A 54,910-nucleotide genomic window follows, 5' to 3' on the forward strand; every position below is an offset into this window, starting at 1 on the left:
GCGTCCGGCTTCCTTCAGATTCCGGGTCACCCCGGACACCCTTGCCATTCGCTAACGGTTCCCATTACCAAGCCCGTAGTGGACTTTCACCACCTAGCTGTCAGACATGCCAGGCACACGAAAAAAGTGCAGCACCCGATAGAGTGCTGCAGTACACAGGGAAATCTTATTTTTTTACAAGCAGGGCATGATCCACTTTAATACAGGAATCCATGACCACTTTTCGTCCATTACTCTCCAAAAGCTCCATGGCAGCCTGGTCATAGACGCCGAGCTGCGCCCAGAAAACCGGATAGTCCGTTTCGAGAAACTCGCCGGCAACAGCCTGCAGATGGCTGGAGTCGCGGAAAATATTGACGATATCCACTTTTTCATCGATTTCTGTCAGCGAACCTACAGCCTGTTCGCCGAGAACCCCCTCAATCGTTGGGTTCACCGGTATAATCCGGTATCCCTTTTTCTGCATTGCTTCGGCGATCTGATAACTTGTGCGGTGCGGTTTATCCGATAGACCGACGACTGCGATTACCTGAGCTTCTTCCAGAACTTTTTTCTTCTGAGACTGGTCGAGCATGTAAAACACCCTTTCTATCTACTTAACGATCATTACCGGACATTCTGCCCGTTTTGCCACTTTATGGCTCACACTTCCAAGCACCATCTGCTGAAATTGGTTCAGCCCCCGGCTGCCGAGTACGACAAGATCTGCGTTCCGGTCTTTGGATTCCCTGACGATGGATGGTCCGGGCTCACCGAATATATGATGCACCGTATACGACACACCGCTTTTTTCCAGCATGTGAACGATCGTATCCACCCGCTTTTTCCGGTGCTCCGGCACTTCCCTGAAACGCATCTCTTCATCCGCTACATCCGAGCGGGCGGGAAGATCATCAACGACATGAATAAGCGTGATGTCCGCATTGGATTTCTGCGCGATAAACACCGCCCTTTCACAGGCGCGGACAGAGTGGGCAGAACCATCGGCAGCAAGAAGAATGTGTGTAAACATAAACCTTCCCCCTCTCAAGAAATACTAACCCTATATTGTATTATTCGCTTTCTCCCGGGAGCAGTCCTTCTTCTACCAGATAGTTTCTTGCTACGTCGGATGCATCTGCATCGTTGACGTCCACTTCATAATTCATCTGCATCATCTCATCTTCGGTAATTCTGCCGCCGAGAACATTTAATACGTCTTCGATTTCCGGATAGTTGATCAGAACATCCTCTCTAAAGAGCGGAGCCCCGTTAAACGGTGGAAAGACATTTTCGTCATCTTCCATCGTTACCAGATTGTATTCAATCATATAACTGTCCGTCGAATAAGCATCGATGACCTGAACATCACCGGATACGAGTGCACCCGAGCGCAGGCCGGGATCCATTGTCTGAACGTCTTCAAAATCAAGGCCGTACACATTCTGTATGGCAGGATAGCCGTCGGCTTCACGGTCATAGAATTCAAACGTGAATGCTGCTGTCAGATCCTCTTCATACGGGATGAGATCAGATATGGTCTCCACCCCTTCAGATTCAGCAAATTCTTCGGTTACCGCTAAAGCGTACGTGTTCTGGTAATCCATTGGTTCCAGGAAAACGAGGCCGTACTGTTCAAGCATACCGTCACGCGCCTGCTCATATGCTTCCTGTTCATTGTTGGATACCGGATCTTCTTCCAGCAGCGTTGTAATAGCAGTACCTGTAAATTCAAAATAGCCGTCAATATCACCGGACCGAGTCGCTTCGAAAACGATATCTGTTGTACCGAGACCCGGTTCGAGTTCGACGGAATAATCCGTTTCTGCTTCAATCAGAAGCTTGTACATATTAATCACGATTTCCGGTTCTGCACCCAGTTTCCCTGCTATAACGATTTCATCATCCTCACCTCCGCCGACAGCAAGACGATAGCCATACGGCGCTGTTACGAGCAGCAGTGCGAGTGCAACGATGACAAATATAGGACGGATGCTCGCGCCGCTTGAGCGTTTCTCTGTCTGACGGAGAATGATATCCAGAAAAACAGCAAGCAGAGCTGCAGGTATTGCACCGAGAAGAATGTAGTAATTATTGCTCCGGTTCAGACCGGTCATGATTAAATCGCCCAGTCCGCCGGCACCGACGAGTGCAGCCAATGTGGCTGTACCGACGATCAGCACCATACCGGTACGGATACCAGCCATTATGGTAGGCATCGCAAGCGGCAGCTGGACTTTAAACAGCATCTGCGGATAGCTCATGCCCATTCCGCGGGCAGCTTCTGTTAAAGCGGGGTCTACACCTTTCACACCGGTAAACGTATTACGGAGAATCGGCATCAGAGCGTAGGCAGTGAGCGCAATGATCGCAGGCGTGGTACCGATACCGACAAACGGAATCAAAAACCCGAGAAGTGCGAGGCTCGGTATCGTCTGAAGGACTGCTGTTGAACCGATTACAGGCTCTGCTCCGGTTCGTTTCACCGCTAGAAAAATTCCTAAGGGGACAGCAATAAATACGGCGATCAGAAGAGAAATTAACGACATTTCAATATGCTGCCAGAACGCATCGAGAAGAAGGTCGGAACGATCGGATGCCAGTTGAAAAAACATTTGAATTTGATTCATCGGCTTTCCACCTCTTCCTCACGCGCAAGTACATCAAGCATAGACTGCTGCGTTACCAGCTTCCCGTCCGCAGACGCTTCGGATATGCTGTTTTTTCTCATCTGCTGGTACGCATCACGGATTGTCATTTCTGGATCCAGAACGTGGAGATCGGCAGAAGCATCCCCCTGAGCCGCTTCTTTGACAGGCAGCGTCCACGGGTTTCTCCGGCTTCCGACGAATGACTTGACGAACTCATTTTCCGGCCGCTGCAGAAGCCCTTCGGGAGAGTCTATCTGAACGATGGACCCCTCCTGCATGACAGCTACTCGATCGCCGAGTTTTAAAGCTTCATCCATATCGTGCGTGACGAATACGATCGTCTTATTTATTTCCTTCTGCAGCTTTTGTATATCCTCCTGCAGCTGTTCCCGGCTCAAGGGATCCAGTGCGCTGAACGGTTCATCCATAAGAAGGATATCCGGATTGCCGGCAAGCGCCCGGACGACACCGATCCGCTGCTGCTGCCCCCCTGATAATTCGGAAGGGTATCTGCTTCGGTACGTCTCAGGCTCAAGGCCGACCATGTGGAGGAGTTCATCAATCCGTGATTCTGTACTCGATTTCTCCCAGCCTTTTAACTCCGGTACGATAGCGATGTTTTCCGCTATCGTCATATGGGGGAATAGTGCGATCTGCTGAAGGACATAGCCGATTTCCCAGCGGAGCTGATGGATATTTTTCTTCTGAATATCCTCCCCCTGGATTTCAATCACTCCGCCTGTTGCATCGATCAGACGGTTGATCATTTTCATCGATGTCGTTTTCCCGCAGCCACTCGGGCCGATGAGAATGAAAAATTCCCCCTGCTCTACGCGGAATGAAACGTCATTGACCGCTTTGGTTCCATCAGGAAACTGTTTGGAGACCTGCTTGAACTCAATCACTTGTCCACCTCTTCTGATTCCTTCAAGTTATACAGCGCAGTATATTTATCAGTTAAATACCGGATGAGCGGCTCGGGGGTCATTTCCCACCCACTTGCAGACTTCAGCAGCTCTTCAGGGTCCATCAGTCTGCCGTGACGGTGGACATTCTCTGTAAGCCACTCTTTTACAGGGGTGAGATTCCCTTCTTCCAGCAGTTCATTAAATTCCGGCAGATCCTGAAGCATTGCCTCCTTCAGCTGGGCCGCGTAAATATAGCCGAATGCATAGGAAGGAAAATAGCCGAACATACCGGCAGGCCAGTGGACATCCTGCAGTACGCCTTCACTATCATTCTCCGGACGGATGCCGAGCAGCTCCTCCATTTTATCCGCCCAGGCTTCCGGCAGATCATCCACTTCCAGTTCACCGCGGATCAGTGCTTTCTCGAGCTCATAGCGGAGAATGATATGAAGGCAGTACGTCAGCTCATCTGCTTCAATCCGGATCAGCGATGGGCCGGCCTGGTTCACCGCCGGATAAAAAGAATCGAGCGGAACGTTCTTCAGCGGTTCGTGCGCGTCCTGCAGAAGTGGATAATACGACTTCCAGAAAGCGTAATGCCGTCCGACGAAATTTTCCCAGAAAAGAGACTGGGACTCATGAATTCCCATCGAAGCACCGCCCGAGAGCAGCGTGCCATAAAGATCTGCGCCGATGTTCTGTTCGTACAGAGCATGGCCTCCTTCGTGGATGGTGCCGAAAACAGCCGTACGGAAATCATTCTCATCATATTTCGTTGTCACACGTACGTCCCCGCTGTTTAATCCAATAGCAAAAGGATGGACCGTTTTATCGAGCCGCCCTGCATCAAAATCGTAGTGCATCGCTTCAAGAATTTTTTGACTGAAGGCTGCCTGGTCCTGCTCCTGCATACCGGAAAACAGATCGGCCGGCGGATTCTTCTTCGTGCTGATCTGTTCCACCAGCGGAACGAGCTCTTGTTTCAACTTTGCAAACACGTCATCGATCTTTTCGGTTGTAAGTCCCGGTTCAAAATCATCCAGGAGCGCATTGTACTTTTCTCCTTCGTATCCTTTCCATTCAGCGTACCTGCGCTGGAAGTCAACGATGTCTTTTAAGTATGGTGCAAATGTCTGAAAATCGCCGGTCTCCTTCGCTTCCTCCCACGCCTTCTCCGACTGCGTTGTTAACACAACAAAGGCTTTATATTCCTCCTGAGGGACGTTCGTCAGTTTGTCGAATGTTCTGCGGCATTCCCTGAGAGATGCTTCCGTTACTTTATTATCTGTACGCCCGGGAAGCTCATTTAAAAATGACCTCATCTCTTCAGACGTTTCCCGCTCAAAAATCATTTCCGAAAGCGTACCTACTGCTTCGCCGCGTCCCGCTGCTCCTTTTTTAGGGGCATAAGTTCTCAGATCCCACGCCATAAGACCTGCTGCTTCTTTTAAGTGCTCTGTTTTCTGCATATACGAATAAAATTGTTTTTCCATCGTCTCCGCTCCTTTTTCTGTGCATTATGTAGCTTACTATTTCCATTATACGGAACGTTCACACAAATTTCACGCAATACAGCACCGGCGTAAGCTGTGTTACACTGAATGTTAGAGGTGATAACGTGAATTTAAAGGTAACAGAACGGGCAGCTTCCTTTTATCAGAAGGAAATGCAGCTGCAGGAATCAGACGGACTTTATTTTTATCTGCGTGTCGGCGGCATGGGTTCCGGCGGTTTTTCAGCCGGCGTGACGGGGAGCAGACCGGATATCGATTATGAAACCATCCAGACGGGAGGCATCACGGTCTATATTGCCGAAACAGACCGGTGGTACTTCGATGGCATGACAATCGATTATGATCCCGACATCGGTGACATCGTCTTCCATGAAGAAGGCACCGATTTATCTTTCAAGGAAGCAGATTAATGAGCGTCATAGTGTGCACAGAAAAAACGCAGGATGAAGCGGTTAGGCTTCATCCTGCGTTTTTATGCTATCCACCAACACGGTGCATTTCCAGTTTCTTCGAAGGCCCCGTAGCTTTCAGACGCTCTTCGGAATAGTTATCGTCCCTTTTCTTCCAGACAGATTCAAGGACGTCCGAGAGTGTTTCCGGCTCGTTTCTAACGACGGAACGGAGGTCTGTTCCCTTCGATGCGAACAGACACGTAAGCAGCTGTCCGTCCGCTGTCAGCCGGGCACGGTTGCATGAATGACAGAACGCATCCGATACGGAGGAGATGACTCCGATCTCGCCGCTGCCGTCCTTGTATTTAAACCGGTCCGCAGTCTCGCCGGGCTGGGAAGGATCCGCCTGCTCCAGTGGAAACTGCTTCTGAAGAGACTCGATGATCTCTTTTTTCGTGAGTACGTGATCCAGCTTCCAGCCGTTGGCATTTCCTACATCCATATATTCAATGTAGCGCAGAACAATATCGGTGCCTCTGAAATACTCCGCCATCGGCAGAACGTCTTCCTCGTTCATGCCTTTTTTGACGACCATGTTCACTTTTACCGAAAGCCCGGCTTTCTGCGCAGCCTCAATTCCGTTCAGCACATGCTTGACGCGCATGGACCGGCCGGTGATAGACTGAAACCGGTCATCGTCAAGGGAGTCGAGACTGACAGAAACCCGCTTTAATCCAGCCTGCTTTAAATCCTCTGCGTGCTTTGGCAGCAGAATGCCGTTTGTCGTCATAGCTATATCTTCAATCTCTGTATATCGGCTCAATCTGGCAATTAAATCAGTCAGATTTTTCCGCAGCAGCGGCTCGCCTCCGGTAATACGGAGTTTTTTTACATCCGCCCGTTCAATACAGGCAGCAGTAATAGCTTCAATTTCCTCAAAGCTCAGCAGATCCTCTCCTTGAAGAAAAGGAAAGTGATCATCAAAAATTTCTTTCGGCATGCAGTAACGGCAGCGCAGATTGCACTGGTCTGTTACTGATATGCGCAGGTCGCGGAGCGGCCGGTTTCTCGTATCCAGAAGCATTTTTCCACGCTCCTTTTCAGCGTGGGAGTTTTTCTCCCCAGAATTGATAATACTGCGTCTTGATATTTCCATTGTACAGCTTTCTTCGCTTCGTTGCTTCTTTTCCGTACAATTTTTCAAAGCGTTCGTGGGACGTAATGATATACACGCTCCAGTGCGGGAAACCGAGCATCAGTTTTCCGAGTTCACGGTAAAGCGTCTCGACCTCTTCACGCTCCTGCATACGTTCGCCGTAAGGCGGGTTTCCAATCATGACACCTTTTACCTCATCTGGATGGAAATCCTGTACCCGCATCTGTTTCCAGTAAATCTGATCCGGGAATCCTGCCTCCATCGCATTTGATCTCGCAATTTCAATCATCTTATGGTCGATATCCGAGCCGGTAATGGTAAATTCCTTGTCGTAATCCGCTGCTTCCTCCGCATCCTCCAGCGCTTTCTCCCAGACGTTCTGCGGAAACCAGTGCCAGTTTTCAAAGGCAAAGGACCGCTGAGTGCCCGGTGCAATATTCTGGGCAATCATTGCCGCTTCGATCGGGATCGTACCGCTTCCGCAGAATGGATCATGAAGAGGCAGATCCGGATGCCAGTTGGCGAGTTTCAGCATGGCCGCTGCGAGCGTTTCTTTAAGCGGCGCCTGATTCTGTGCACTTCTGTACCCTCTTTTATGCAGTGCGCTCCCGCTCGTATCGAGTGTAAGAACAGCATGGTCTTTATGAAGAGCGACTTCAATCACAGACTCTCCGCCCTGTTCGTCGAACCAGGAGACATCATATGACTGCTTCAGTTTTTCAACAACCGCTTTTTTAACGATGGACTGGCAGTCGGAAATGCTGAACAGCGTTGATTTAACGGATCTGCCGAGTACAGGAAACGCGCTGTTTTTTTCCAGAAACTGCTCCCACGGCAGTGCTTTCGTTTTTTCAAACAGCTCATCAAATGTAACGGCGGGAAATTCACCGACAATCAGCTTGACGCGTTCCGCTGTTCGGAGCCAGAGGTTGGCACGTGCGATATCGGATGCATCCCCCTGAAAACGGACTCTTCCGTTCTCCACTTGAATGTCTTTCATTCCTAAGTCTTTTAGTTCTTTTGCAGCGACTGCTTCCAGACCCATCGTCGTCGTTGCCAGAAGAGAATACTGTGTCATTCGTTCACCTGCTTTATTTTAATGTAGGAAATGTAAAAAAAGGCCCCACGATCCACGTGAGGCTGCGGCTGTTATACTCCAGCTGTACTCTGTAAGCCATGTTCTGTCTTTCGTACTGCAGACGGGGAACCTCCCCTCGTACAAAAGCGGTAATCATCTGTCTACGGACAAACTGTCCGTCTTCCGGTCCGTTTGATTCCTTTCCGGAAGTGCCCCTACCAAATTTTGGGTTTCTCACTCGCGGGGTTTACCTCGTTCCACCTTTACCGTTTCCAGTAAAGCTCCGTCACTGTGGCACTTTCAAGAGATGGCTGCCATATCCGCTGATGGGACACAGGCAGAGTCTCTGCCGTCAGTGTGCAGACGCACACTGCCCTGACTTATTTTTTCGTCAGGCACGAACACTACAGCCGTTTCAGGCTGTGCGAGCATGGACTTTCCTCTATGCGCTGAATGCGCACAGCGATTACCCGAGTACAGCAGAAGAAAACAACGCAGTTTATCATATCACAGCGCGGACCAGTTATCAAACGCTGGTGCCGTTCCTTGCCTTCTGGACCGCTTTTTTTGCAAGAACATCTGCTTCTCTGTTTTCCTTCGTCGGAATCCATTTAATAAAGCATGCTTCAAACTGATCCATGATCGTTAAAATTTCTTCGAGCAGCGGACGGAACGATTTGTTTTTAATAAATCGTTTTTCCACAGCATCAACGAGCACCTGGGAGTCGGAACAGATGGAGACAACGTTGAACCCTTCTTCCTGTGCAAGCGAGAGTCCGAGCAGGCATGCATGAAATTCTGCTTCATTATTCGTCATCGGATGAAGCGGCACACTGTGGCGCCACTGCTTGCCTCCCTGCTTCATGAAGATCCCTGCACCGCTTGGTCCCGGGCTTCCCGCACTGGCACCATCAATATACAGCGTAGCAATCATCGCTCATCATGAAGCCGGCTGCCGAACACGTGTTTTTCCAGGTTGGACAGTCTGCGTAGAATGTCGTAATTCGTATTAGCGGCCGGAGCTTTGGGAGCAGAACGCTGCTCCTCACGCTGTGGCCGCTGTTTTTGTTCTTCGAGCTGTTTTTCAAGCTTCTGAACCTGGCTTTCAAATGCTTCATAATCTTTAATAATTTCATCAAGAAACTGATCTACTTCATCCTGATTGTATCCGCGCATACTCGTTTTGAATTCTTTTTCGTAAATATCATTTTTCGACAGTTTTGCCATCCGTTCCATAAGTGCTTCACCTCTATAGTTGTCATTTTTTCAAAATCGGTGCGTCTTGTCAATTCCAGTCATCCTGCATATCCCGGATCTTATCTTCTATTTCCTCCGGCGTCAGGTAGAGAACCGGATAATCCTTCTTTTTCTCTGCTGCCTGCAGAAAAAAGCGCGGTGATCCTTCCATTTCCTCATCATAAAGAAGCAGAAGCGCATCTGTCTTTGATACGAGGAATTCGTTTTTCAGCCGGAGCTGCGCAGGTGATTCATACGGCCGCTTCGTTATAAAATCATGGTAGTCACACTGTGACCATACTTTATCATACAACTGCTTTACCGGGTCCGGAAAGCGGGCATCCTGCTCGGTAAACGGAGCAATAACAGCTGTCTGTACCGGGTACCCCTCCTGCTTCAGCTCAATCGCAGCTTCGCCGGCCCAGAGTTCCACGCCCGGCTGTCCGCTTGTGACGATCCATTCTGTTCCCTCTTGTTGGATAAACTCTTCCAGTTTCTTTTTAATCGCCTGTTTCAGCCAGGGTAGCTGATCATGCTTCTCCTGAAAGATACCCAGCTCATTCGGTTTGTATCCCGATACTGCAAGTACTCGGTACAAAATATCCCTCCTGATCGGACTGACCGGGCTGCTGCCGGCAGCCGTCCTGCAGATCAGGACACGCAGACACGGAAACCGCCAGTTATAGTAAACATTTCTATCTTCCAAAAAAATCCGCTTCCACCACCCCTGGTGAAAGCGGAGACACTACTGCAGAAACAGCAAAGTACCGCCAATAACTGCAAAAAACATAACGACGAGCATTCGAGCCATTTTCCTCTTCCCTTCTAATACCTTCTCCATTGTATCTTAGTCATATTTGAAGGGAATTGCAAGCCCTTAATAGGAACCCGGAGCCATATAACCGGGGACCTCCTCGAGGTAGTGGTAACGCTTCTGCCTGAACAAATAATCCAGGACTGTGGAAGCAGCCGAAGCATCTTCCAATGCGTGATGCCGTCTGGTGGAAAGCTTGAGATCACTCACCCATTTATCGAGCCGGTGATCCGGTTTGTCTGCTGTTTTTCTGGAAAGCTCCAGAATATCGAGACCGGGAACCAGGAGAGGCGGCATCTGCCACCTTTTTAAAAGCTCCTGGAGGAATGGAAGATCAAACGATGCCGGATATGCCGCCTGCACGCTTCCCTCCTGAAACGACAAGTAGGAAGTCAGTATTTCCGGAAAGGATGGCGAGAGATTAATCTGCTGCTGCTTCAGACCCGTCAGTTCTTCAATAAACGGAGGTACAGGTTTAAACGCGGAGCACGTATCGTAAAATTGTTTCTCGTTCCTGCAGGCACCAATTGAGAGCACTTCATCACCCAGATCCGGGAAAAAACCAGTTGTTTCCAGATCAACGACCGTAAAGTCTATCCGGTTCACATCCGTATGCATCCGTTCTGCGGCTGCATTCGCTTTTTCCACAGCTTCACATGCGATATCGAAAATGACTCTGTTTTCGTCAATAAAAGCATCCCTGTATTTTTCGAATGCCGGTCCGTCCTGAAACGTATGCTTCATCCATCTCAGCAGCATCAGGAAATCCCCCTGCTTTTTTGAAAGCTCAGCTCGAACATCTGCTGAAGCCGTTTTGCAACGACGAGCGCTTCCTTCAGGCGTTTCCGATCGTCCTTTTCCATCTCCAGCGGCAGCAGCTGGTTTGTGAGCGGACGTTCATCACGAAGCTGATTTAAATGAAGTTCAATCCGGAATTGATGGAGCACATCCAGAGCAGTTAAAATGTTTCGGACATCCCGGGGGTGGAACACTTCCAGTTTTTCCAGCTGAAGAAGCCTCTCCTTTGTCGATACCGCTTCAATACCATACTGCATGGCAGAAATCCGGACGCCGTTAACGATCTGCATAAGCCCCTGTTTTTTAATGTCCAGCTCGGAGCGTCTGCTGCGGAACGAGAAGCGGCCGAGTGCATTAACCGGAACGCGGAAACGGAGCGTATCTTTCATCAGCATGGCATGAAGCAGCCGCCCTTCTTTAGCGTGCGGAAGCACGTACGTCCGTAATTCTTCTGCAAGCGAGTAGTCCCCGAACACCGGACGGTAGTCAATAAAGATGGTAAAATCACGGATTTCGCGGCTGTCGCTTTCTTTAATCCAGCGGACGACCTCTCTTTTCCACTCGCTAACTTCTCTGCACCAGCGGCGCTCCCGTGCCATAATGCCTCCGGTACATTCTGGAAACCCAGCCTGAACGAGTCCATCATTTACCCGCGCAGCAAAGCGGTGAAAGTAATCTTCAATGTCATTTTTGTTCTCCAGGTGGCGGTAGTCTGCAAGAATCAGTCCATTATCCTGGTCTGTACTGAAACCCTGCTCCATCCGCCCCTGGCTTCCCATCACGATAAAACAATAATTTACCGGAGGCAGCCCGTACCCATCCTGCTGCATAGAGCGCACTGCCAGCTGTATAATCCGGCGGTGGATCTGATCATTGTAGCTGGATAAAAATTCACTGACCTCTCCGGCGGCGATCCCTTCTGTTAACAGAGAGCGGGTAAATGCATGAAACGTCTGATTTACTTTCGGTGAGGCAGAAGCTGCTTCCTTAAACGACTGGGCATGCTGAAGTTCATAAGCCAGCTGCAGATATTCCGAATCCTGCAGCTGCAGAAATGATTCCGCTGTCAGCATTCCGACAACCGTCACCCCGTGAACGACAGGAATCAGCTCGATATGATCGTCTTTAAAATAGGTGAGTACTTCATACGTAAATGTATCTTCCTCCACCGATGGAACAGACTGTTTCCACTGCGACACAGCATCTGTCATCCTGCCGCTTACAGCACATTTCAGCGCGCCGCGCTGCGTCAGCACGCCGGAATACGCCCCTTCTTCGGTAACGAGAACCAGCCCTTCAAGATTTTCTGAAGCCAGACGCCTGCAGGCAGCACTCATTTCCTGCGAGTCCGGTATCGTCGGAGCATGAGTCATAAGTGAACGTACTTTCGTCCGGAACAGCTGGAAATTTTCTTCATTTCCACCGGTTTCCTGCTTCAGTTCGTGATAGAGCGACTTCATACTCTCCCCAAGGTCATGATGGATCGCTGTACGGAAGGCCTGGTTCTCCTCCATCAGCTGCAGCACCGTTTTTTTGGACAGTTTCAGCATAACGGAAGGTTCCAGAGCCTCGACGGAAAACGTCATTTTACCGCCGGAAAATAAAATCATAAGGCCGATCAGGTCACCAGGATAGTAAAACCGCACTGATACGGCACGGCCGTCTTCGCGGTGCAGAACATTTTTACAGAGCCCTTCGAGAAGGAAGTAGACTTCCACATCTTCTTCTTCCTCATGGAAAAGGAATTCATTTGCATCCGCACGCATCCACTGGGACACTGCTGTAAGCCGGTCGAACTCTTCATCAGTAAGTGAGCTGAAAGGTGCCATATTCCGGATGGATATATCTACATTATTCGTTTTCACGCTGCAACACCTTCTTTTCTACACGGGAAAGCCTGTGCCTGTATTTGGTTCTTTCTTTATCCGTCATACGGCTCTCATCAAGCGGCGTTAACAGCGATTGGGCCGCCTCCATCTTTTTCAGCTGATGTTCATACAGTTTTGCCAGTTCCTCATACACATAGTAAGGTCCCTGAAGAGGAGCGCTGCACACATTTTCAAGGACGGCCGCCGCCTGATGCACGTCGCCTCTCTTTTTATGGATAAGCGCCTTATAGTAAGCACGCTTAAAGGAAGACGACCCATCCAGTTTATCGGCATGTCGAAAATGTTCCTGCGCACGCTCTGTCTCATTCAGCTGATACCACCATAATGCGGACGCCTCACTTTCCACCGTCATCGCACTTTTTTCCGGAAACAGAAGCTTCTCTGAAAGAACGATGTAAAGTTCAATAAGGGACATAATATCCTGTGCATGGTGATCGACGATTCCTTCGAGAAGGGCCGGATCATTTTTTTCCAGGTATTCAAAGTACAAAAGCGGAGCCATGCTTCCGGGGGTATCACCGGTTCTAGGTTTGTTTAAAATCTTCTCTTCAATGACGGGAAGACGGCAGGAAGGCAGCGTATCTTTCCAGAAGCGCCGTGCTGCGTGAAGAAGATCCACATGACCTGTCTCCGGCAGTCTCGGAAGCTCTCTCTGCAGAAAAGCATGACGTGATTTCACACGGGGCCAGTCAAACGCTTTGCCATTATAGGTAACAAGGTGCTCCTCCTGCCCGAGATCATCGAGAAAACCGCCGAGAAAAGCGGCCTCCGTTTCCGGTCCTTCCATAAAATGCTGAGTGATTTCCACGCCTTGTTTTGATACACGACCGTAACCGAGGAGAAAAATATATGTGCCTGCACCGCTGTCCAGACCGGTTGTCTCCGTATCGAAAAACAGAAGCGAAGCATCTTTCGGAACTGAAACCGGATGAACCGTATCCTGCCAGAAATTCAGGCAGTTCACTAAACGGTCGTACAGCTCCGGATCGCTCCAGGCTGTTGTAAACCGCCTTCTCTGGGAACGGACGCCGTCGAGATAAAAGGGATAAAAACCGATTTTTTCAAAGTCGGGCCGTTCTTCTGCAGCAGCCTGCGGCGCTGCTTCCTTCGGCTCCGGGGCCATCCGCTTTAATTTTTTTAATAGACTCATTTCATCACCTACCGGTAAAGTGCATTTTCTAGAAGCCTGGCTGCCCAGTGTTTTACATTAATCCCGTCAAAAGCAGCTGTCATTCCTGTACATGATGGACAGCCTGAGTCACACGGACAGCCGCTCAAATACGATCTCGTCTTTTCCAGCACGTTTTCCGCTTCTTTATATATTTTATCAGAAAGACCGATGCCGCCCGGATAACGATCGTACAGAAAGATTGTCGGAAGCTCGGCGTGGGCGGATTTCACTTGGGGAACAGTAAAAAGGTCGCCTTTGTCACACATTACATGCACACAGGCCACGTGCTGCCAGACGTGGGCAAGCCCCAAAAGTACCTGCTCCACTTCTTCCTCACCAAGTGCCTCCACGGCCTCCTCTGAAAATTCGAGCATGACAGCGGTTGAATGCAGTTCCTGCTCCGGAAGATGAATAGGGCCCGAACCGACGTTTTCGAACGTGTCCAGCTTAATTTTTTTAAACAGCGTCGCCATAGCAGAAACCATCACATCTCCGTACTGGAGAAATGTCCCGCCGGCAAGTTCTTTTTCTTCATCGATTTCAAGCACCGTGAGCTTCACCGCAAGGTTGGCATCTGTGAAATAGTCGACGCTTACTTCACGGACATACGCTTTCTTTTCGTCCCAGTCCAGCAGTTCCACTTGAAATTGAATTCCTTCGTGCAGGTAGATTGCCTCATCATGTAGAAGCGTCAGCGCGCTGAACGTATCCATTTCACCAATCACTCTGTTTTTGGCCGGAATACTCTGATCGATAATAACGACATTTTCCTGCGCTGCTGAACGCAGGCTTATATTATGAGCAGGGAAAGCGTCATTCATCCAGTACCATTTTCCACTCCGCTCATGCAGCACACGGGATTCAGATAGATACTCCAGGAATCCTGCCGTATCTTCCCAAGTTAAATCGTCAAACGGCTCTCCTTCGGCAAAAGGAAGTTCATACACTGCACACTTGATATGGTCCGCAAGAATAATCACGTTGTTTTTGTTCAATCTCGCCGTTTCGGGAGAGCTTTCAAAGAAATACGAAGGATTCGTAAATACATACTGATCCACAGGGGAGGAATCTGCAGCCAGAATGACGAGTGATTCGTTTTGTCGTCTTCCAGCACGTCCTGCCTGCTGCCAGCTCGAAGCGATCGATCCCGGATAACCGGTTAAAATACATACCTGCAGCTGCCCGATATCCACTCCAAGTTCCAGTGCATTCGTACTGATGACACCAAGCGTCTCACCGGTTCTTAGTGTCCGTTCGATTTCTCTACGTTGATTGGGGAGATAGCCGCCTCTGTACCCCCGGACCGACTGACGGAGTTCATCATTTTCCAGACCGGCCTGAATCCTGCTTAAAATGACTTCCACGCGGACTCTGCTGCGGGCAAAAACAATCGTCTGAATCCGCTCTTTTAAAAAGGAAAGTGCAAGCTGCTGCACTGCTTTTGACGGACTCTGCCGGATACGCAGCTCTTCATTCACGATCGGTGGATTGAAGAATGCAATATGCTTTTTTCCTGAAGGAGCCCCGTTCGTATTAATCAGCGAAGCTTTTTCTCCGGTAAGCTGTTCCGCCAGCTCTTTTGGATTGGCGATTGTTGCTGACGTGCTGATGAAGACAGGGTCGCTTCCGTAATATCTGCAGAGCCGTTTCAGCCGCCGGATCACGTTTGCAACATGGGAGCCGAAAACCCCTCTGTATGTGTGAAGTTCATCGATCACGACCGTTTCCAGATTTTCAAACAGCGAAATCCACTTCGTATGATGCGGCAGGATGGCGGAATGAAGCATATCCGGGTTCGTAATAACGATATGCCCGGCCCGCCGCACGTGCTGGCGGATCGAAGACGGTGTATCCCCGTCATACGTAAAGCTGTTAATTTCCGATTCCATTGCTTCGATCAATTCATCCAGTTCACTACGCTGATCCTGTGACAGCGCTTTTGTCGGAAAAAGGTAGAGTGCTCTTGCGTTGGGATTAGCGGCAAGGTTCGACAGCACCGGCAGATTGTAACAGAGCGTCTTGCCGGAAGCGGTCGGCGTTACCGTTACGATATTCTCCTTTTTCTGGACGGCCTGAAACGCCTCTGCCTGATGGGTGTACAGCTCATCGATACCGCGGCTTTTAAGCGCTGCTTTCAGCTTTTCCGGCACCGTTTCCGGCATCGGTGCATACCGGGCTGCGACAGGTGCGATCTCATGCCAGTAGGATATATTTTCATTATTTTTAAGGGCATCTATTAATTCCTGAAACGTCCGTTTTCGAAACATACGTTCCCTCCTCGAGTAGATCCTGTTCTCCTCTATGGCAGAAAAAAGCTCTCCCACGTGAGAATCAATGTGGCAGAGCGGCTGCAAAAAGGACAGTTGTAACGGACAGTTTATGAACTGCCCGGAAGTGCTTTCAGGGCGTACCCCTTCTCTTTTAATTCTGTAACAATGTCGTCGAGCACCTCTACTGTCTGGGGAAGCTCATGCAGAAGGAGAATGTCTCCGCCGGCAGCCGTTAACGAATTCACTGCAATCTGCTGCGGATCATGCTTCAGCTCCCAGTCAAACGACGTTGTATTCCATAAAACCGTCTGCAGACGGCACGCGCCTGCAAGTGCAGTAAGTTCATCATTATACCTTCCATAGGGAGGACGGAAAAGATCCGGACGAATACCGGTGATGTCTTCCATAAGGCGGATACTTGTATCCAGCTGGTATACCTTTTCCTCCCAGGAGGCGGTCTCCAGATTTACATGCTTATGAGCATGAGTACCGAGCGCGTGGCCTTCCTGAAGCAGTCTCTTCCAGGGCCGCCCGTCATAAAGACGGCTCGTATTCCAGAAAAAGGTCGCTTCCGCTCCGTGCCTGGATAAAATATTCAGAATGGCATCCGTATACTTTCCCGGACCGTCATCGAACGTAATATAGACAGTTTTCCTATCCGGCCCTCTGGAAAGAATATTACTCCCTTGAAAGTGAACCTGCACGTGATCTGTCACTGCTCAGGGTGAACGGTGCTTCATGACGACCCCTCCTATTTAGACAGAATCCATTCTTCTATAACACGCTTGGCAGAATGCTTCACTTCGACTTTCAGCTCCCGCTTATGCGGCGCGAGTGCTCTTGCATGCGAAGGGCGCAGCCCGATCAGAACGATATCGATGCCCATCTGCTTAAACGTATGGATCAGGCTGCAGAGCACCGGAACCGTCTCCGATTCAATCGTACCTACACCTGTGAAATCAAGAAGAATGCGGTCAGGCTGCGCTGCATACGTCCGCTTTATCACATTTTCCTGAATAGCAGCCAGTTTCACGGGGCTGAGATCGCCGAAAAGCGGTATCAGGCCGAGCGTAGATGTGATGTCGATAAAGGGACCAGAAAATTTGTTCGCTCTGTACAGCACCCTTTCCAGCTCCTCTGTTTTCTCAAACAGCTCAAAATTCGTTTCATTCAGGCGTGCCTGAATCCCTGTCAGCTGACTCGATACATTCGCGTAACTGTCCGAAACGGGTACGAGAGCACAGGCGCATTCTGCCTGGTGCCAGGAAAAGTAGACACTGCAGAGAAGAACTTCGCCGCCACCTGAAATCATATTCAATTCTGCTCCGCGCACGGAAGGTTCCGTTTTAAGGAGCTGATCCGCTTTTCTTCTGCTTCCGGCATCCACCAGTGTTAAAAAATCGGCTTCCCGGCCGAAAAGTGCTGCCGCTTCCTCCGAACGCTCGAGAATTTCCATGGAGCTGTCTAATTTAAAGAATGGAAGTGGTACCAGATTTTCCATTAACTTCATCCCGCCTGCCATTGTCATATTCGCTGAGCCACTCTGCTGCCCCGTCGATAGAGCGGACAAACGATGTACTCAGCTGTCCTACTGCCGAAAAATCATACTGCGAAACCAGTCTTCCGCCGACGAGGACTTCCATCTCCGGATTCGCTTCACTGCATTCTCTAAGAAACGTTGTAAGCTCCTCCACTCTGTAACTCAGTGAAAAAGAAAGTCCGACAACATCCGGTTTCCACCTGCGTATTTCCTTCATGACTTCCTCTGAAGGCAGGTCGGACTGCATAAACTTTACGTTCCAGTTTTTCTCACGGAATAAAATCGAAACCATTTTCAATCCAAGAAAATGGTTTTCTTTTTCCACCGTGAAAAAGAGTGCTTTCGGCGTGCCGTCAATCGATTTAGACTGACTGATCAGTTCATATTCTGTCTGAGATAATACAAAATCACAGACGCCGGTCGCGAGATGTTCTTCTGCTACCGTGATATCTCCCATCTGCCAGCGGAGACCGATTTCATACATGGCCGGTGTTAATAAGTCCCGGTACAGCTCAAGGCGCGGACGGCTCTCCCGCCATTTCTTCACAATGGCAAGAGCCATTCCGTGATCCCCGCGAAGCAGCTGCTCTGTGAAGGCGTTCACCGAAATATTCATAAAGGGTTCATCCCTTCAATTTATATCAAATTGCCTGACACGTATCAGACTTCCGTATATTCTACCATATGCCGGCCGGTGTTTCTACCGTGCAGCCAGCAGTGAAGAATCTGCTCCACAGCCAGGTGAATCCCCGGTGTTTCATTGAATATCTGATGGCCGGCATCAGGGAGATAAACCGGGTCAAACTGCTGGAGCTTTTGATGATAAAACCTGCGGGAAGCTTCTCCATCAATTGTTTTGTCCTTTCCGGCAAACAGGCCCACCGCAGGCACCGTCACCTTTTCCGCAGCCTCCAGTTTTTCGATCCACCTGCTTAGATCCAGCGTCCACTCTGTATGCAGTGTTTTCATCTGCAGCGGATCTCTGCGCTGGAACGCCAGGTATTCACGGTTATGAGAATTTGCCCTGAATGTCCTTTTGATGGAATGCGGATAATTCGCAGCAGCTTTCGAAGGCACTTTTAGAAGCGGCCAATTTTTCGGTATGTACAGCGGTGCAGCAAGTATAAGAGACTGTGGATCGATCGATTTCTGCATACATGCCTGGAATAAAACGGCAGCTCCTGTGCTGTGGCCGAGCGCGTGCTGAATAGTATAGTTTTTATCCGACCAAAAATTCCAAACGAGCGCTGCCGCCTGCTCATACGCTGTAAAAGGAGGGCTTACAGACGCAGAAAATCCATGTCCCGGAAGGTCCAGCGTAAGCACATTCCAATCATGCTTCAGGAAAAAACGGATCAATCTGCTGAGGCCGCCGCTGTGGTCCAGATACCCATGAAGAAGAAGCACTGTCCTCTCTGGATCAGCGCTTCCAAATCTTTGAGTAAAAACGGACAGTGGGCCTTCAGAGAGAATATACGATTCTCTTACTGATCCGTTCAGGCCGTAAAGCTTGTCGTACGATTTCATAAAATGATCCGACAGCTTCACCTTCTTCGTCATGTCGACAAAGCTTCCACGAGCGACCTTCCATATGCAGGAAGATCCGGAGGTCTTCTGCTGGAAATCAGGTGCCCGTCCCTCACAACTTCTTTATTAACCCATTCGCTGCCGGCGTTCATCATATCGTGCTTAATGCCCGGCGTGCTTGTTACCGTTCTGCCTCTTAAGATATCAGCGGAGATCAGAACCCAGCCCGCATGGCAGATCTGGCCGATAATCCGTTCACGGCTGTTCATAAACTGAACCATTTCCAGCACTTCATCATAACGTCTCAATTTATCCGGAGCCCATCCGCCGGGAACGAGGAGCGCATCATATTCGCTGATTTGTATCTGCGAGAAGGAAAAATCCGTTGTCACCGGCACACCGTATTTACCTGTATAAACCGCATCTGCCTCTTTCCCCGCTATATGAGCCACCGCTCCAGCCTCCTGGAGCCGGTAGTGCGGGTAAATAAGTTCGGAGTCTTCAAAATCGTGCTCTACTACAGTCAGTACTTTTTTTCCTTTTAAAAGCATACAATCACCCTTTTGGTGTACTATTTTCTTTATTAAACGCCGTTCCTTCCCATTCCCCTAAAAACGTTTCTAAAAACCGTTTCATGAACATGTGCCGCTCTTCACCTATGGTTCGGGCTGCCGGCGTGTGAAGCGTCTCTTTAATCGTCAGCAGTTTTTCATAAAAATGATTCACAGCAGTACTTTTTTCCTCACGATACGCTTTGGATGACCCATACGTTTTCGGCAGAATATCCGGATCGTGCATCGCTTCATTAAACGCTCCTGCAAACATGAAACACCTGGCAGTGCCAATGGCACCAATAGCATCAAGCCTGTCAGCATCCTGCACTATCTCCGCCTCCAGAGATTCAGGAGTTTTATTATGACCGCCTTTAAAACTGACCGTATTAATAATGCTGAGAATATCTTTCTGCATCTTTTCCGGACAGTCGTTTTCTTTCAGCCAGCGTTGAACATAATTCAGCCCATCGCCATCCTGATCATGAAATTTATCATCTGCTACATCATGAAGAAGCGCTGCGATACGGCAGAGTTCCGTATCCGCTCCTTCTGTTTCCGCCAGAAAAACCGCCGTATCCGTTACCCTTTTCGTATGCTGCCAGTCATGTCCTGTTGCATCATGTTCAAAAAAATAAATAGCTTTCTGTTCCGCCTTCTGTATCAGGTTCATTCCATCACACCTTCCGCCGTATATTTTAGCGGAGTGCCCGTCATCCGTAAAGCGGTAGAAACATGCCTTTTCGTTTATGCAGCGCCTTCTGCCGGCATGTTCGAACTGCAGACCATACAAAAGCCGGCCCATTTACCCGGCCGGCTCTGTCGAACTGATTTGACTCCTTTGATGGTCTTCCTTTCATAAAAAAGGAAAATAAGGGCGTAAACCCGATTATTTACGGGCTGTAACGAGTTCTTCGGAACATTCTTCACACTGCTGAACGTAACTTTCATGCATTTCGTTAAGAACATTACCGCATTTCGTGCACTGCTTTGGGGGAAGACTACGGAAAAACTCTACGCTGGACATCATCATTGGAATCCCTCCTGATTTAGTATAATTAAATTGTATTATAACAGTTTGAATAAATCAACACTTTATTAGAACAACTTTTCCGCATTTCTTCTACTACAGCACTTATCTATGCCTATTATATCGGTCATTTTTATAATACAGAAGGAAAAACCCTCTGTATCAGGAGGCACTTATATATAACAGATTGTGCTACAGGAGGTACACAGAAGAATATGTAAAAAAGTAAAAATGAAAAAACTGCCGGCAGATTCAGCCGGCAGTTTGATTGGATTTAAGAAACGGGATGAAGAAGAAGGCGGTCAAGCTCTGAAACGAGCGTATTGATTTCCGGTTTACTGATCTGTGCATCAGCACCGACCCTGTCTCCTTTATGGCGGAGGTCTCCAGTAATCAAGGAAGAGAATATACATACCGGAAGTGCGCGGTACTCACTGTGTTCTTTAATTTTCTTTGTTAAATGATGTCCGTCCATTCCAGGCATTTCAATATCTGTAATAACCAGATCCACGTGAGAACTGTTTTCCAGAACGTCGAATGCTTCACGGCCGTCTTCGGTTAATAGAAGGTCTGTATACCCGGCGTCTCTGAGCGTGTTTTCCAAAAGCGAACGAAGTGTCGGTGAATCTTCTGCAATCAGAAGTTTTTTTTCGGACCGCTCAGGCTTTTCCCCGGCTTTTGCGTTTGATTTGAAGAAATCAGCCTCCGGCATTGCATCATAAACAATTTTCTCATAGTCAAGAAGCAGGACCATCGCGTGCTCCATTTTGACAATACCGGTCGTTATATTCTGCATCCCGCTTCCTGTCTCCTGCGGCTTTTCTATCTGTTCCCAGGAAATGCGGTGGATACGCGAAACGCTGTCCACACGAAAAGCCATTTTACGTTGATTTAGTTCAGCTACAATCATTTTCTCATTTGTATTTTCCGATACCGGCGTTCCGATAACTTTTGACAAATTGATCACTGGAATAATTTCCTCCCGAAGGCGGATCATTCCATCTATATTTTGGTGGGCATGTGGTACAGCAGTTACTTCTGAAGGCTGAATGATTTCTCTTACTTTCATGACATTAATCCCATAAAGCCCGCTACCTACAGAAAATAAAATTATTTCCAGCTCATTCGTGCCGCTCTCCAGCAGAATACCTTGGTTATTCATACAGCAGTCTCCTTTATTTAATTCTTATGTACTATGAATTATATCATATTAAATAACTATCCGCGTCCTGGAATATGGATTAAATTCGATTTTTAAATAAAACACTTCCGTCTGCTCACCGGCACAGCAGGGCGGCGTGAAGGAAGTTTTCAAGAATCTGTTTGCAAAGGAGGGTGCATCCATTCTATAATATAATCTGACAGGTTTATTTTCAGCAGGGAGGTAGCAGATATGTTGAACAGATGGACGAGCGCACTTTTTCTCTCCATAATGGCAGTAATGACTACAGCAGTTCCAGCTTTGGCCGCATCCGGCGATGGAGAAGGTGAAGGCGGAGGTGCTTTTACAGAAATCATTTTTACCATTCTGGCAGTAGGCGTACTTTTTTTATTTATTTTTTACATGGTACGTGACAACGCAAGCTGAGCCGGCGCGTACATAGAAGAACCTCCATCCGAGTCCGGACGGAGGTTTTTTTGTGTGATTTTTTTATAAGTGTCAAGTCCCCCACGAGCAGAGGACACACATAAAGCCTGTGGATCATCTTTTTCCTTTGTACGTCCGGTCAACTTTCCGGCGCTTCGATTATTTCAATGCTTTCAATAACGACATCTTCAATCGGCTTATCTGCTCCATTTGTTTCTACAGAAGATAAGCTGTCGACGACATCCATGCCTTCATACACATAGCCGAATACGGTATGACGGAAGTCGAGGTGCGGGGTTCCCCCCTCTTCCAGGTAATAGGAAACCGTGGACTCAGGAAACCCGCTTCCTTCAAACATTTCCTCACTCAGCTGCGACGCATCTGCATCGACGATAAAGAACTGGCTGCCATTTGTAGCAGGACCGCTGTTAGCCATTGCTAAAGCTCCGCGGAAGTGGGCAAGCGACGGATCAAATTCATCTTCGAACGGCTCTCCGAATGCGCTCTCACCACCAGTGCCGGTAGCTGTTGGATCACCGCCCTGAATCATAAAATTATCAATGATACGGTGGAACGGCACCCCGTCGTAATAGCCTTCCTCTGCCAGAGTGAAGAAATTTTCTACGGCAAGAGGGGCCTGTTCCGGGAAAAACATCATCTCCATCGTGCCCTCAGACGTTTCCATTGCCGCTCTTGGATAATCTTCCGGATCTCCTTCCATCTGCGGATAAAAATCAACAGAAATTTCTTCCGGCTGCTCCTCTTCCGAACTATTTTCCTCATCATTGGCTTCTTCAGAACCGGCGTTTTCCTCTTCCCCACTGTTGTTCTCTTCGGAACCGGTATTTTCTTCTGCTTCAGCAGATTCTTCCTCTGCTTCGCTATTCTGTGCATTGTCGTTCGTGCTGTCTTCTGTAGAACTGCAGGCAGCTGTAAACAGGAGCAGTGCTGCTCCGGCTGTCATTTTCTTCATGGCTGATTCACTCCTTCAGCAGTCTATTTTACTGGAACCTGTCAATTCAGGCAATCGTTTGTTCTGCCGCTTTCACCATTGTAGCTGTTTGGACATAATATAGACACAAAAAAAAGAAAGGCCGTGTAACTGCCTTTCGAAAAAATGCGTCTATTATTGAGAGCGGTCCTCTTCTTTAGCCGCTTCATATGCATTTGTAAGTATACTCTGAATGGCCCGGCCGCGCTCCTGTTTCCTGCGCCGAAATTCATCATACAGCGATTCGCCTTCATAACCTTCATCCAGAAGTTTACGGAGAAGCATATCAGATAAATCTTCTTTCTTGGCCACAATCCGGCCTTCCAGATGAACCGATACGTGAGCATCAAGTTCATGCACCCGGCGCACTTCGCAGAAAAGTGTCGCAGGATCATTTGTCGGTTTGGTGATGGTCACTTCCGCCATGAGCGGCTGACTGGTTTCTTTATAATCAGTGAAAAAGGAAAGCCAGTCCGGTTCAACGACGGCTTCAAGAAGCCAGTTTTTATCCGCTTCTTCTTTGTTTATGATCAATCCATCAACGAGCGGAATCCGGCGTCCTCGGATTTCTTCTTCTTCCTCCGGCGCTTCATCAAATAAAATCGTCATGGAGCAGAGGCGGAATGTTTTCATCAACTCATCCTTTCCTGTAAGGGGGATTTATTATGCAGAAAGAAGCTTTACTATATACGACGCAGGCGGTACCCAGGAATGCAGAGGGCAGAGACTGCTTCCGCATCCATGCATCAGCGTCAGCAGATTGTGTCCGTCTGACCCCCGCTTCTCTTGAGCACTTGTTCACCAAGTATACCAGAGTGACGCTTGTCATTCCGGGATCCACGTCTGATGAAGTTCAGCAGGGAACCCTTTCTGCCAGAGATGCGTTTCTTTATGAACTGCTGACAGTGTGGGCCGATGCATGTCAGTGTGAATTTCAGATGATGACGGCATCAGACAGTACGCAGACGATGTCTTCAGGCTGCGTCACATCTGTACAGACATGGCTCGCCGGATCCGGACCTGATATTCATAAAACGGCCCGCAGCTATTTCTCGTTTCTCACGCTGTTTTCTAAAGGACTTATTCAGACGAAACGTTCAAAAACGACAGTGACAATTACCCTTCTCGGTCTGCCGCTGATCGAATTGAAAGAAGAAAAAAATCTTCCGGCTTCTCTGTCCTGCTGGGCCGTAACCGGTGGTATATTAACGTCGAAAGAAAAGCGCAGCCGCGGCAAATTCTGGTTTATTAAATCAACTATATATCCGGAACTTTATTATGCAGGGCTGACGCATTACCGTCCACGTCTGCCGTTCCGTCTATATAAGTGGACCCAGTCTATCCTGCATGCCTGGACCGTAAAACGTTTTGCCGCAAGATATGCTGCTACTCTGCGCTGTCGCCGCTGATGCTGTCTGCAGCCCACAGCGTATCTGTTTCTGCCTGGATAAAGGCCTGTTCCAGCCTGGAAAGCTCTGAGGCACCTGCGCCTGCACCAGCTGCAGCCAGCGGCGGAGCATAGACCGGCATCGTTCCCTGAAAGGAAGGTCTTTCCTGGAAGAACCTTCCGGCAGGGTGGACCGCTCTGTCGATACCGAGGCTTGCAGCAGTCATGCGGTCTTCCAGCGTGAACATTTCCTCCGGTTTCTCTAGAAGCTCCCGGCTTTCTGAAAGAAGCTGATTTTTTAGCAGCATGCCTTCGCTGCTGATTTTAGTGAAAAAGAAACTCCCAGTGAATAGAATGGCAACTCCACCCCAAAGAATGAGTGCTCCTGCCGGTGCTGTAAACAGAAAGAAAGGTCCTGCTCCCGTAAAGAGAGCAGCAATGGTAACTGCTGCCGTCACAAAACGGCGGCTTCGTTTTCTCAGCCCCATCCTCTCAAGATCCTGCCGAACGATACGATCCCACTCAAGCGTCCGGTCAGCATGTATGGATCTGGCACCTGCTGAAGCATTGGCATCCTCTATGTCCTCCAGCGTAAACGATCCATTCCGCCCGATTTTTTCCGTAAGCCAGTTTAAATAATACGCTTCATGCGGGTACAGCGGCGGCACTGCTGAAGCTTTCCGGTACTCGGCGCCGGTTTGAAGCGGCACACGTCTGATCCACCCCATGTCCAGCATATACATAAAAACAGCCGTCATCTGGGAGGCGGACATCGTTCTCCCTGCCAGACTGCCGCATACTGCCGGCGAAACACGGATGGAAGACTGTGCTTCCGCCGGACGCCGATGGAATAACCATAAAGATATCAACAGCCAGATGACAGCAGCAAGGACAACCCCGATTATCATGTTAAGCATCGTAATTCACACCCCTTCCTCCTATTTTCCATGCAGCAAACAGAACCACAGCAAGGAACAGTCCATAAAGAACGAGCCAGATCCACATCGCCGATCCATCTGGATACCATACCGGCATGGAAATAATCGAAAAAAACAAAACCATGGAAATAGTGCCGACGGAAGAACCTGCAACGTACGTTTTTTCCGACATCGGGACTGCTGCAGCGGCTGCAGAAATCAAACTTCCGGGAAGTACCGGAATACTTCGTGCAGCAATAACAGCTGCCATTCCGTACCGTTCCATCCATCCCATAAGCCGACGGCGCCGCTTGTTATCGGAACTCGTCCACCAGGACCGGAGCCATCCCTCCCCGAACAGCCGCACCATTTTGAAACAGAGCCATGCACCGGCTGAGGCTGCCAGTGAAGCAGTGAGAAGCGCTTCAAACGGAGGAAGAATGAGCAGGTGCAGCACGATGAGTATAAGCACCGGGAAAATAGTAATAATGTTTTGAAATAAAAACAACGGAATTGAAATCCAATAAATACGCCTATCCTGGGGCAGGCTGCGGAGAACCACTGCCGGATCCTCCTGTCTCATCAGCATTATTTCATCCTGATAGAGGAAGAACACACCCGCTGCCGCCGCCAGTATAAGGAGGGCTTTCCACCACACGGCTGTATCCCCCTCTCCCCTTCATGTATTCAGTATACTACGTCAGCATTCCATTGAGAACGCTTACGCCTTTTCTCCATTTATATACATTCTTCTGTAAACGAGCGATCCTGCAAACCCGAGACATGCGATGGCTGTCATCAGGAAATACAAATTCCGGACATTGAACAAGTCAATGAAAAATCCTCCGAAGGCAGCTCCCGTCATACCAGATATGCCGAAAAATACAGATATAAACAGAAGGTGTCCGGTTGATTCCAATTCTTTCGGCACGAGACGGCTCACAAATTGGAAAGCTGTTAAATAAAATATTCCGAATGCGAGGCCATGTGTTACCTGTACGAATAATAGAAATCCCGGTCCGTCTGCTGCACTGAACAGCGCCCAGCGGATTACATACAAAAAAGCAGCCGCGGAGATAAACGTCAGCGGATGAAACCGTCCGGCCCAGTATATACTCGTAGCGAAGACGAGTGCTTCGGTAAAAACACCGATAAACCAGGCGGCGCCGATCAGCGATTCTGAACCGCCAAGCTCCACGATATAAAGACCGATAAACGAGTCGTTCATCCGATGAGTTAAACTGACCATAACGACACACAGAAGAAATAGAAGCAGCTTCTTCTCCTTTAATAAAGCGAGTGCGCCGGATAAGTGCACTGGATTCTTTGACGGCCTGCTGTCCGGCGCAAGTGCGGCAAACACAACCGCTGTCGCCAGAAATACCGCGAACACTGCGTAAATATGCTGAATGCCGATCCAGTCCAGTATGTACCCCCCGAGCAGGGAAGCCGAACCAAAACCAAGTGACCCCCACATCCGGATACTCCCGAAGGAGATACTCCGCTCGGCCGCTGTCTTCTGTGCAAGACTGTCACCGAGACCACCCCCGGGCGACAAAAAGGAGAAAAAGAAAAAGAGCGCAAGTAGAATAAAGAAAAAATGCTCCATTTGAAATAATACAAAACCAACTGCCAGTGCACCGGTTAAGCAGAGAACTAGAATCTTCTTTACCGTCTTCCACTTGTCACTCATGAATCCCCAGAATGGCTGAGCTGCAATCGAAGCGGCAGGGCCGACAGCAAGAAGAATGCCGATTTCCCCGCCTGTCAGACCGAGGTATTGAAAATAGATCGGCAGATAGCTGATCATAATTGTCATCGAAGCATGAAAGAAAAAAAGCATGCCTTTCAGCTTCCAGATTGATGGGCGCATGACACCCTTCCTTTCCACCGTGACACAACAAACCTCTGGAAACCGCGGTACTCAGGTTCCAGAGGTGCCGTCACCTTATTAGACGACCCAGTTTCTTTCATAAAGATAGACAGGGTCAATATCGATAAACAAATACCTTCCCTCTTCAAGCGGGTAGGAATAAGTCCGCAGAATATCATTTGATTCGATATCCCGGTATTTATCGGAGAGTTTGCCATTTTTATTGAACTGCATTTCCACTACATGATCCAGAAAATAAACGCGCCAGCTCCAGTTCTTCCCCATGGCATCCTCTTCCTCGATCCATGCCTGTCCCGAAGTTTTCGTCCAGTTCGAAGTCACCTGATATCCGTATTGATCACAGATATACATCCGGTACGCTTCTTTTTCAAGCGTTACTGCCAGTCCGGACAGGAACTGGTTATAGGATTTCCACGAATGATCTTTCCATTCCCGGTGAATACACCGGTCCATATAATCGAGGAACGACATCTGTTCCGAAAGCTGCCGGTGGTGATGATCGATAAAGGAATGTACGTCATTACGAATTTTCTGCACATCCGGCCCTTCGGAAAAAGGATTTTCCTGTGCTGACGCTAAAAAATTCCCCTGAAAATAACGCCCGCCGTATTTCCAGGCTACCTGCAGCTGGTGCTGATCTTCAATTCCTTTGAAATGGAGAGTGGAGCCAAGCTTTCTGGAAAAAAAAGCAAGCGTGTCGAGAATTTCGCTGTACGTATAATAGGAGCTGGAGCTTTTCAGGTCGGACACATCCACTTTAATGATCGACGGCTCCAATTTCGAAAACTGATCCAGATGGGTGTCGTTAATACTGACATCATCGAGCACTACCTGAAACCCGCTTGCTTTCATGTATAAAAGGACATGGCTGAGTTCGTCAAGCTCATACTCCAGGCCATCCACGGTAATTTCAAAAACAGCGCGTGAAGGCGGGAATCCTTTCTCTTCAAACTCCTGAAACAGCTCCATTAATTCCTCGACGGCATCAAGCTCACCGTGGACACTCGGGTGGATATTGAAAAAGAGCAGTGCTTCATTCGACTGCTGCAGTACTTTCTCCACAGCCGTTCGGTAAAGGTGTTTATCGACTTCCCATTTATAATCTCCGGGAATAGCATTGTCGTGAAAAAAGGAACGGAGCGGAATGGTTTCCTCCGGCCGTTTCCAGTACCCGAGCACTTCATAGCCTACAGTCCGGTACCGGTCTGCATTAATAACCGGCTGCAGATAGGGAACGATCTCATCCAGATGATCGATAATATCCAGTTCTTCCATTAGACAGATGCCTCCTCCCGACGGTTTCTCGTCATCCGGTTAATCCTGCCACCAGTAATCAAACGGTGTTACCGGCAGCTGCCGCTTATGTCCGCTCGTACGGTAGAGCTGCTCAATACGTTCCGATGCTTCTCTGCTCACTTTTGCACCCTGAAGGTAAGCATCAATTTCAGCATAGGTGACGCCGAGCGCTTCTTCGTCAGAAAGCATCGGCCGATCGGATTCCAGATCTGCAGTAGGTGCTTTTTCAGAAAATACAGCAGGAGCATCAAGGTAATCGAGAAGCATTTTGCCCTGAGATTTTGTCAGTCCAAACAACGGAGCGACGTCGCAGGCCCCGTCCCCGAATTTTGTATAAAATCCGGTTACTGCTTCTGCAGCGTGGTCTGTCCCGGCTACAAGTGACTGATAGTGGGCACCGAGATCATACTGTACTTTCATTCGTTCTCTCGCTTTCGTATTTCCAAGCAGAAAGTCGCTGAATTCTGTGCCGCTTGCTTCCTCAACAGCAGCTTTTGACGCGTCGACAGCCGGCTGAATATTCACCGCGAGCACCCGGGTCGGCTGAATGTAATCCAGTGCAAGCTGAGCATCCTCTTCATCCTGCTGTTCTCCGTAAGGAAGCCGGACAGCGGTAAACTGATAGTCAGCTCCTTTTTCTTCTTCATTCAGCTCATCCATCGCAAGCTGCAGAATCTTTCCGAGCAGCGTGGAATCCTGTCCACCGGAAATACCGAGAACATACCCTTTCATACCGGCTTTTTTTACATACGCCTTTACAAAGTTCAGACGGTTTCTCAGCTCCGCAGCCGGATCGATCTCCGTTTTTACTTCAAGAGCGGTCTGAATTTCTGTCTGGAGTTTATGCATGTGGTTCATCCTTTCTGTTCGATCGTCTGCTCCGCTCCCGGAGCTCATATAATTTTTCCGCACAGCCTTCAGCGAGCAGAACAGCCTCCTCTTTCTCTCCGAGGAGGTCGAAGTGCGGAATATTTCCGTCTTCATGTATCCATTCCGGCCGAAGACCGTATTCTTTCCCCCAATGGATCAGTTTATCCCGCGACGTACACGCTGCTTTGGTCACCGTAATACATTCCGGAAACCGGTCGTCGAGCCAGAAGTGGGTCAAAAACGCCACAGTGCCTGACTCTGCTTCTCTGCGCCAGCGGTATATTTCCTTCCTTGTTACTCCAAAAGCCATGATACTCACATCCTGATACGGTTCATCATATCATGAATCCATTTATTGTGAAATGCGTACACACTGCTCATACACTTTGTGCCATTCGGGAAAACGGCGTTTCATTGCAAGCGGGCGGAAAGAATCTTTCTCGACAAGCACATGTTCACTGGTTCCAGTAAGACAGACGGTCTCCTCATCAAGCTCCACACGGTAGCCATAGGTGACGCGGACTCCGCTGTAGTCTTCAACCCAGGTAGTGATCTGCACCGGTCTGCCGTAAAGAGCCGGAGCGTGGTAATTCATCGTTACGTTTGTTACCGGCGCCATCACACCGGACGATTCCATCTCTTTATAAGGAACCCCCATTTTCTCCATCAGCTTCGTTCGGCCGATTTCACACCATATCAGGTAGTTGGCGTGGTAGACGACACCCATCTGATCTGTCTCTGCATAGCGTACATCAATTGGAACGGTTACCTCCATCCTGTAATTCCTCCCAAGCCTGCTGAATATCTATCTGTTCAATACAGGTAATATCTGCTGTTTCATCGTCAAAAAGCCGCGCAGCCTGTTTCTGCATCGTCCGTTCAAATAGATCAACCATCGTTCTTGCATTGCCGGTGATCGTTGTTTCATTCAGACGCTCCTGAAGAAACGCTGCTGCACCCGCTCCAAACTTCATGGAAAACTTCGCTGCCTCCCGTTCAAATATCTGCTGAAGTTCCCCGGCTGTAAAGTCCGGAAACTGAAGGATGTGCTTAAACCGCGAAGACAGTCCGGGATTGCTGCGGAGGAGCGCCTGCATGGATTCATCGTATCCGGCCGCTATAATAACGAGATCACTTCCATGTTTCGTCATTTCTTCCACCAGCGTGTCCACGGCTTCACGGCCGAAGCCGGTGCCGGCGTCGGACAATAACGAATACGCTTCATCGATAAATAAAACGCCGCCGAGCGCTTCGCGTACTTTTTTCTTCGTTTTACCGGCTGTCTGACCGGTGTAGGAAGCGACCAGGTCTCCTCTGCCGACGGTAAGCAGGTGCCCGCGTTTCAATAGTCCGAGTTTTGCCAGAATGCGGCTGTACAATGCGGCAACAGTCGTCTTTCCTGTTCCCGGCGGACCGAGAAACACGGCATGAAGCTGAAGCGGGAGTTCCGGCAGCCCCCTGCTCTGCCGTCTTTTCTGCAGGTGAACGAAAGCACTGAGTTCACGGACCTGCTTTTTCACACTCTCGAGACCGATGAGTGCATCGAGTTCTGCCTCCGGATCGCCGGTTTCAGAAGACTCTCTTTGAAATGCATCCGGGAACAGCATCGTCATCTGCTCCGTAGGAAGGGAATCTTTTCCTGCCGCCTCTGCTCCCTGGAAAAAGACAGCCTCATCGACAATCTGCTCCGCTGTTCGGGCATTACCGAATGAGTTATCCACCCGGCTTTGATCCAGACGCTGTTTCAGCACCGGCAGTGCATCAGCTGCGATGACAAAATCCCGCTTGACAGCTGCCTTTTCTGCAATTTCAACCAGTTCATCCAGCGAATAGTCCGGCAGATGGAATTGATTCATATCCGGAAAACGGCTTCGAAGCCCTGCGTTCATCTCCATCAGCGTATGCATTTCCTCCTCATACCCTGCAAGGATGACAGCTGTCTGCTTCATCGCTCCACTCGTCATCTGCGAAACCAGCGTATCGATCACGCTCTGTCCATAGTCATTCTCAGATCCGGAACGGACAAGAGAGGGAGCTTCATCGATAAATAAAACGCCTCCCCGGGCCTGTTCTACAGCTTCAAGTGTCTTCTCTTCTGTCTGACCGACATAGCCGCTTACGAGCCGGGAGCGGTCGGTTTCCACCAGATGACCCGATGGCAGGAGACCAAGCTCGTAATAAATGTCTGCAAGTATGCGGGCGATGGTCGTTTTTCCAGTACCGGGACTGCCTGTCATCACCATATTTAAATTCAGGGCCTCATCGGATGTATACCCTTCCTCTGCTCTCTTTTTCATGAACGTAAGGTAATCCACATAGCGCTGGATCTGCTTTTTCAGCGTCTCGAGTCCTGTCAGGGATTCAAGACGCTCAAGCGCATTCGAAGCAGGTGGAGTGGATGGATCTTTTTCCAACACTGCTTCGATCTCTCTTATCTTATCCAGTGTTTTCTGCACCGCTTGATGCTTTTCTTTGGAGGCATAAATACCGGTGATCGTCTCCTGATAGCGTCCGGCCTCCTCCATCAGCTGATCGAGCAGCTGAAGCCATTCGGTGTGTGAATAAATCGGATCTTCTTCATCCGTAACATTTTCCCGGGGACAGGCTGTATTCAGGAGCTCGATAAAAGATGTCCAGATATCAGCCATGCTCCGTTTTTCAGCCGCAACGCGGATGATAGTATCCACTTTTGATTTTTTCCGCTGCGCGCTGTCTGTCTCCCGGATCGATGGAATTTCTCCGCTGATTGCCCGGACCCTGTCGTATCCTGATGCGATATAGTGCGCCGCGCGGCAGGCGTAATCGGACGATTCATCCGATAATACGTTCTCCAGCCTGCTCATAATGGTCGGATCTATCGTTTTTACACGATTAAACCTTGCCGCTGCCGCTGCTGCAGTCAGATCTGCTGAAGCAGTATTGTCACTTTCCTGAACAGCCCGTTCCAGTTCGGCTTCCTGGAGTCGGCGGAAGGGAAGTTTTAATAATTCTTCCGTTTTGTATGCACGTGATTCAGCCATCCTTATCTTCCTTTCATGACCCGGTTTAAACAGGCAGCTGCCAGCCACCCAATAAGTGCTCCTGCTGTATTCAGCAGCACATCATCGATATTTGCGACCCGGTATGTAAATACGTACTGGTTTACTTCTATAAACACGGAAAAGCAGCACGCACCCGCAGAAACGATAATAAACGAGCGCAGTCCGGTCTGGTTCAACAGAAAATACAACAGAAACCCAAACGGTGTAAACATGAGTATATTTCCTCCGAGAATGACCAGTGGATCCCTGATTCCAGGTGAATAAACCGCAATAGTATGAATGCTTTTCCATACTTCCAGGTTTACATTTCTTCCTCCAGGGCCTCCAGCCCCGAGAGAACTGCCGTAGTTCCAGGCAAAAAAGACAACATAAAGCACTCCAGCCAGGTAGAGGGCAAATAAAAATGTCAGTATATATGTAGGTGCTCGTTTCATGAACATCTTTCCTTCCGCCCCTCTATTATCCTGTTCCTGCCTGCTGAACGCAAGTATTCCACCGATGATAAAGCCTCCATGCTGCCGAAATAGAAAAGCAGCCGGAAGGGGTCTCCCTCCGGCTGCTGATTCATACAGTCCATGGTGGATCAGACTGCCCTGTTTACTGGTTCTGCAGGTTGCTCCGGAGAACCATCTGCAGAATACCACCGTGACGGTAGTAGTCAATTTCCACTTCACTGTCAAAGCGGGCGATGACAGAAAACGTCGTTTCTTTGCCGCTTTCTTTATCAACCGCTGTTACGTTGATTTCGTCACGCGGCATTACGTCGTTTGTTACTTCTACGTCAAAATGCTCTTTCCCTGTCAGTCCAAGTGAGTCGGCACTGTCGCCTTCCTTGAATTGAAGCGGAAGAACACCCATCAGAACAAGGTTGCTGCGGTGGATCCGCTCAAACGATTCAGCGATAACGGTTTTAATACCGAGCAGGTTCGTTCCCTTCGCTGCCCAGTCACGGGAACTTCCCATGCCGTAATCTTTGCCTGCCAGTACGAGAAGACTAGTATCTTCTTCTTTATACTGCATGCACGCATCGTAAATAGCCATCGTGTCACCAGTCGGCCAGTGTGTCGTGTAGCCGCCTTCAGTACCCGGTGCAAGCTGGTTCTTGATACGGATGTTTGCAAACGTTCCGCGCATCATTACTTCGTGGTTTCCGCGGCGGGAACCGTAGGAGTTAAACTGTGCCGGCTTCAGCCCTTTGTCCATCAGGAAACGTCCTGCCGGGCTGTCTTTGGCAATCGCGCCTGCCGGAGAAATGTGGTCTGTTGTAACAGAATCTCCGAATTTAGCTACAGCACGAAGATTGTTCAGCGGCTTCACATCTTCCGGATCCGGAGACAGATTTTCGAAGAATGGCGGATTCTGAATGTACGTCGAATCTTCATCAAAATCGTACAGTTCACTTTCCGGCGTATCAAGCTTGTTCCATTCCTCGTTGTCATCAAAGACTCTGGCGTATTCCTGCTTGAACAGCTTAGGATCCACAGCTTCTTCCATCGCTTTCTGGATCTCTGCATTGGAAGGCCAGATATCCTTAAAGTAAACTTCTTCGCCGTTCTTGTTTACACCGAGCGGCTCGTTGTAGAAGTCCACATCCACTGTTCCTGCAAGTGCGTATGCAACAACAAGAGGCGGTGAAGCAAGATAGTTCGCTTTTACAAGCGGATGGATCCGTCCCTCAAAGTTACGGTTACCACTCAGTACGGAGGATACGGTCAAATCAGCATCCGCAATTCCTTTTTCGATTTCTTCAGGAAGCGGACCACTGTTACCGATACACGTCGTACAGCCGTAGCCGACGAGGTTGAAGCCGAGTTCCTCGAGGTACGTCATCAGACCGGCATTCTGAAGATAGCCGGTTACGACTTTAGAACCTGGCGCAAGGCTTGTCTTCACGTAATCTGGTACGTCGAGGCCTTTTTCGACCGCATTTTTTGCCAGCAGACCTGCACCGAGCATAACGTGCGGGTTCGACGTGTTCGTACAGCTCGTAATCGCCGCAATCGCCAGGGAGCCGGTCTTCAGAACCGATTTTTTCCCATTCGGATGAGTAACTTCCGCTGTCTTGCCGATTTCTTCCGGTGAGAGTCCGAACCCTTTATTGCTCACAGGGGCTGTCAAAGCTTCCTGCCATTCTTTCTTCATGTCCTTCAGTTCGATCAGATCCTGTGGACGCTTTGGCCCTGCCAGGTTCGGCTGAATTTTATTAAGATCGATGTGCAGTACATCCGTAAACTCAGGGTCTGCTCCACCCGGTGTGTAGAACATATCGTTTTTCTTCGTATACGTTTCTACGAGATTGACGAGTTCTTCACTTCTGCCGGTAAAGCGGAGATAGTTAAGCGTTTCGTCATCTACTGGGAAAAATCCGCATGTAGCACCGTATTCCGGAGCCATGTTGGAAATGGTTGCGCGGTCGGCAAGCGTCATTTCAGCGAGGCCGGGACCGAAGAATTCAACAAATTTACCGACAACATTTTTCTCACGAAGTGCCTGGGTTACTTTGAGAGCCAGGTCCGTCGCTGTTGCACCTTCCGGCATCGCGCCGTCCAGTTTCACACCGATGACTTCCGGTACAGGGAAGTAGGAAGGCTGCTGCAGCATACCTGCTTCCGCTTCGATACCACCGACACCCCAGCCGAGTACGCCGAGACCGTTGATCATTGTCGTATGGGAATCTGTTCCTACGAGTGAATCCGGGTATGCCGTCTTTTCGCCGTTTTCGTTTTCGGACTGCTGCACGACATTTGCCAGATATTCCAGATTCACCTGGTGCACAATACCGGTTGCCGGTGGTACGGCACGGTAGTTATCGAGAGATTTCTGTGCCCAGTTCAGAAACTTGTAGCGTTCCATGTTACGCTCAAATTCCAGCTCCATGTTGCGTCTCAGCGAGTTCGGCGTGCCGAATTCGTCTACCTGAACCGAATGGTCTACGACGAGATCCACAGGAATAGCAGGGTTGATTTCTGCCGGGTCTCCGCCCAGGTCGGACATTGCCTTTCGAAGGGATGCAAGGTCCACTACTGCAGGTACCCCGGTGAAATCCTGTAGAATAACACGGGAAGGTTTAAACGGTACGTCAATTCCTTTAACCGCATCGGATCCCCACTTCGCCAGGTTCGTTACATGCTCTTCCTTGATTACGCGGCCATCGTACTGTCGGAGTACAGACTCCAGCAGCACCCGGATGGAATAAGGGAGCTTTTTTACGTTTCCTACACCCGCTTCCTCCAGTGCGGAAAGTGCATAATAGTTATACGCCTCTCCATTGACATCAAAGGAGCGTTTCGATTGAAATAAAGATTCTGTTTCATTTGTCATATGTAATTCCCTCCTCATTAGTAGTATATAACGGATTGTCAAAATTGTCTAAATCCCGGACGGCAAACCGTATACCTGCCACCCACCATTATGAATTGAAACCGAATTCAATGCAAGTTGAAAATCATTTAAAACGTGCCAGCGCCTGCCGTATAAGCGCCCAGTCCTCCTCATTTACCGTCCGCATATCCAGCAGAAATTCCCCTTTGGAAATGCGCCCTATAACAGGTGGACTGCTGCTGCGGAGGTATTTTTCGATCTCTTCCGGTCCGCAGCCGGGATGATGCAGTTCCAGCACGCTTGTCGGGCGTTCCACGAGCGGCATCGTTCCTCCGCCGACTTTGGACACCGCGCTTTTCACAGCTGCTGTAAATGGCGGAGCTATTTCTCCGGCACGTTTGAGAGCTGTCTGTTCCAGCTCCTTTTCCGATTTTATAATATCGCGGACGGCCGGGATTTCTTCGGGCGTACCGTAGGCATACTCCCAAAGCGTCGCTTCCAGTGCGGCAAGCGTCATTTTATCCAGGCGGAGGACTCTCGCCAGCTGATGTTTTTTTAATTTGTCGATCCATTCTTTCTTTCCGGCAATAATACCTGCCTGAGGACCGCCGAGCAGTTTATCTCCACTGAAAGAAACAAGGTCGGCATGCTTCACTGCTTTTCGGACGAGCGGTTCCGAACCGATGTTTTCCGAGGCAAAAGGGTAGATCGAACCGGAGCCCAGATCCTCATACACGATGACATCTTCCCGTCCCTCATCTTCCAGTGCCCGTTTAATCTCCGGCGTGTCTGTTTCCTCTGTAAAGCCGACGACTGCGAAGTTGCTCGTGTGCACTTTCATCGCCATCGCCGTATCAGGTCCGAGCGGACGGGTGTAGTCTGAAGCTCTCGTTTTGTTTGTCGTTCCTGTTTCTACCAGGACAGCCCCGCTCTCCTCCATGATGGAAGAAACGCGGAAAGAACCTCCGATTTCGACAAGCTCGCCGCGGGAGACGATTACTTCTTTATCCGCAGCCAGCGCTTTTAGAACAAAGTATACGGCAGCTGCATTGTTATTTACTGCCACTGCCGCTTCCGCACCCGTCACTTCCTGCAGCAGCCGTTCCAGAATATCTGTCCGAGATCCTCTTTTCCCTTCAGACAGATTATACTCCAAGTTTGAATAGTTTACCGCCGTTTCATATACATGCTCAGCAGCTTTTTTTCCCAGTCGTGCCCGGCCGAGGTTCGTATGAAGCACCGTCCCTGTCGCATTGATGACTTTTTGAAGGTGATACGGGGAAACGGAGGCATGCTCCAGACGCTTCACAAGTTCTGTCTGCGCCTCCGCCTCCGTTTCAAGCACCAGGTGCCCTTCCAGTATGGCAGCCCGCATGTTCTCAAGGAGGGTTCTCAGAATCTCCACAGTATATGCTTCCGTCCATCCCGCCGACTCCAGAGCATGAGTGAAAAAAGACGTGCTTTTTAACTCGTGGACGGCGGGAAGGAGGCGCAGTGAACGCTGCTGCTTCTCTGTAATCACCCTTCCGTCAGTTCCCGTCGCTTCTTTTCGTCTTCAGCCAGCCCTGCTGTATAGAATGCTGCAGCAATAAGGCCGCCGATCATAATGAACCATTTCATGCAAGTCATCCTCCTTTGTTTCGTATCCTGCTGATCAGCTCTGTGTGATCCGGAAACGTACCGCTTTCTTTTTTCGAATACACGAGGCTTTCATCCACTTGAATATCAAATACCCCGCCGCTTCCCGGAATTAACTCCAAAGTGTGAATGTCGTGGCGGAAAGACTCAAACAACGCTTCTGCGCACCGCGCAGCCTGTGGTGCATAGCTTCACTGCATACAGAAGGTGATCGTAATATGCATTACATCTCCTCCTTCCTTTTGCATTTTAGTGTAGTCTATCATTTGGAAGTGGTCAATCAGAAGCGTATAATGAAAATGTACGAAGAGAGAGGAGGAATAGTATGTTTGATTTAACTTCATCTGATAAGCGTCTTACAACCATGACAAAAAAAGCTGGTTGAGGATGCAAAATTGGTCCTAGCGACCTGGCGCAGGTTCTGCGTCACCTACCGAAAGAAAATGGTAACGAAAACCTTCTGGTCGGAATCGATACGGCAGACGATGCCGGTGTATACAGACTGACAGATGACATCGCCCTCGTCCAGACGGTCGATTATTTCACGCCGATTGTGGATGACCCGTATATGTTCGGTCAGATTGCTGCAGCAAATGCGCTGAGCGATGTCTATGCAATGGGAGGAAAACCGACGACGGTTTTAAATATCGTCGGCTTCCCGATTAAAAAGCTCTCACCGGACGTTCTGGCACAAATTCTTCAGGGTGCTTCTGAAAAGGTAAAAGAATCCGGAGCTGTTCTCGCAGGTGGTCACTCGATCGATGATCCCGAGCCGAAATTCGGTCTCAGCTGCACGGGCACCGTCCATCCGGATAAGATCTTTAAAAATGTCGGTGCACAGCCGGGAGATGCGCTTGTTCTGACGAAGCCTCTCGGTGTCGGCATTATGACGACAGCGATCAAGAAGCAGAAGGCAACGGATGAACAGATCGCCAATGTGTCACAGACGATGGCTCACCTGAATAAGGAAGCAGCTGAAGCATTGGAGGAATTCACTCCGAATGCTGTCACGGATGTTACAGGCTTCGGTCTGATCGGCCACGGCTATGAGATGGCTTCCGGCAGCGGCGTCACGTTTACGTTCGACTTTAACAAAGTGCCGTTCCTTCCGGGTACGGATGAGCTCGCTCAGGCCGGCATCATTCCCGGCGGTACGAAAGAAAACGTCGAATGGCTGGAAGACCACGTCGTGTATCCGGAATCGATGAAAGAGCATGAAAAATTCAGCATTGCCGACTCGATCACGTCAGGCGGACTGCTCATCAGTATGCCGGAGGATCAGGCCAGAGCATATGTGGAAAAGATGAACAGCAGTGTATTCGGCGCCCACATCGTCGGCACTGTTTCCGAGAAACAGGAAAAAACCGTTTACGTCAATCACAGCTGAAGCACGAACTTGATGTAACTGCGTATATCACTTCATAAATCCGGCCCGTCATCACAGCGATGACGGGCCGGATTTTTATACGTTTGAGACTGCCTGCGGTCCCTTTTTACGACGGCTTTAATGCAGCACTTTTTCGAAACCGGAGATCAATGTGTACGTTTCTGCCGTTGATAATTGTACGCTGACCGGTTACCGATGCTGGTAGAGAACTATTTTTTCTATCTCCATATCCGGTCTTTATCTTTCCTCGCCGTCCACCCTTCTTTATCCGCCAATTCAAGAAGAGGAACGAGGTATTTCCTCGTCAGTCCGAGGTGCTCTTTTGCTTCCTGCAGCGAAAATCCGTCTGCTGTATGTTCTTGCAGCCGGCTCATGCCCTCCTCGAACGCCGTTCGGGAAATAAGGTGTTTTTCATCCAGCTCCAGTGCTTCTGCCGCGAGCATCCACATGCGGAGTTCCCTGCTCCACTCTTCCGGCAGGCCGGCATTTGCGGTACTTTCCTCAAAAACCGGCGGTTCCAGTCCGCTCTCGAGAATATCTGCTTCCACCTGCTCCATTCTTTTTCTCCACTCTTTAGGGAAATGAGGTTCCCAGCCGCTTTCATGAATCCACGCCCCCCGGCGGCGGACGGCTTCTCGTTCAATCATCATACCAGCCAGGGCCTCGGAAGCTTCTTTTTCGTAGGGCAGTTCCTGCAGCAGTTCTGCAAATGGCTTGCCCCTTCGGAGAGGATTCATTTTCTGATACCTGCGTATTAGCATGAGGGCCAGCTCTTCCGCTTCGTCCAGACTATTTTTAGTCGTCAGGAATTCGCCTGCGCGCGGAAGATTTTCAGCAGCTGCCTCTACATCTGCAAGTGGCAGGGAGAGAGCTTGAGAAGCTTCTTTTACGAGCACAAAATGCCTCTCCTGAACAAAATCCTGAAGCCTCTCTTCCGGTGTCCCTTCATAGCGTCGTTCGAGCTCCTCAACTGTCTGTTTTCCAAAACGGTGAGTTTCAGCTGAGGGATCAATAACCGCCCCGCCGCCGATCGTTTCCATCGGTGTCGGCCGGCGGAGAATGAACCGGTCATTTCTGTCACAGACGACTGCCTCATCCAGACGAACCTGGCAGAATACAGGGCCCTGTTCGTCATGTGTAAGTTCATTGCGGTCAAAGAAAACAATTTTCCCATACACTTCGGACGTTCCCGTATGCAGTTTTACCGGAGCACGCTGCTTCAGCGGCGTTTTAAAAAGCGGCACGGGGAAAAGGACGGTATCGATCGTTTTGGTAATTGGAAAATCACCGCTCACAAGAACGTCCCCGCGGTGGATATCCGAGTAGTCGATGCCGCCGAGATTAATTGCAGCACGCTGTCCGCTGTGCACCGTCTCTCTTTTTTCGTGGTGCACCTGCATCTGCCGGATACGTACTTCCTTTTTATGCGGCAGCAGATGCAGGACATCCCCGACAGACGCGGTTCCGTTCTGCACCGTTCCCCGGACGACGGTGCCCTGCCCCTTTACAGAAAAAGACTGATCTACAGGGAGGCGGAACGGTCCTGCTGAGCGCCTGGCCGGCATCGCTTTCAATTTGTTTACCGCAGCTTCTTTCAATTCATCGATACCTGTTTTCGTTAAGCTGTCTACAAAATAAACAGGTGCTTCCTGCGCAAATGTCCCTTCAAGCTGATCCTGAACATCCACTGTAAGCAGTTCCTGCATTTCTTCATCCAGCCCATCCGATTTCGTAAATGCAATCATGCCGACTTCGGTTCCGAGAAGCTCCAGTATATGTACGTGTTCTTTTGTCTGCGGCATGACTCCTTCATCCGCTGCAATGACGAGAATGACCATATCGATTCCCGACACCCCGGCGATCATCTGACGGATAAAACGTTCGTGCCCCGGCACATCAATAATAGAGACTTCGATGGAATCATCTGTTTCGAGGCGGGCGAATCCCGGTTCAATGGATATATTCCGTTCTTTTTCCTCTTTCAGGCGGTCCGTATCCTGGTTCGTCAACGCTTTAGTCAACGTCGTTTTACCATGGTCTATATGTCCGGCCATTCCAATTGTAAAGTAATTCAAGAAAATCCCTCCATCCATAAAGCTCAACATTATGCATCTGCTTTATCCAGTTTAACGGAATCGTGCCGGATTGACGAGAGTCGTGCCTGATCATTGCAAACTTAGTGCAGCTGTCATATAATGAACAGAGTCTATGGGGCCGGATGCGTAGCTGGTGCTTGCCTGGGCCTTCAAAGCCTTTTGGGAGGCGCGTGACGTCTCTGGTGGGTTCGATTCCCACACGGTCCCGCCAATTATGTTTAATCAGACCGCCGGTGACGATGAAAGTGGAGGGGAAATAGATGGAAGATCTTTTTATGTGGTTTATAGCTCTCTGGTCTTTGTTTGTCTTCGTTCTTGTCGCAATCGGCGGTTACTTTATGTTCCGAAAATTCTTGAAGAAAATGCCCAAAGACGACGGCCGGTCCATTCTCGACTGGCAGGAATATTATATCAACCAGACGATTCATTTGTGGACTCCGGAAAAGCGCGCACTTCTAAATGAACTCGTCGAACCGGTTCCCGAACTGTTCCGGGATATCGCTAAACAGAAAATAGCCGGTAAAATCGGCGAATATGCGCTGGAAGAAAAAGCAGATGTGCTGACTGAAGAGCTTATTATTAAAGGGTACATTGCTGCCACGCCGAAGCGGGATCACAAATTTCTCCGCAGAAAGCTTCAGGAGAAAAACATTGATGCCGCCCCGTATGAACATTACTTTGAACAGTCTTCCTAATACAATCAGCTGAATCTAAAAACGGATCCGGGCAATCCCGGATCCGTTTTTATTATGCCTGAACAGCTGCGGTCTGTCCGGGCAGTTTATTCTCCATTTTTTTAAACTTGACAAACATCGCAATCCGCCAGGGCAGAAGCATGCCGAATGCCAGCAGGAAAAACATGCCGGCCAGCACTTCGTATTCGAAGTAAATGCCGAAAATAAGCTTAAATACGATACGAACAGCGAGCAGTCCGATTAAAATAAAAGGAAAAATCCGCGAACGCTTCATATAAATATCTCCGCTGCGTATCTCAAACGACGAGGTTTTAATTAAAATAACGGAAAACAGCGCGCCGACTGCCAGCGCTTCACCTACCTGCAGCCATGTAATATCCTGTACCGGCGGGTATAAAAACATAAGAAATCCTGTCGACATGGCAAATGGCGGGATGAGGATTTTTCTCGCCGTTGCCGGCTTTTTCATTGATTTCATTCGGATGATCAAAGCAGCGACAGCCATAAATGCGGCTGCAGCAGCAAACAATACGGTATACATCGAATCCCCCTTACTCTGCATTGACAGTATAGCACATGAGCCGCGCAAGCTGAACTGCTTTTATGCAGCATGAGATCGTCTCTTACAGAGAAAAACAAAGGCAGCACACCCGCACGGGGTATGCTGCCTGTTCACATTACTGTTTTACGTCATAGCCCTGGTCTTCGATTTCCTCAATGATCTGTTCCACCGATGCATCGTCGTTCATCTCAACTTCGACGAGACCGGCTTCCAGATTCACCTGAGCCCTGCTTACTCCTTCAACGGAAGATGCAGCACCTTCGACAGCCTGCTTACAGTGACCGCACGTCATACCTTCTACATGAATCGTTTCTGTTTTCATCCCTGTTCACCTCCCTCAATGGATTCTTTCAGCGGAATACGCTTTAAGCGGAGCGAGTTGGATACGACAGATACCGAACTGAATGCCATTGCAGCTCCCGCTACCCATGGCGCGAGAAAACCGAGTGCTGCGATCGGTATGCCGATCGAATTATAAACAAACGCCCAGAATAAATTCTGCTTGATATTACGCATCGTTTTGCTGCTGAGATCAAAAACGTGAAGAAGAATACGCAGATCTTCGCGCATGAGCGTAATGTCCGCTGCCTCCATAGCAACATCCGTTCCGGTACCGACCGCTGTGCCGATGTCTGCCTGAACGAGTGCCGGAGCATCATTTATCCCGTCTCCGATCATCATTACCCTTCTTCCTTCTTCCTGAATCTCTTTAATAATAAGCGCTTTTTCTTCCGGAAGCACTTCACTGAAAACACGGTCAATACCAGCTTTCTCAGCGATTGCAGATGCCGTGCGTTCATTATCGCCGGTTACCATAATCGTTTCTTTCCCGGCAAGCCGGAGTTTATGAACCGCCTCTGCAGCAGATTCTTTCAGCGTATCTGCTGCGGCAATGTACCCGGCAAATGTGCCGTCCACCGCGACGAGAAGAACCGTTTTCCCCTCCGATTCCAGCACTTCCACGTGCTCTCCAGCACTGCTCCAGTCGATTTCTTCCTCATTCATAAGCTTTCTTGTCCCAATCCGGACTTCCTTATCACCGGCCGTGCCGCGGATACCGTGACCGGGTACAGCTGTAAAGGAGGAAACCGGCTCAAGCCTCAGTCCGCGTCCGGATGCCTCATCCACTACTGCTTCGGCAAGTGGATGTTCAGAGCGCGCCTCAAGAGACGCAGCGAGCCGGAGCAGCTCATCTTCAGAAATCTCTGATTCGACAATATCAGTGACCGCAGGCTGCCCCTTCGTGAGCGTGCCGGTCTTATCGAAAACAATCGTATCCACTTTATGCGCCTGCTCCAGATACTGCCCGCCTTTAAACAGGATGCCGTTTTCTGCCGCTCTGCCTGTGCCGACCATGATGGAAGTCGGCGTAGCGAGTCCCAGCGCACACGGGCAGGCGATGACGAGAACAGCAGTAAAGTTAATCAGCGCCGTTTCAAAGGATGCCCCTGCAAGGAAATACCAGCCTAGAAAGGATAAAACGGCGATGCCGAATGCCGCCGGTACAAAATATCCGGAAATAACATCTGCAAGACGCTGAATCGGCGCTTTGGAACTCTGGGCTTCTTCTACAATGCGGATAATCTGCGAAAGTGCTGTATCCGAGCCTACTTGATCAGCTTTTATAAGAAGAGAACCGTTTTTGTTCACGGTGGCGCCGATAACACTCTCACCTTCCGACTTTTCGACTGGAACACTTTCCCCGGTGAGCATGGACTCGTCAACCGATGAATATCCTTCCAGCACCGTACCATCCACAGGAATTTTATCACCGGGTTTCACACGGATCTGTTCGCCTGGGACCACTTCCGAAACAGGTACGAGAGACTCGACTCCGTCGCGGATGACAAGCGCTTTTTTCGGCTGCAGGCTCATGAGGGACTGAATCGCTTCGGACGTTTTTCCCTTTGCCCCTGCCTCAAGCAGTTTGCCGAGAAGAACGAGTGTAATTATCACGGCACTCGTTTCAAAGAACAAGCCGCTTCCGCCGGTTAAAACGATAACAACAGAGTAGATATAAGCCGCTGACGTACCCATGGCAACGAGGACATCCATATTCGCACTGCCGCCGCGGAGAGCTTTATAGGCCCCCTTATAAAACTGCCAACCGGCAATAAACTGCACGGGAGTCGCAAGCGTCCACTGCACGTAGCCATTCATCAGAATAGACGGCAGAATCATCTGCCCCGGAAAGAAATGGTCGATCATCGTAACGAATAACGGAATGGAGAGGAAAAGCGCCAGGAGAAACATCCGCTTCTGCCTTTTGTATGCTTTCTCTTTTTTCTCTTTGCGTTCATCATTGTCTTCCCGTGCTTTCGGTGTGTAGCCGAGCTTCTGCACTTTTTCAAACATTTTCTCGACACTGATCACCGTTGAATCATACTCCACGACTGCTTCTTCCGTCGTTAAATTCACGGATGCCTGATCAATTCCACCCTGTTTGCCGAGAACTTTTTCAATTCTCGCTGAACAGGCCGCACAGGTCATACCATCTACATGAAAACGTATTGTCTCTGCAGCCGGTTTGTAGCCTGCTTTTTCTATTTTCGCTTTAATATCCGTTATGCCCACTTTTTCATCATCGTACGTAACGGACGCTTTTTCTGTCGTTAAATTAACGGACGCCTCCACGCCGTCCATTTTATTCAATACCTTTTCAATACGGGAAGAACACGCTGCACACGTCATACCCTCCACCGGGATCGACCGCTGTTTTACTGTCATGGAATCCCCTCCTATTTAGAGAACTGACGGATCACCTGCATTAACTCGTCCATTACAGCGTCTCCATCCCCGTTCTCTACTGCGTTGGTCACACATCCTTTCGTGTGATCCTCCAGTATTTCATAGCCGGTTTTCTTCAATGCATTCTGCACAGCGCTGAGTTGGATTAAAATATCTATACAGTACCGGTCCTCTTCAATCATCTGCTGCAGTCCCCGTACCTGACCTTCCACCCGTCTGAGCCGCTGCTGAAGCTGTTTTTTCTCTTCAGGTGTCCTTGAATGAACTTTATGTTCCATACCGGTTCCTCCCTCTGACTCTTTCTTTTTATACTATACCCAGGTAAGGTATATGTCAACCGGCGTAGGTTCACGGATATAACGCAGACGGCCATGATCGACAAAGCGATGATGGCCGTCTGCTGATTTATGTTCTCCGCGCTTCTTCTCTGTCTGCCTTTTCTTTCATTTTCTGAAGAGAATACATCGCCTCGTATAAACCTTTCTGCTTCAGAAGAGACTCGTGCGTCCCCTTCTCTAAAATAGAACCGTTTTTTAAAACAATGATGGTATCCGCCTTTTTAATTGTAGACAAGCGGTGGGCGATAACGACGAGCGTCATATGTTCACGCATCGATTCCAGGGCGCGCTGGATCTGACCTTCGGATTCGGTATCCACCGAAGCAGTCGCTTCATCCAGTATTAAAATTTTCGGTTTTCGGAGAACGGTCCGAGTGATGGAAAGAAGCTGCTTCTCTCCTGCAGAAAGCGACGTCCCCCGTTCGCCGAGCTGATGGTGATAGCCGTCCGGAAGTTTTTGAATAAAGAGATCGGCGCCTGTGATCTCTGCGGCTCTGCGCACTTCTTTTTCATCTGCTTCCCCGGCGTACATCCGGATGTTGTCCAGAATGGAGCCTGAAAAAATAAAGGAATCCTGAAGCACCAGACCTACATCGCGCCGGAGCACTTTTTCCGGAACGGCCTCTAGCGGCTCGGCGTCAAACCGGATTGTTCCACGGTCAGGTGCGTAAAACCGTTCAATTAAATTGATAATCGTACTTTTTCCGCTTCCGGTCGGACCGGCTACAGCAAGCATTTCACCTTTTTTCACCGAAAAGGACACATCATCAAGGACAGACGTTCTTCCATCATAGGAAAAGCTTACATGCTCAAATGAAAGGCTCCCATTCAACTGCTTCATTGTTTTCGGCTCCGCTTTTGGCGGCGGTTCTTCGTGCTCCATCAGGCGGAAAACTCTGCCTCCTGACACTATCGACTGCTGAAACATTGACAGCCGCTGCATAATTTGATTTACCGGCTCAAACATGCGGTCCAGATAGTTAACAAAAGCATAGAGAACGCCGATTTCGACCGGCCCGTTCATCGACTGATACCCAAAAAAACCGAGTACGGCCATGAGTGCAGCAATGGAGAGAAGATCCACAGCCGGACGCAGCAGCAGCCCGTCCAGTTTCATCGTCTTCATCCATGCTTTGTAATGCGCTTTATTCTCTCTGCTAAACGTGTCGATCATTCTCCGCTCCTGCTGAAACTGCTGAATAACCGGCATTCCCTGAATCGATTCATTCAGTCTGCTGTTCAGACCACTCAGTTTTTCGCTCATCTCCGCGTAAAATATCGAACTGTAGCGGTGGTAGACAGCAATTAATAAGTACAGTACCGGCATTACTGCCAGACACCAGAGTGCAAGCTCCGGCGATAGATAAAACATCGCCGCAAAGACGCCGATGATAAAGAAAATATTCTGCACAAATGCAGCAAGAACGGTGATATACAATTCTTTGATCTGCTCTGTATCATTCGTAATCCGCGAAATAATTGCTCCATTATTAAAGCGGTCGAAAAACGACATGCCGAGCGACTCAACGCTTTGAAACACATCGTTTCGAATTTCCCGTACGATCGCAAGGGACGTTTTTTGAAAAAACAACGATTGATAGTAGTTCATCACGGCGGAACTGAGGTACAAAAAGAGGTAAAAACCACCAAGCGCCAGAAGCGGCTCCAGCGGAAAGTATCTCTCTGTCAAATGGTTATCAATGAAGTGCTGGACGAGAAGCGGCCCCGCAATTTCAGACGCGGTGCCTCCGGCAAGCAGCAGAAAGCTGATCAGCAGCATACGGCGGTGGGGTATCATATACCGGATCAGCCGGCGGACCGTGTCTTTCTGCTTTAATGGTATTTTTAAGTATTCAAGTGACTGCACTTTTACTCCACCTCCGAACGTCCGGAAAGCTGCTGTGCCTGATGCATCCACTTATACCAGCCCTCTGACTGCATCAATTCCTCATGCGTTCCTTTTTCCGTCATCCAGCCGTCATCGAGTACAATTATGAGATCTGCGTGGGAGATCGTTGACATACGGTGGGATGTAATAAACGTTGTTCTGCCTCTGCGCGCCTTTTTCAAACCGGCCAGTACATGAGCCTCCGTCTCTGCATCCACAGCAGATAGCGCGTCATCGATAAACAGCATTTCCGGATTTTTGAGGAGTGCTCTTGCGATGGAAAGCCGCTGCTTCTGACCTCCGGAGAGCGTCACGCCCCGCTCGCCGACAAATGTCTCGTACCCGTCCGGCATCGCTTGTATATCATTGTGAATACCGGCAGCCTCTGCTGCAATTTTCATTTCCCGCTCCCCGGCATCCGGAGAGGCGAATAACAAGTTTTCCCGGATCGTCTGTGAGAAGAGGAAATGGTCCTGAGGAACGAGTGCACCTGCCCCGCGGAGAGCGTCCAGGCGGTATTCTTCAAGTCGTGTGCCGTCAACCATAACAAAACCTTCCTGAGGATCCATATCGCGCATTAGCAGGCGGAGAAGCGTTGATTTGCCGCTGCCTGTTCTTCCTGCAATACCGACCGTACTGCCCCGGGGTACGTGAAAATGAACGTGATGAAGCCCCTCTTCCGTCCCTGGATACACTGCTTTTTCCAGCGACACCGAAATGTCCCCTTCCGGCTTGGCCGCTCTTGCTTTCTCTGCTTCCTGCACGTCCGGAGATTCTTTCAGAAGGCCGCGGATTCTATCGTATGAAGCTCTGCCCCGCTCCACAATATTAAAAAACCAGCCGAACGCAAGCATCGGCCAGATCAGGAGGCCGAGGTAGACTGTAAAGCTTGTCAGCTGACCGATTGTCATATCCCCCGAAACAACATAAACCGAACCGAAAACAACTGTCAGGAGATACGAGCTTCCGACAACGAGAGAAATCGTAGGATCAAACAGCGCGTCGACTCTTGCTACGGCTTCATTCTTTTTTACGACTTCTTCGGAGCGGTAACGAAAATCTTCCTGATCTTTTTCCTCCATACCGAATGCTTTCGTGACCCGGATTCCGCTCATGCTCTCCTGCACTTTGTTGTTTAAATCAGAGAAAGCCTCCTGGGCTCCTTTGAACCGCTGGTGAAGCATTGTTCCATACCGGCTCGTCAAATAGGCCATGAGCGGCATCGGTATGAGCGCGATTAATGTGAGCTCCCAGCTGATAAGGAATGCCATGGCAGCAATCACGAATCCCCCCATCGTCACCGAATCCACCAATGTGAGCACCCCGGCTCCTGCAGTCTGTTCGACTGCACGAATATCATTTGTCGCATGCGCCATTAAATCTCCCGTACGGCGCCGCTGATAAAAGCCAAACGACATATTCAGATAATGCCGGTACAGCTGATCTCTCAACTGTCTGGCCAGTTTAATCGAAGCCCCGAATATAAATATGCGCCAAATATACCGGAGAATGTAGCTGCTCACACCGATCGCGGCCAGAACTGCGAGCCACCGCCACAAGAACGCACTGGTTACTCGGTTTTCCGTAATCGCATCAACGATGATACCAACTACATACGGCGGGATCAGCGTCAGGGCAGATACTGCCATAAGAATAAGGATTCCTGCTGTATATTTTTTTCGTTCCTGCTTAAAATACCATGCGAGATCAAGAAAAACGCGCATGATGCTGAACCTCTTCATCTACACGCTGCCTGATGGTCTCATAAATACGATGTTCATCCACGCTGCGTAGATTGATCGTTGTAATAGACTGCTTCTCGACATATTCCCCCTGCTTATGTCCATACCTCGGATCGTAATAATGCTTCAGCAGCGTTTCAAACAAAGCTGGATAATTTCCCGCTGCCGCAGCCTGATCCACCATTTCTGCCGGCTCCGGTTTGAGTCTTTTTTTCAGACGGTCCACCGCTTCCTGAAACGCGTCGGCATGCTTTCCCGGCTCGTATTCCTCAAGGAGACTTTTCACCCGGCGGTCCATGGAATCTTCCAGTTCCAGAAAGGTGCCTTCCTCTTTCACTTGTTCAAGCCATGTCGGCAGAATCACGGGACCGATCCTCCTGCTTTCCGCTTCCAGCAGAATATAGGGTTCTTCCTCCAGCTCCCGCAGACGCTGTACTAAAAGCCATTCGAACATTTTCTGCGAACGCTTTTGCATGCCGATATGACCGAAGATGGATCCCCGGTGGCTTGCGAGCTGTTCAAGATTAACGACTGGATATCCCTCTTCGGCCAGCTTCTCCAGCCAAATTGTTTTCCGTGTTCCTGTGTTGCCGCTGATGACGACAGCTTTCCACTCCAATTGGGAAAGCCGATCCAGTTCAGCCTGCACCCATCTTCTTGCTGAGCGGATGCCTCCGTCCATCTGATACACGTCAAAACCGAGACTGTCCAGAAGAGACACGAACGTTCCGCTCCTCATACCACCTCTCGCACATGCAATTACTACTGGTTTATTCGTTTCAGATTCGATAGATTCCATCGTTTTGTAAAACGCCGGCAGTTTCTCCGAAAACATGCGGATGCCGATCTGCTTTGCTTCCTGTGGACTTTTCTGCTTATATGCCGTTCCGACCTCCGCCCGTTCTTCATTGGAGAAGAGCGGAAAATTAATACTCCCGGGAATAGAAAATTCGGCAAATTCTCCCGGCGAGCGGACATCGATCACCGGAAGCTCCATTCTCTCCGCCTCTTCAAACGTTACTGCAGGTAATGGCCGTCCCATAGTAATCTCCTTTCCATACGCAAAAGAGCTGCACGGTCCTATGCCGTGACAGCTCTCTTAATGACAGTGTTCCGGAAACGGCTGCGCCGCGGACTCCGTTTTACTTATCCTGTGCGTTATTCATCGCTTTCATCATTTGATTGATCTTTTTCTGCGATGGATTCATTCCCATCTGCATCATCATGACTCTCAGCATTTTCTCATTGATCGGCGGATTTTTCTTCATGTAATTCATCATATACTTCCGCGCAATAAAGAAACCAAGCGCAACGCCTGCTAAGAGTGCAACGACGATGAGCAGGATAGCGAGCCATAGTTGCATCGCCTGACCCTCCTTCGTTCGTTACTGCAAAATATGAACCTTTATAAGTATACATGAGTGAAGTTCATTTGCAAAGGACCTCGGTACTTTTCGCTCTGCATTTCTAAAAAGAAAACACGAACGGACTGAAGGAAAGTCCGTTCGTGCAGAAAATTGTTTTATTTGTTGAGAAGCTTTTTGAAACGGGCTGCAGCATTTTCCGGAGTAAATCCGTACTCTTCCATGATTTTACCACCAGGTGCGGAGGCTCCGAATGTGTTAATTCCGAGAACATCCCCCTGAATACCTGTATAGCGCTCCCACCCAAGCGGGGAAGCTACTTCCATAGCAAGACGGGCTGTAACATTGGAAGGCAGCACGCTTTCTTTATAGTCGTCGGACTGCTGATCAAAGCGGTCCCAGCTCGGCATCGACACAACAGCCGTGTGAATGCCTTCTTTTTCGAGAAGTTTCTGTGTTTCCACAGCAAGTGACACTTCTGAACCTGTGGCCAGCAGCAGTCCCTGCGCTTCTCCATTGGCATCGCTCACAACGTAACCGCCGCGGCGGACGCCTTCTTCTGCCCGTTCCTTTGTTTCAGGCAGTGTAGGAAGTCCCTGACGCGTCAGTACAAGCGCATGCGGCGTTTCATTGGATTCCATGGCCAGTCTCCATGCAGCAGCTGTCTCATTCGCATCTCCAGGCCGGATTAGAGAAAGACCCGGCATTGCGCGGAGTGCCGGCAGCTGTTCGATCGGCTCATGTGTCGGTCCATCTTCACCGACAGCGATGCTGTCATGAGTGAAGACAAATGTAGCCGGTGTCTGCATAAGCGCGGACAGGCGGAGTGCCGGACGCAGGTAATCGGAAAAGACAAAGAATGTCGCGCCGAACGGTTTTAGTCCGCCGTGCAGAGACATACCGTTAACAGCTGCAGCCATAGCGAATTCACGTACGCCGAACCAGATATTTCTGCCTGCGTAGTTGTCGCGGCTGAAATTATCTTCCCCTTTCATCATCGTCTTCGTAGATGATGCAAGGTCTGCGGAACCACCGAAGAACTGTGGAACTTTCGGCGCGATCGCGTTGATGACATCGCCGCTTGAAGCTCGTGTAGCCGGAGAGTCTCCTTCTTCAAAGACAGGAATGTCGCTGTCCCAGCCTTCCGGAAGTTTTCCGGCAACGGCGTTCTCAAACTGTTCACCGAGCTCTGGATAGTCTTTTTTGTACGATTCAAGCAATTTGTTCCACTGTTCTTCATGCGCTGCACCTTTTTTCTTCAGCTCGTCAAAGTGCGCTTTTACTTCTTCCGGAATGTGGAACTCTTCTTCGTAATCCCAGCTGTATGCTTCTTTGGCAGCTGTAACTTCATCTTTTCCGAGCGGAGCACCGTGGGAAGCGGACTTTCCGCTCTTATTTGGAGAACCGTAGCCGATGACTGTCTTCACTTCGATCATTGTCGGACGGCTGTCCTGCTTCGCTTCTGCTACTGCTTTCGTAATCGCGTCGAGATCATTGCCATCCTCTACGCGGATAACCTGCCAGCCGTAAGCTTTAAACCGGTCCTCCACACTTTCGGAAAACGACTCATGAAGATCACCATCCAGGGAAATATCATTGGAATCGTAAAGAACGATGAGCTTTCCGAGCTGGAGATGCCCTGCAAGGGAAGCAGCTTCTGCAGAAACACCTTCCATTAGATCGCCGTCACCGCAGATGCTGTACGTATAATGATCCACGAGCGGGTAGCCTTCTTTGTTAAACGTTGCACCCAGGTGCGCTTCAGCCATCGCAAATCCGACGGACATGGCGAATCCCTGACCGAGCGGTCCAGTCGTTGCTTCTACGCCCGGAGTATGACCGAATTCCGGATGGCCCGGTGTACGGCTTCCCCACTGACGGAAGTTTTTCAGATCATCGAGCGTCACGTCATATCCCTGCAGGTGGAGCAGGCTGTATAACAGCATCGAACCGTGTCCTGCAGAAAGGACAAACCGGTCGCGGTTAAACCAGTTTGGATTAGCCGGGTTATGCTGCATAAATTCAGTAAATACTTTGTACGCCATCGGTGCAGCACCCATCGGCATTCCCGGATGGCCCGAGTTTGCTTTCTCAATGCTGTCGATCGACAGTGTACGGATGGTATTAATTGAAAGCTGATCTACATTTTTCGTCATGTGTCACTATCCCTGCCTTTGCTGAATTTTTTCATCACTCTGTTAATGATATCTTTTTCTGAGAGGTTAGACAACCTCCGCCGGAGAGATTTCTGACGATTTCTTCTGGTGCAAACGATTGTTTCTGCGCGGTTCTGCCGGAAATAATTATTTGACGCTCGACGGCTGGACGCAGTTAATTAGTCAAAAAAACCGGCATGTATCATTTTAATGATACAGCCGGCGCTTTTTTTCCTGCTTCAGTTTGGCAGGAGTGACATCGTTTCCTTCTTCGTCTACAACTTTGACAGAGCTTAACTGATTTTTAAAGGAGCTGCGGACATTTTTCAAATACTCATTCCGGAGCTGCTTCTGCTCTTTTTGTTCCTTTAAAGAGAGGCCGTCTGATTTCGCCTTTCTGGCCAGCTCATTAATTCGATCCAGTTTATCCTGACTAATCATGGAATCCCCCATTTCTTATGTCATGATAACGAATCTGTCTTCGGGATTCAACCTTTCTGCTCATCTCTTTTATACTCCTGATATCTGCGGTGGACCGTTGCTTTGGATACGTCAAAGCCAAGTCCGCGGAGAACCGAAGCGATTTCCTGGAACGTAAGTCCTTTTTTACGGAGCTGGACGATTTCTTCTATAGGTGCTTCGACTCTATGCCTGCCGCCGCTGTGCCTTTCAGCATTATGCTGAGGCATATATCCATTGCGGACGGCGCGCTGCATGCCCCGCCTGATCTTCGCATTATGAAGCTGCCGCTGGTATTCCTCTACAATGGAAACAATATCAAGAACCATGGCGTCCGTTTCTGTCAGCTGGAGTGCTCCGCTGTCTTTCAGTGTAAAAATACGGCAGTTCCACTTTTTAAGCTGATGAACGAGTGCAATTCTTCCATTCCCTCTGCCGAGTCTCGTTTCATCCTGAACGAGAATCGCGTCTGTTTTTGTTCCTTGAATAAATGAAAGAAGGTCAAGGAGGCCCGGACGGTCAAGATCATAACCACCCGCCTGTTCCCTGACCGTTTTTAACACGTTCATATCCCAGTCAACCGCTGCCTGATGAAGCTCCTCCACCTGTCTTTCCAATGAAGTTTCCTGTTCTTCTTTCTCTGTACTCACCCGCGCGTAAATCACAACGTCCACTAGTCATTCACTCCGTTTTCATAAGCCGGAACTTTTAATTTCTGACCCGGCTGAATCCACCTGTCGTGCAGGTCATTTTCCTGCTTCAGCCAGTATACGGTCTTTTCTACAGGAATGTCGACCTCTTCGGTTACTTCTTCCGCAATGGACCAGAGTGTATCACCTTCTGAGACGACGTAGCTTTCGCCTGGTGCATCTGCACTGCTGTCGGTGCCGGTAAAGAACACCCAGCCTCCAATCATGAGAGCCAGAAGAAAAACGTACCAGGAACCATCTGCATGTTTTAAAATGGATAGCATGTTGTTCGCTCCTTTGTTCGCAGGAATATTTGTTCGCTTTGTTATCCATAGTGTATCTGGAACGCGTGTTCGTGTCAAGCAGCAATTAGAACGAACGTTTGCAAAACCTGTGTTCTCATGGTAGACTCTTCTATAAGAATAAGTGTTATGTATTCACAATTATTAGACGAAAGAGGTGCTGCACGTGTCTAAATTATCGCTCCGTCAGCAGGCGATACTTGATTTCATACGAACAGAAGTGCGCGAAAAAGGATATCCCCCTTCTGTCAGAGAAATCGGTGAAGCTGTCGGACTTGCTTCCAGTTCAACGGTCCATGGTCATCTTTCCCGCCTGGAAAAGAAAGGATATATCCGCAGGGATCCTACGAAACCACGCGCCATCGAAGTGATCGGCCAGGAGGAAGATTCTCCTTCGCTTCCTGAAACGGCGTCTGTATCCGTTCCGGTTATTGGTAAAGTTACAGCCGGTTCTCCAATTACAGCGATTGAGAACGTAGAGGAGTACATTCCACTGCCTGCCAACTTTGCCCACGATGAGGATTCCTTCGTTCTTGAAATCGCAGGAGATTCTATGATCGAAGCTGGCATTTTTGACGGTGATTATGTCGTTGTTCGCCCCCAGCACTCCGCTGATAACGGGGATATTGTCGTCGCGATGACGGAAGATAATGAAGCGACGGTCAAGCGCTTTTTCAAAGAGGACCGCTATTTCCGCCTTCAACCGGAGAACGCCTCCATGGAGCCAATTTTACTCGATTATGTACAGATTCTCGGCAAAGTAGTCGGTGTATTCCGTTCCATTCATTAATCATATACCGAACGTGTAAAAAGCTTTCAGCTGATCAGCTGGAAGCTTTTTTGTATCGTGTTCACCCCTTTATTCCGTTAGCACCTCTGGAGAAGGAATATAAAAAGCCCACCACATAGTGGGGCCACTGAAAATCTAGCGATTTTTCATTTCGTATCGTAGGATCTCATATGAAAACCGCCCGTTTCTCCCCAACCTTGGAGAAACGGGCGGTTTTTTTGTCAGTCGTGTGGTTTGCAGTGGCTAC

Annotated in this window: 54 protein-coding genes, 1 tRNA gene, 1 other RNA gene and 1 pseudogene; 7 read left to right on the plus strand and 50 right to left on the minus strand. The window is 49.3% G+C overall.

Annotated elements, in window-relative coordinates:
* Positions 1 to 166: 166 nt before the first annotated feature.
* The 5 genes from C6I21_RS14520 to C6I21_RS14540 are packed head-to-tail and all read right to left on the minus strand — an operon-like array spanning position 167 to position 5,031.
* Positions 167 to 574, minus strand: coding sequence for a CoA-binding protein (locus tag C6I21_RS14520; RefSeq protein ID WP_105960208.1), 408 nt, complete (start codon positions 572 to 574; stop codon positions 167 to 169).
* A gap of 18 nt (positions 575 to 592) precedes the next feature.
* Positions 593 to 1,012, minus strand: coding sequence for a universal stress protein (locus C6I21_RS14525; RefSeq protein WP_105960209.1), 420 nt, complete (start codon positions 1,010 to 1,012; stop codon positions 593 to 595).
* A 40-nt stretch (positions 1,013 to 1,052) separates the two neighbouring features.
* The gene (locus C6I21_RS14530; protein WP_105960210.1) at positions 1,053 to 2,609 is read right to left on the minus strand and encodes an ABC transporter permease/substrate-binding protein; all 1,557 of its coding nucleotides are present in this window, start codon (positions 2,607 to 2,609) and stop codon (positions 1,053 to 1,055) included.
* Positions 2,606 to 3,535 carry an ABC transporter ATP-binding protein gene (locus tag C6I21_RS14535; RefSeq protein ID WP_105960211.1) on the minus strand — a complete coding sequence of 310 codons (930 nt, stop codon included), beginning with the start codon at positions 3,533 to 3,535 and terminating at the stop codon, positions 2,606 to 2,608. Before C6I21_RS14535 ends, C6I21_RS14530 begins: the two co-directional genes overlap by 4 nt.
* Positions 3,532 to 5,031, minus strand: coding sequence for a carboxypeptidase M32 (locus tag C6I21_RS14540; protein WP_105960212.1), 1,500 nt, complete (start codon positions 5,029 to 5,031; stop codon positions 3,532 to 3,534). Before C6I21_RS14540 ends, C6I21_RS14535 begins: the two co-directional genes overlap by 4 nt.
* Before the next feature lie 125 nt (positions 5,032 to 5,156).
* On the opposite strand from C6I21_RS14540, the gene C6I21_RS14545 reads away from it, so the two are divergent.
* Entirely contained in the window at positions 5,157 to 5,462 is a 306-nt protein-coding gene (locus tag C6I21_RS14545) for a HesB/YadR/YfhF family protein (RefSeq protein ID WP_105960213.1), read from the plus strand.
* A 67-nt stretch (positions 5,463 to 5,529) separates the two neighbouring features.
* Here the strand turns inward: C6I21_RS14545 and moaA are convergent, their stop codons facing one another.
* The 18 genes from moaA to C6I21_RS14635 all read right to left on the minus strand — a co-directional run bounded on the left by moaA (position 5,530) and on the right by C6I21_RS14635 (position 21,666).
* Entirely contained in the window at positions 5,530 to 6,528 is a 999-nt protein-coding gene (moaA, locus tag C6I21_RS14550) for a GTP 3',8-cyclase MoaA (RefSeq protein WP_245411659.1), read from the minus strand.
* A 16-nt stretch (positions 6,529 to 6,544) separates the two neighbouring features.
* A complete protein-coding gene (locus C6I21_RS14555) occupies positions 6,545 to 7,678 on the minus strand; it encodes a THUMP domain-containing class I SAM-dependent RNA methyltransferase (RefSeq protein ID WP_105960215.1) in 1,134 nt (377 codons plus the stop codon).
* Between the two features lie 87 nt (positions 7,679 to 7,765).
* An RNA gene (rnpB, locus tag C6I21_RS14560) (RNase P RNA component class B) lies at positions 7,766 to 8,156 on the minus strand.
* 48 nt (positions 8,157 to 8,204) lie between these two features.
* Positions 8,205 to 8,612, minus strand: a complete 408-nt coding sequence (locus C6I21_RS14565; protein WP_342587723.1) for a ribonuclease HI family protein — start codon at positions 8,610 to 8,612, stop codon at positions 8,205 to 8,207.
* On the minus strand, positions 8,609 to 8,914 hold the full coding sequence (gene gpsB / locus C6I21_RS14570) for a cell division regulator GpsB (protein WP_105960216.1): 306 nt from the start codon (positions 8,912 to 8,914) through the stop codon (positions 8,609 to 8,611). Before gpsB ends, C6I21_RS14565 begins: the two co-directional genes overlap by 4 nt.
* A 49-nt stretch (positions 8,915 to 8,963) precedes the next feature.
* Positions 8,964 to 9,512 (minus strand): SLOG family protein, encoded by a 549-nt coding sequence (locus C6I21_RS14575; RefSeq protein ID WP_105960217.1) that lies wholly within the window; start codon positions 9,510 to 9,512, stop codon positions 8,964 to 8,966.
* A 279-nt stretch (positions 9,513 to 9,791) separates the two neighbouring features.
* A complete protein-coding gene (locus C6I21_RS14580; RefSeq protein WP_105960218.1) occupies positions 9,792 to 10,487 on the minus strand; it encodes a 3'-5' exonuclease in 696 nt (231 codons plus the stop codon).
* Positions 10,487 to 12,391 carry a DUF294 nucleotidyltransferase-like domain-containing protein gene (locus C6I21_RS14585; RefSeq protein ID WP_105960219.1) on the minus strand — a complete coding sequence of 635 codons (1,905 nt, stop codon included), beginning with the start codon at positions 12,389 to 12,391 and terminating at the stop codon, positions 10,487 to 10,489. Before C6I21_RS14585 ends, C6I21_RS14580 begins: the two co-directional genes overlap by 1 nt.
* A complete protein-coding gene (locus C6I21_RS14590; RefSeq protein WP_105960220.1) occupies positions 12,378 to 13,565 on the minus strand; it encodes a ribonuclease H-like domain-containing protein in 1,188 nt (395 codons plus the stop codon). The genes C6I21_RS14585 and C6I21_RS14590 overlap by 14 nt, the downstream gene beginning before the upstream one ends.
* Before the next feature lie 8 nt (positions 13,566 to 13,573).
* Positions 13,574 to 15,853: a DEAD/DEAH box helicase gene (locus tag C6I21_RS14595; RefSeq protein WP_105960221.1), complete on the minus strand. Its 2,280-nt coding sequence runs from the start codon at positions 15,851 to 15,853 to the stop codon at positions 13,574 to 13,576.
* Positions 15,854 to 15,963: 110 nt separating this feature from the next.
* The gene (locus tag C6I21_RS14600; protein ID WP_105960222.1) at positions 15,964 to 16,572 is read right to left on the minus strand and encodes a polysaccharide deacetylase family protein; all 609 of its coding nucleotides are present in this window, start codon (positions 16,570 to 16,572) and stop codon (positions 15,964 to 15,966) included.
* A 35-nt stretch (positions 16,573 to 16,607) separates the two neighbouring features.
* A complete protein-coding gene (locus tag C6I21_RS14605) occupies positions 16,608 to 17,357 on the minus strand; it encodes an STAS domain-containing protein (protein ID WP_105960223.1) in 750 nt (249 codons plus the stop codon).
* Complete coding sequence (locus tag C6I21_RS14610) at positions 17,326 to 18,012, minus strand: cobalamin B12-binding domain-containing protein (RefSeq protein ID WP_105960224.1); 687 nt, start codon at positions 18,010 to 18,012, stop codon at positions 17,326 to 17,328. The genes C6I21_RS14605 and C6I21_RS14610 overlap by 32 nt, the downstream gene beginning before the upstream one ends.
* A gap of 44 nt (positions 18,013 to 18,056) precedes the next feature.
* The gene (locus C6I21_RS14615; protein WP_105960225.1) at positions 18,057 to 18,956 is read right to left on the minus strand and encodes an alpha/beta hydrolase; all 900 of its coding nucleotides are present in this window, start codon (positions 18,954 to 18,956) and stop codon (positions 18,057 to 18,059) included.
* The gene (locus C6I21_RS14620; protein ID WP_105960226.1) at positions 18,953 to 19,474 is read right to left on the minus strand and encodes a type 1 glutamine amidotransferase domain-containing protein; all 522 of its coding nucleotides are present in this window, start codon (positions 19,472 to 19,474) and stop codon (positions 18,953 to 18,955) included. The genes C6I21_RS14615 and C6I21_RS14620 overlap by 4 nt, the downstream gene beginning before the upstream one ends.
* A gap of 4 nt (positions 19,475 to 19,478) precedes the next feature.
* Positions 19,479 to 20,147 carry an HD domain-containing protein gene (locus C6I21_RS14625; protein ID WP_105960258.1) on the minus strand — a complete coding sequence of 223 codons (669 nt, stop codon included), beginning with the start codon at positions 20,145 to 20,147 and terminating at the stop codon, positions 19,479 to 19,481.
* A 216-nt stretch (positions 20,148 to 20,363) separates the two neighbouring features.
* Positions 20,364 to 20,507, minus strand: a complete 144-nt coding sequence (gene yhfH / locus C6I21_RS14630) for a protein YhfH (protein ID WP_105960227.1) — start codon at positions 20,505 to 20,507, stop codon at positions 20,364 to 20,366.
* A 271-nt stretch (positions 20,508 to 20,778) separates the two neighbouring features.
* Positions 20,779 to 21,666, minus strand: coding sequence for a chemotaxis protein CheV (locus C6I21_RS14635; protein WP_105960228.1), 888 nt, complete (start codon positions 21,664 to 21,666; stop codon positions 20,779 to 20,781).
* A gap of 231 nt (positions 21,667 to 21,897) precedes the next feature.
* On the opposite strand from C6I21_RS14635, the gene C6I21_RS14640 reads away from it, so the two are divergent.
* Complete coding sequence (locus tag C6I21_RS14640) at positions 21,898 to 22,092, plus strand: hypothetical protein (RefSeq protein WP_105960229.1); 195 nt, start codon at positions 21,898 to 21,900, stop codon at positions 22,090 to 22,092.
* Positions 22,093 to 22,231: 139 nt separating this feature from the next.
* Here C6I21_RS14640 and C6I21_RS14645 read toward each other — a convergent pair whose 3' ends face one another.
* The gene (locus C6I21_RS14645) at positions 22,232 to 23,065 is read right to left on the minus strand and encodes a peptidylprolyl isomerase (protein ID WP_280953459.1); all 834 of its coding nucleotides are present in this window, start codon (positions 23,063 to 23,065) and stop codon (positions 22,232 to 22,234) included.
* Positions 23,066 to 23,218: 153 nt separating this feature from the next.
* The gene (locus C6I21_RS14650) at positions 23,219 to 23,716 is read right to left on the minus strand and encodes a YwpF-like family protein (protein ID WP_105960230.1); all 498 of its coding nucleotides are present in this window, start codon (positions 23,714 to 23,716) and stop codon (positions 23,219 to 23,221) included.
* A 32-nt stretch (positions 23,717 to 23,748) separates the two neighbouring features.
* Here C6I21_RS14650 and C6I21_RS14655 point away from each other — a divergent pair, with 32 nt between their 5' ends.
* Positions 23,749 to 24,492 (plus strand): hypothetical protein, encoded by a 744-nt coding sequence (locus tag C6I21_RS14655; protein ID WP_105960231.1) that lies wholly within the window; start codon positions 23,749 to 23,751, stop codon positions 24,490 to 24,492.
* Here the strand turns inward: C6I21_RS14655 and C6I21_RS14660 are convergent.
* From C6I21_RS14660 to C6I21_RS14715, 12 genes and pseudogenes are all read right to left on the minus strand, one after another.
* Positions 24,470 to 25,387: a DUF2207 domain-containing protein gene (locus C6I21_RS14660; protein ID WP_105960232.1), complete on the minus strand. Its 918-nt coding sequence runs from the start codon at positions 25,385 to 25,387 to the stop codon at positions 24,470 to 24,472. The two genes, C6I21_RS14655 and C6I21_RS14660, sit on opposite strands and share 23 nt — an antisense overlap.
* Positions 25,380 to 26,045 carry a TVP38/TMEM64 family protein gene (locus C6I21_RS14665; protein ID WP_105960233.1) on the minus strand — a complete coding sequence of 222 codons (666 nt, stop codon included), beginning with the start codon at positions 26,043 to 26,045 and terminating at the stop codon, positions 25,380 to 25,382. The genes C6I21_RS14660 and C6I21_RS14665 overlap by 8 nt, the downstream gene beginning before the upstream one ends.
* 63 nt (positions 26,046 to 26,108) lie before the next feature.
* Positions 26,109 to 27,260 (minus strand): MFS transporter, encoded by a 1,152-nt coding sequence (locus C6I21_RS14670; RefSeq protein WP_105960234.1) that lies wholly within the window; start codon positions 27,258 to 27,260, stop codon positions 26,109 to 26,111.
* A gap of 78 nt (positions 27,261 to 27,338) precedes the next feature.
* Positions 27,339 to 28,556, minus strand: a complete 1,218-nt coding sequence (locus tag C6I21_RS14675) for an EAL domain-containing protein (RefSeq protein ID WP_105960235.1) — start codon at positions 28,554 to 28,556, stop codon at positions 27,339 to 27,341.
* Positions 28,557 to 28,595: 39 nt separating this feature from the next.
* A complete protein-coding gene (gene nadE, locus C6I21_RS14680) occupies positions 28,596 to 29,426 on the minus strand; it encodes an ammonia-dependent NAD(+) synthetase (RefSeq protein WP_105960236.1) in 831 nt (276 codons plus the stop codon).
* Complete coding sequence (locus C6I21_RS14685; protein WP_105960237.1) at positions 29,419 to 29,757, minus strand: hypothetical protein; 339 nt, start codon at positions 29,755 to 29,757, stop codon at positions 29,419 to 29,421. The genes nadE and C6I21_RS14685 overlap by 8 nt, the downstream gene beginning before the upstream one ends.
* Positions 29,758 to 29,799: 42 nt before the next feature.
* The gene (locus C6I21_RS14690) at positions 29,800 to 30,222 is read right to left on the minus strand and encodes an acyl-CoA thioesterase (protein WP_105960238.1); all 423 of its coding nucleotides are present in this window, start codon (positions 30,220 to 30,222) and stop codon (positions 29,800 to 29,802) included.
* Positions 30,200 to 32,467 (minus strand): AAA family ATPase, encoded by a 2,268-nt coding sequence (locus C6I21_RS14695; protein ID WP_105960239.1) that lies wholly within the window; start codon positions 32,465 to 32,467, stop codon positions 30,200 to 30,202. Before C6I21_RS14695 ends, C6I21_RS14690 begins: the two co-directional genes overlap by 23 nt.
* A gap of 2 nt (positions 32,468 to 32,469) precedes the next feature.
* The gene (locus C6I21_RS14700) at positions 32,470 to 32,922 is read right to left on the minus strand and encodes a VanZ family protein (protein ID WP_245411660.1); all 453 of its coding nucleotides are present in this window, start codon (positions 32,920 to 32,922) and stop codon (positions 32,470 to 32,472) included.
* A gap of 163 nt (positions 32,923 to 33,085) precedes the next feature.
* Entirely contained in the window at positions 33,086 to 35,809 is a 2,724-nt protein-coding gene (gene acnA, locus C6I21_RS14705; protein WP_105960241.1) for an aconitate hydratase AcnA, read from the minus strand.
* 124 nt (positions 35,810 to 35,933) lie between these two features.
* The gene (gene selA / locus C6I21_RS14710; protein ID WP_245411661.1) at positions 35,934 to 37,331 is read right to left on the minus strand and encodes an L-seryl-tRNA(Sec) selenium transferase; all 1,398 of its coding nucleotides are present in this window, start codon (positions 37,329 to 37,331) and stop codon (positions 35,934 to 35,936) included.
* Between the two features lie 103 nt (positions 37,332 to 37,434).
* A pseudogene (locus C6I21_RS14715) lies at positions 37,435 to 37,626 on the minus strand (Rdx family protein); the annotation flags it as partial.
* A gap of 185 nt (positions 37,627 to 37,811) precedes the next feature.
* Between C6I21_RS14715 and selD the strand changes: the two are divergent.
* Positions 37,812 to 38,834 (plus strand): selenide, water dikinase SelD, encoded by a 1,023-nt coding sequence (selD, locus tag C6I21_RS14720; RefSeq protein WP_425352510.1) that lies wholly within the window; start codon positions 37,812 to 37,814, stop codon positions 38,832 to 38,834.
* A gap of 218 nt (positions 38,835 to 39,052) precedes the next feature.
* Here selD and selB read toward each other — a convergent pair whose 3' ends face one another.
* Positions 39,053 to 40,909, minus strand: a complete 1,857-nt coding sequence (selB, locus tag C6I21_RS14725; RefSeq protein WP_245411662.1) for a selenocysteine-specific translation elongation factor — start codon at positions 40,907 to 40,909, stop codon at positions 39,053 to 39,055.
* 135 nt (positions 40,910 to 41,044) lie between these two features.
* Between selB and C6I21_RS14730 the strand changes: the two genes are divergently transcribed.
* Both C6I21_RS14730 and C6I21_RS14735 read left to right on the plus strand, forming a co-directional pair.
* Positions 41,045 to 41,141 (plus strand) — tRNA-Sec (locus C6I21_RS14730).
* Positions 41,142 to 41,190: 49 nt separating this feature from the next.
* Positions 41,191 to 41,625 (plus strand): DUF2621 domain-containing protein, encoded by a 435-nt coding sequence (locus C6I21_RS14735; RefSeq protein WP_105960244.1) that lies wholly within the window; start codon positions 41,191 to 41,193, stop codon positions 41,623 to 41,625.
* Positions 41,626 to 41,677: 52 nt separating this feature from the next.
* Here C6I21_RS14735 and C6I21_RS14740 read toward each other — a convergent pair whose 3' ends face one another.
* The 12 genes from C6I21_RS14740 to yneA form a co-directional block, all read right to left on the minus strand.
* Positions 41,678 to 42,166, minus strand: coding sequence for a CcdC family protein (locus C6I21_RS14740; protein WP_105960245.1), 489 nt, complete (start codon positions 42,164 to 42,166; stop codon positions 41,678 to 41,680).
* A gap of 136 nt (positions 42,167 to 42,302) precedes the next feature.
* On the minus strand, positions 42,303 to 42,509 hold the full coding sequence (locus C6I21_RS14745; protein WP_105960246.1) for a copper ion binding protein: 207 nt from the start codon (positions 42,507 to 42,509) through the stop codon (positions 42,303 to 42,305).
* Positions 42,506 to 44,914 carry a heavy metal translocating P-type ATPase gene (locus C6I21_RS14750; RefSeq protein ID WP_105960247.1) on the minus strand — a complete coding sequence of 803 codons (2,409 nt, stop codon included), beginning with the start codon at positions 44,912 to 44,914 and terminating at the stop codon, positions 42,506 to 42,508. Before C6I21_RS14750 ends, C6I21_RS14745 begins: the two co-directional genes overlap by 4 nt.
* A gap of 11 nt (positions 44,915 to 44,925) precedes the next feature.
* Positions 44,926 to 45,213 (minus strand): metal-sensitive transcriptional regulator, encoded by a 288-nt coding sequence (locus tag C6I21_RS14755; RefSeq protein ID WP_105960248.1) that lies wholly within the window; start codon positions 45,211 to 45,213, stop codon positions 44,926 to 44,928.
* A gap of 127 nt (positions 45,214 to 45,340) precedes the next feature.
* Positions 45,341 to 47,140 carry an ABC transporter ATP-binding protein gene (locus C6I21_RS14760; RefSeq protein WP_342587724.1) on the minus strand — a complete coding sequence of 600 codons (1,800 nt, stop codon included), beginning with the start codon at positions 47,138 to 47,140 and terminating at the stop codon, positions 45,341 to 45,343.
* A 2-nt stretch (positions 47,141 to 47,142) separates the two neighbouring features.
* Complete coding sequence (locus C6I21_RS14765) at positions 47,143 to 48,885, minus strand: ABC transporter transmembrane domain-containing protein (protein WP_105960249.1); 1,743 nt, start codon at positions 48,883 to 48,885, stop codon at positions 47,143 to 47,145.
* Positions 48,869 to 49,945, minus strand: a complete 1,077-nt coding sequence (mnmH, locus tag C6I21_RS14770) for a tRNA 2-selenouridine(34) synthase MnmH (protein ID WP_105960250.1) — start codon at positions 49,943 to 49,945, stop codon at positions 48,869 to 48,871. The genes C6I21_RS14765 and mnmH overlap by 17 nt, the downstream gene beginning before the upstream one ends.
* A gap of 100 nt (positions 49,946 to 50,045) precedes the next feature.
* Positions 50,046 to 50,267 carry a YneF family protein gene (locus C6I21_RS14775; RefSeq protein ID WP_105960251.1) on the minus strand — a complete coding sequence of 74 codons (222 nt, stop codon included), beginning with the start codon at positions 50,265 to 50,267 and terminating at the stop codon, positions 50,046 to 50,048.
* A gap of 158 nt (positions 50,268 to 50,425) precedes the next feature.
* The gene (tkt, locus tag C6I21_RS14780) at positions 50,426 to 52,423 is read right to left on the minus strand and encodes a transketolase (RefSeq protein ID WP_105960252.1); all 1,998 of its coding nucleotides are present in this window, start codon (positions 52,421 to 52,423) and stop codon (positions 50,426 to 50,428) included.
* Between the two features lie 207 nt (positions 52,424 to 52,630).
* Complete coding sequence (locus C6I21_RS14785) at positions 52,631 to 52,864, minus strand: DUF896 domain-containing protein (protein WP_105960253.1); 234 nt, start codon at positions 52,862 to 52,864, stop codon at positions 52,631 to 52,633.
* A 47-nt stretch (positions 52,865 to 52,911) separates the two neighbouring features.
* A complete protein-coding gene (locus tag C6I21_RS14790) occupies positions 52,912 to 53,556 on the minus strand; it encodes a YneB family resolvase-like protein (protein WP_105960254.1) in 645 nt (214 codons plus the stop codon).
* Complete coding sequence (yneA, locus tag C6I21_RS14795; protein ID WP_105960255.1) at positions 53,556 to 53,855, minus strand: cell division suppressor protein YneA; 300 nt, start codon at positions 53,853 to 53,855, stop codon at positions 53,556 to 53,558. The genes C6I21_RS14790 and yneA overlap by 1 nt, the downstream gene beginning before the upstream one ends.
* A gap of 184 nt (positions 53,856 to 54,039) precedes the next feature.
* Between yneA and lexA the strand changes: the two genes are divergently transcribed.
* Positions 54,040 to 54,663, plus strand: a complete 624-nt coding sequence (gene lexA, locus C6I21_RS14800) for a transcriptional repressor LexA (RefSeq protein ID WP_105960256.1) — start codon at positions 54,040 to 54,042, stop codon at positions 54,661 to 54,663.
* Positions 54,664 to 54,910 lie beyond the last annotated feature (247 nt).

Origin of the sequence: Alkalicoccus urumqiensis, assembly GCF_002993335.1 — a bacterium.
Classification (GTDB): domain Bacteria; phylum Bacillota; class Bacilli; order Bacillales; family Salisediminibacteriaceae; genus Alkalicoccus; species Alkalicoccus urumqiensis.

Bases quoted from the DNA above. Each gene is read 5' to 3' on its own strand.
- C6I21_RS14520 (WP_105960208.1), bottom strand. From the start codon at position 574: ATGCTCGACCAGTCTCAGAAGAAAAAAGTTCTGGAAGAAGCTCAGGTA.
- C6I21_RS14525 (WP_105960209.1), bottom strand. From the start codon at position 1,012: ATGTTTACACACATTCTTCTTGCTGCCGATGGTTCTGCCCACTCTGTC.
- C6I21_RS14530 (WP_105960210.1), bottom strand. From the start codon at position 2,609: ATGAATCAAATTCAAATGTTTTTTCAACTGGCATCCGATCGTTCCGAC.
- C6I21_RS14540 (WP_105960212.1), bottom strand. From the start codon at position 5,031: ATGGAAAAACAATTTTATTCGTATATGCAGAAAACAGAGCACTTAAAA.
- moaA (WP_245411659.1), bottom strand. From the start codon at position 6,528: ATGCTTCTGGATACGAGAAACCGGCCGCTCCGCGACCTGCGCATATCA.
- C6I21_RS14555 (WP_105960215.1), bottom strand. From the start codon at position 7,678: ATGACACAGTATTCTCTTCTGGCAACGACGACGATGGGTCTGGAAGCA.
- C6I21_RS14565 (WP_342587723.1), bottom strand. From the start codon at position 8,612: ATGATTGCTACGCTGTATATTGATGGTGCCAGTGCGGGAAGCCCGGGA.
- gpsB (WP_105960216.1), bottom strand. From the start codon at position 8,914: ATGGAACGGATGGCAAAACTGTCGAAAAATGATATTTACGAAAAAGAA.
- C6I21_RS14580 (WP_105960218.1), bottom strand. From the start codon at position 10,487: ATGCTGCTGAGATGGATGAAGCATACGTTTCAGGACGGACCGGCATTC.
- C6I21_RS14590 (WP_105960220.1), bottom strand. From the start codon at position 13,565: ATGAGTCTATTAAAAAAATTAAAGCGGATGGCCCCGGAGCCGAAGGAA.
- C6I21_RS14595 (WP_105960221.1), bottom strand. From the start codon at position 15,853: ATGTTTCGAAAACGGACGTTTCAGGAATTAATAGATGCCCTTAAAAAT.
- C6I21_RS14605 (WP_105960223.1), bottom strand. From the start codon at position 17,357: ATGGAAAATCTGGTACCACTTCCATTCTTTAAATTAGACAGCTCCATG.
- C6I21_RS14610 (WP_105960224.1), bottom strand. From the start codon at position 18,012: ATGAATATTTCGGTGAACGCCTTCACAGAGCAGCTGCTTCGCGGGGAT.
- C6I21_RS14615 (WP_105960225.1), bottom strand. From the start codon at position 18,956: ATGACGAAGAAGGTGAAGCTGTCGGATCATTTTATGAAATCGTACGAC.
- C6I21_RS14620 (WP_105960226.1), bottom strand. From the start codon at position 19,474: ATGCTTTTAAAAGGAAAAAAAGTACTGACTGTAGTAGAGCACGATTTT.
- C6I21_RS14625 (WP_105960258.1), bottom strand. From the start codon at position 20,147: ATGAACCTGATACAGAAGGCGGAACAGAAAGCTATTTATTTTTTTGAA.
- yhfH (WP_105960227.1), bottom strand. From the start codon at position 20,507: ATGATGATGTCCAGCGTAGAGTTTTTCCGTAGTCTTCCCCCAAAGCAG.
- C6I21_RS14635 (WP_105960228.1), bottom strand. From the start codon at position 21,666: ATGAATAACCAAGGTATTCTGCTGGAGAGCGGCACGAATGAGCTGGAA.
- C6I21_RS14640 (WP_105960229.1), top strand. From the start codon at position 21,898: ATGTTGAACAGATGGACGAGCGCACTTTTTCTCTCCATAATGGCAGTA.
- C6I21_RS14645 (WP_280953459.1), bottom strand. From the start codon at position 23,065: ATGAAGAAAATGACAGCCGGAGCAGCACTGCTCCTGTTTACAGCTGCC.
- C6I21_RS14650 (WP_105960230.1), bottom strand. From the start codon at position 23,716: ATGAAAACATTCCGCCTCTGCTCCATGACGATTTTATTTGATGAAGCG.
- C6I21_RS14655 (WP_105960231.1), top strand. From the start codon at position 23,749: ATGCAGAAAGAAGCTTTACTATATACGACGCAGGCGGTACCCAGGAAT.
- C6I21_RS14660 (WP_105960232.1), bottom strand. From the start codon at position 25,387: ATGCTTAACATGATAATCGGGGTTGTCCTTGCTGCTGTCATCTGGCTG.
- C6I21_RS14670 (WP_105960234.1), bottom strand. From the start codon at position 27,260: ATGCGCCCATCAATCTGGAAGCTGAAAGGCATGCTTTTTTTCTTTCAT.
- C6I21_RS14675 (WP_105960235.1), bottom strand. From the start codon at position 28,556: ATGGAAGAACTGGATATTATCGATCATCTGGATGAGATCGTTCCCTAT.
- nadE (WP_105960236.1), bottom strand. From the start codon at position 29,426: ATGCATAAACTCCAGACAGAAATTCAGACCGCTCTTGAAGTAAAAACG.
- C6I21_RS14685 (WP_105960237.1), bottom strand. From the start codon at position 29,757: ATGGCTTTTGGAGTAACAAGGAAGGAAATATACCGCTGGCGCAGAGAA.
- C6I21_RS14690 (WP_105960238.1), bottom strand. From the start codon at position 30,222: ATGGAGGTAACCGTTCCAATTGATGTACGCTATGCAGAGACAGATCAG.
- C6I21_RS14695 (WP_105960239.1), bottom strand. From the start codon at position 32,467: ATGGCTGAATCACGTGCATACAAAACGGAAGAATTATTAAAACTTCCC.
- C6I21_RS14700 (WP_245411660.1), bottom strand. From the start codon at position 32,922: ATGAAACGAGCACCTACATATATACTGACATTTTTATTTGCCCTCTAC.
- acnA (WP_105960241.1), bottom strand. From the start codon at position 35,809: ATGACAAATGAAACAGAATCTTTATTTCAATCGAAACGCTCCTTTGAT.
- C6I21_RS14735 (WP_105960244.1), top strand. From the start codon at position 41,191: ATGGAAGATCTTTTTATGTGGTTTATAGCTCTCTGGTCTTTGTTTGTC.
- C6I21_RS14740 (WP_105960245.1), bottom strand. From the start codon at position 42,166: ATGTATACCGTATTGTTTGCTGCTGCAGCCGCATTTATGGCTGTCGCT.
- C6I21_RS14745 (WP_105960246.1), bottom strand. From the start codon at position 42,509: ATGAAAACAGAAACGATTCATGTAGAAGGTATGACGTGCGGTCACTGT.
- C6I21_RS14750 (WP_105960247.1), bottom strand. From the start codon at position 44,914: ATGACAGTAAAACAGCGGTCGATCCCGGTGGAGGGTATGACGTGTGCA.
- C6I21_RS14755 (WP_105960248.1), bottom strand. From the start codon at position 45,213: ATGGAACATAAAGTTCATTCAAGGACACCTGAAGAGAAAAAACAGCTT.
- C6I21_RS14765 (WP_105960249.1), bottom strand. From the start codon at position 48,885: ATGCGCGTTTTTCTTGATCTCGCATGGTATTTTAAGCAGGAACGAAAA.
- mnmH (WP_105960250.1), bottom strand. From the start codon at position 49,945: ATGGGACGGCCATTACCTGCAGTAACGTTTGAAGAGGCGGAGAGAATG.
- C6I21_RS14775 (WP_105960251.1), bottom strand. From the start codon at position 50,267: ATGCAACTATGGCTCGCTATCCTGCTCATCGTCGTTGCACTCTTAGCA.
- tkt (WP_105960252.1), bottom strand. From the start codon at position 52,423: ATGACGAAAAATGTAGATCAGCTTTCAATTAATACCATCCGTACACTG.
- C6I21_RS14785 (WP_105960253.1), bottom strand. From the start codon at position 52,864: ATGATTAGTCAGGATAAACTGGATCGAATTAATGAGCTGGCCAGAAAG.
- yneA (WP_105960255.1), bottom strand. From the start codon at position 53,855: ATGCTATCCATTTTAAAACATGCAGATGGTTCCTGGTACGTTTTTCTT.